Annotated in this window: 46 protein-coding genes and 16 pseudogenes (2 of these 62 cut by a window edge); 23 read left to right on the top strand and 39 right to left on the bottom strand. The window is 56.3% G+C overall.

Annotated elements, in window-relative coordinates; genetic code table 11:
• From GM30_RS10980 to pmbA, 9 genes are all read right to left on the bottom strand, one after another.
• Window positions 1-262, bottom strand: partial view of a DgaE family pyridoxal phosphate-dependent ammonia lyase gene (locus tag GM30_RS10980; protein ID WP_049848650.1) — the start only. 857 nt of this gene lie to the left of the window's left edge; 262 of the gene's 1,119 nt are visible here — the first part of the coding sequence; it begins with the start codon at window positions 260-262; the stop codon falls past the left edge of the window.
• A complete protein-coding gene (locus GM30_RS10975; RefSeq protein WP_049848649.1) occupies window positions 246-1,379 on the bottom strand; it encodes an amidohydrolase/deacetylase family metallohydrolase in 1,134 nt (377 codons plus the stop codon). Before GM30_RS10975 ends, GM30_RS10980 begins: the two co-directional genes overlap by 17 nt.
• A 44-nt stretch (window positions 1,380-1,423) precedes the next feature.
• Window positions 1,424-2,068 (bottom strand): DUF4310 family protein, encoded by a 645-nt coding sequence (locus tag GM30_RS10970; protein WP_049848648.1) that lies wholly within the window; start codon window positions 2,066-2,068, stop codon window positions 1,424-1,426.
• A gap of 12 nt (window positions 2,069-2,080) precedes the next feature.
• Complete coding sequence (locus tag GM30_RS10965; protein ID WP_049848647.1) at window positions 2,081-2,857, bottom strand: DUF4311 domain-containing protein; 777 nt, start codon at window positions 2,855-2,857, stop codon at window positions 2,081-2,083.
• Between the two features lie 22 nt (window positions 2,858-2,879).
• Window positions 2,880-3,179, bottom strand: coding sequence for a DUF4312 family protein (locus tag GM30_RS10960; RefSeq protein WP_049848646.1), 300 nt, complete (start codon window positions 3,177-3,179; stop codon window positions 2,880-2,882).
• Window positions 3,180-3,181: 2 nt separating this feature from the next.
• A complete protein-coding gene (locus tag GM30_RS10955) occupies window positions 3,182-3,544 on the bottom strand; it encodes an SFCGS family glycine-rich protein (protein WP_038156178.1) in 363 nt (120 codons plus the stop codon).
• 10 nt (window positions 3,545-3,554) lie between these two features.
• Window positions 3,555-3,893 carry a glycine dehydrogenase gene (locus GM30_RS10950; protein ID WP_124965936.1) on the bottom strand — a complete coding sequence of 113 codons (339 nt, stop codon included), beginning with the start codon at window positions 3,891-3,893 and terminating at the stop codon, window positions 3,555-3,557.
• A 417-nt stretch (window positions 3,894-4,310) separates the two neighbouring features.
• On the bottom strand, window positions 4,311-4,700 hold the full coding sequence (cybC, locus tag GM30_RS10945) for a cytochrome b562 (protein WP_049848644.1): 390 nt from the start codon (window positions 4,698-4,700) through the stop codon (window positions 4,311-4,313).
• Between the two features lie 54 nt (window positions 4,701-4,754).
• Complete coding sequence (pmbA, locus tag GM30_RS10940; protein ID WP_049848643.1) at window positions 4,755-6,107, bottom strand: metalloprotease PmbA; 1,353 nt, start codon at window positions 6,105-6,107, stop codon at window positions 4,755-4,757.
• 95 nt (window positions 6,108-6,202) lie between these two features.
• On the opposite strand from pmbA, the gene yjgA reads away from it, so the two are divergent.
• Window positions 6,203-6,754 (top strand): ribosome biogenesis factor YjgA, encoded by a 552-nt coding sequence (gene yjgA, locus GM30_RS10935; protein WP_049848642.1) that lies wholly within the window; start codon window positions 6,203-6,205, stop codon window positions 6,752-6,754.
• A gap of 37 nt (window positions 6,755-6,791) precedes the next feature.
• On the opposite strand, the pseudogene mpl reads toward yjgA, so the two are convergent.
• A pseudogene (gene mpl, locus GM30_RS10930) lies at window positions 6,792-8,113 on the bottom strand (UDP-N-acetylmuramate:L-alanyl-gamma-D-glutamyl-meso-diaminopimelate ligase).
• 175 nt (window positions 8,114-8,288) lie between these two features.
• Between mpl and fbp the strand changes: the two are divergent.
• On the top strand, window positions 8,289-9,287 hold the full coding sequence (gene fbp, locus GM30_RS10925) for a class 1 fructose-bisphosphatase (protein WP_049848641.1): 999 nt from the start codon (window positions 8,289-8,291) through the stop codon (window positions 9,285-9,287).
• A gap of 52 nt (window positions 9,288-9,339) precedes the next feature.
• On the opposite strand, the gene GM30_RS10920 is transcribed toward fbp, so the two are convergent.
• The 5 genes and pseudogenes from GM30_RS10920 to ytfQ form a co-directional block, all read right to left on the bottom strand.
• Window positions 9,340-10,911, bottom strand: coding sequence for a methyl-accepting chemotaxis protein (locus GM30_RS10920; protein ID WP_049848640.1), 1,572 nt, complete (start codon window positions 10,909-10,911; stop codon window positions 9,340-9,342).
• Window positions 10,912-11,002: 91 nt separating this feature from the next.
• Window positions 11,003-11,998, bottom strand: a complete 996-nt coding sequence (gene yjfF, locus GM30_RS10915) for a galactofuranose ABC transporter, permease protein YjfF (RefSeq protein ID WP_049848639.1) — start codon at window positions 11,996-11,998, stop codon at window positions 11,003-11,005.
• Window positions 11,985-12,969: pseudogene (gene ytfT / locus GM30_RS10910) on the bottom strand (galactofuranose ABC transporter, ATP-binding protein YtfT). The gene yjfF and the pseudogene ytfT overlap by 14 nt, the downstream one beginning before the upstream one ends.
• Before the next feature lie 13 nt (window positions 12,970-12,982).
• Window positions 12,983-14,488, bottom strand: coding sequence for a galactofuranose ABC transporter, ATP-binding protein YtfR (gene ytfR / locus GM30_RS10905; protein WP_049848638.1), 1,506 nt, complete (start codon window positions 14,486-14,488; stop codon window positions 12,983-12,985).
• Window positions 14,489-14,595: 107 nt separating this feature from the next.
• Entirely contained in the window at window positions 14,596-15,552 is a 957-nt protein-coding gene (ytfQ, locus tag GM30_RS10900; RefSeq protein WP_049848637.1) for a galactofuranose ABC transporter, galactofuranose-binding protein YtfQ, read from the bottom strand.
• A 305-nt stretch (window positions 15,553-15,857) separates the two neighbouring features.
• On the opposite strand from ytfQ, the gene ppa reads away from it, so the two are divergent.
• Window positions 15,858-16,385, top strand: coding sequence for an inorganic diphosphatase (gene ppa, locus GM30_RS10895; RefSeq protein ID WP_049848636.1), 528 nt, complete (start codon window positions 15,858-15,860; stop codon window positions 16,383-16,385).
• A gap of 59 nt (window positions 16,386-16,444) precedes the next feature.
• On the opposite strand, the gene GM30_RS10890 is transcribed toward ppa, so the two are convergent.
• The 5 genes and pseudogenes from GM30_RS10890 to tamA all read right to left on the bottom strand — a co-directional run bounded on the left by GM30_RS10890 (window position 16,445) and on the right by tamA (window position 23,024).
• Entirely contained in the window at window positions 16,445-16,795 is a 351-nt protein-coding gene (locus GM30_RS10890; protein ID WP_049848635.1) for a type II toxin-antitoxin system ChpB family toxin, read from the bottom strand.
• Window positions 16,789-17,040 (bottom strand): AbrB/MazE/SpoVT family DNA-binding domain-containing protein, encoded by a 252-nt coding sequence (locus GM30_RS10885; protein ID WP_049848634.1) that lies wholly within the window; start codon window positions 17,038-17,040, stop codon window positions 16,789-16,791. Before GM30_RS10885 ends, GM30_RS10890 begins: the two co-directional genes overlap by 7 nt.
• A 206-nt stretch (window positions 17,041-17,246) precedes the next feature.
• Window positions 17,247-17,572, bottom strand: a pseudogene (locus GM30_RS10880) (gamma-glutamylcyclotransferase family protein).
• A gap of 2 nt (window positions 17,573-17,574) precedes the next feature.
• Window positions 17,575-21,308: pseudogene (tamB, locus tag GM30_RS10875) on the bottom strand (autotransporter assembly complex protein TamB).
• Window positions 21,305-23,024, bottom strand: a pseudogene (gene tamA / locus GM30_RS10870) (autotransporter assembly complex protein TamA). Before tamA ends, tamB begins: the two co-directional pseudogenes overlap by 4 nt.
• Window positions 23,025-23,234: 210 nt before the next feature.
• Here tamA and msrA point away from each other — a divergent pair.
• A pseudogene (msrA, locus tag GM30_RS24315) lies at window positions 23,235-23,789 on the top strand (peptide-methionine (S)-S-oxide reductase MsrA); the annotation flags it as partial.
• Between the two features lie 19 nt (window positions 23,790-23,808).
• On the opposite strand, the pseudogene GM30_RS10865 reads toward msrA, so the two are convergent.
• Window positions 23,809-24,801 (bottom strand): annotated as a pseudogene (locus GM30_RS10865) (LacI family DNA-binding transcriptional regulator); the annotation flags it as partial.
• Window positions 24,802-24,991: 190 nt separating this feature from the next.
• Between GM30_RS10865 and GM30_RS10860 the strand changes: the two are divergent.
• The 7 genes and pseudogenes from GM30_RS10860 to paeA all read left to right on the top strand — a co-directional run bounded on the left by GM30_RS10860 (window position 24,992) and on the right by paeA (window position 33,286).
• Complete coding sequence (locus GM30_RS10860) at window positions 24,992-26,146, top strand: Gfo/Idh/MocA family protein (RefSeq protein ID WP_049848633.1); 1,155 nt, start codon at window positions 24,992-24,994, stop codon at window positions 26,144-26,146.
• 17 nt (window positions 26,147-26,163) lie between these two features.
• Window positions 26,164-27,357, top strand: coding sequence for a Gfo/Idh/MocA family protein (locus GM30_RS10855; protein ID WP_049848632.1), 1,194 nt, complete (start codon window positions 26,164-26,166; stop codon window positions 27,355-27,357).
• Window positions 27,344-28,405, top strand: a pseudogene (locus tag GM30_RS10850) (Gfo/Idh/MocA family protein); the annotation flags it as partial. The gene GM30_RS10855 and the pseudogene GM30_RS10850, both read left to right, overlap by 14 nt.
• Window positions 28,372-29,377, top strand: a pseudogene (locus tag GM30_RS10845) (Gfo/Idh/MocA family protein). The pseudogenes GM30_RS10850 and GM30_RS10845, both read left to right, overlap by 34 nt.
• Before the next feature lie 37 nt (window positions 29,378-29,414).
• Complete coding sequence (locus GM30_RS10840) at window positions 29,415-30,950, top strand: MFS transporter (RefSeq protein ID WP_049848631.1); 1,536 nt, start codon at window positions 29,415-29,417, stop codon at window positions 30,948-30,950.
• Between the two features lie 34 nt (window positions 30,951-30,984).
• A pseudogene (locus GM30_RS27920) lies at window positions 30,985-31,780 on the top strand (1,4-beta-xylanase); the annotation flags it as partial.
• Window positions 31,781-31,963: 183 nt separating this feature from the next.
• Complete coding sequence (paeA, locus tag GM30_RS10825) at window positions 31,964-33,286, top strand: polyamine export protein PaeA (protein ID WP_049848628.1); 1,323 nt, start codon at window positions 31,964-31,966, stop codon at window positions 33,284-33,286.
• A 78-nt stretch (window positions 33,287-33,364) separates the two neighbouring features.
• Here the strand turns inward: paeA and GM30_RS10820 are convergent, their stop codons facing one another.
• Entirely contained in the window at window positions 33,365-33,571 is a 207-nt protein-coding gene (locus tag GM30_RS10820; protein ID WP_003856054.1) for a DUF1107 domain-containing protein, read from the bottom strand.
• 323 nt (window positions 33,572-33,894) lie between these two features.
• Here GM30_RS10820 and GM30_RS10815 point away from each other — a divergent pair, with 323 nt between their 5' ends.
• Window positions 33,895-34,452, top strand: a complete 558-nt coding sequence (locus GM30_RS10815; protein ID WP_049848627.1) for a YtfJ family protein — start codon at window positions 33,895-33,897, stop codon at window positions 34,450-34,452.
• Here GM30_RS10815 and cysQ read toward each other — a convergent pair.
• Window positions 34,449-35,128 (bottom strand): annotated as a pseudogene (cysQ, locus tag GM30_RS10810) (3'(2'),5'-bisphosphate nucleotidase CysQ). The gene GM30_RS10815 and the pseudogene cysQ overlap by 4 nt on opposite strands.
• A gap of 188 nt (window positions 35,129-35,316) precedes the next feature.
• On the opposite strand from cysQ, the pseudogene GM30_RS10805 reads away from it, so the two are divergent.
• A pseudogene (locus tag GM30_RS10805) lies at window positions 35,317-37,052 on the top strand (bifunctional 2',3'-cyclic-nucleotide 2'-phosphodiesterase/3'-nucleotidase).
• Window positions 37,053-37,058: 6 nt separating this feature from the next.
• Here GM30_RS10805 and GM30_RS10800 read toward each other — a convergent pair.
• A complete protein-coding gene (locus GM30_RS10800) occupies window positions 37,059-37,439 on the bottom strand; it encodes a winged helix-turn-helix transcriptional regulator (protein WP_049848625.1) in 381 nt (126 codons plus the stop codon).
• 83 nt (window positions 37,440-37,522) lie between these two features.
• On the opposite strand from GM30_RS10800, the gene GM30_RS10795 reads away from it, so the two are divergent.
• The 3 genes and pseudogenes from GM30_RS10795 to GM30_RS27210 all read left to right on the top strand — a co-directional run.
• A complete protein-coding gene (locus GM30_RS10795; RefSeq protein WP_049848624.1) occupies window positions 37,523-38,371 on the top strand; it encodes an SDR family oxidoreductase in 849 nt (282 codons plus the stop codon).
• Between the two features lie 79 nt (window positions 38,372-38,450).
• Window positions 38,451-39,275: an AraC family transcriptional regulator gene (locus GM30_RS10790; RefSeq protein ID WP_049848661.1), complete on the top strand. Its 825-nt coding sequence runs from the start codon at window positions 38,451-38,453 to the stop codon at window positions 39,273-39,275.
• Between the two features lie 74 nt (window positions 39,276-39,349).
• A pseudogene (locus GM30_RS27210) lies at window positions 39,350-40,230 on the top strand (DMT family transporter); the annotation flags it as partial.
• Here the strand turns inward: GM30_RS27210 and GM30_RS10780 are convergent.
• Window positions 40,134-41,774 carry a methyl-accepting chemotaxis protein gene (locus GM30_RS10780; RefSeq protein WP_049848623.1) on the bottom strand — a complete coding sequence of 547 codons (1,641 nt, stop codon included), beginning with the start codon at window positions 41,772-41,774 and terminating at the stop codon, window positions 40,134-40,136. The pseudogene GM30_RS27210 and the gene GM30_RS10780 sit on opposite strands and share 97 nt — an antisense overlap.
• A gap of 241 nt (window positions 41,775-42,015) precedes the next feature.
• Between GM30_RS10780 and ytfE the strand changes: the two genes are divergently transcribed.
• Complete coding sequence (ytfE, locus tag GM30_RS10775; RefSeq protein ID WP_049848622.1) at window positions 42,016-42,678, top strand: iron-sulfur cluster repair protein YtfE; 663 nt, start codon at window positions 42,016-42,018, stop codon at window positions 42,676-42,678.
• A 45-nt stretch (window positions 42,679-42,723) separates the two neighbouring features.
• On the opposite strand, the gene cycA is transcribed toward ytfE, so the two are convergent.
• Both cycA and fklB read right to left on the bottom strand, forming a co-directional pair.
• Window positions 42,724-44,133: a D-serine/D-alanine/glycine transporter gene (cycA, locus tag GM30_RS10770; RefSeq protein ID WP_049848621.1), complete on the bottom strand. Its 1,410-nt coding sequence runs from the start codon at window positions 44,131-44,133 to the stop codon at window positions 42,724-42,726.
• Between the two features lie 302 nt (window positions 44,134-44,435).
• Window positions 44,436-45,056, bottom strand: coding sequence for a BamJ family beta-barrel-assembly machinery protein (fklB, locus tag GM30_RS10765; RefSeq protein WP_049848620.1), 621 nt, complete (start codon window positions 45,054-45,056; stop codon window positions 44,436-44,438).
• A 159-nt stretch (window positions 45,057-45,215) separates the two neighbouring features.
• On the opposite strand from fklB, the pseudogene GM30_RS10760 reads away from it, so the two are divergent.
• Window positions 45,216-45,849, top strand: a pseudogene (locus GM30_RS10760) (LysM-like peptidoglycan-binding domain-containing protein).
• Between the two features lie 210 nt (window positions 45,850-46,059).
• Here the strand turns inward: GM30_RS10760 and rplI are convergent.
• Genes rplI through rpsF form a run of 4 tightly spaced genes read right to left on the bottom strand, consistent with a single transcriptional unit; the run spans window position 46,060 to window position 47,498 of the window.
• Entirely contained in the window at window positions 46,060-46,509 is a 450-nt protein-coding gene (gene rplI / locus GM30_RS10755) for a 50S ribosomal protein L9 (RefSeq protein WP_049848619.1), read from the bottom strand.
• Between the two features lie 41 nt (window positions 46,510-46,550).
• Window positions 46,551-46,778 carry a 30S ribosomal protein S18 gene (gene rpsR, locus GM30_RS10750; RefSeq protein WP_000135199.1) on the bottom strand — a complete coding sequence of 76 codons (228 nt, stop codon included), beginning with the start codon at window positions 46,776-46,778 and terminating at the stop codon, window positions 46,551-46,553.
• Between the two features lie 4 nt (window positions 46,779-46,782).
• Window positions 46,783-47,097 carry a primosomal replication protein N gene (gene priB, locus GM30_RS10745; RefSeq protein ID WP_049848618.1) on the bottom strand — a complete coding sequence of 105 codons (315 nt, stop codon included), beginning with the start codon at window positions 47,095-47,097 and terminating at the stop codon, window positions 46,783-46,785.
• Window positions 47,098-47,102: 5 nt separating this feature from the next.
• Window positions 47,103-47,498 (bottom strand): 30S ribosomal protein S6, encoded by a 396-nt coding sequence (gene rpsF, locus GM30_RS10740; RefSeq protein ID WP_049848617.1) that lies wholly within the window; start codon window positions 47,496-47,498, stop codon window positions 47,103-47,105.
• 312 nt (window positions 47,499-47,810) lie between these two features.
• Here rpsF and GM30_RS10735 point away from each other — a divergent pair, with 312 nt between their 5' ends.
• Complete coding sequence (locus GM30_RS10735) at window positions 47,811-48,032, top strand: YdgH/BhsA/McbA family protein (RefSeq protein WP_049848616.1); 222 nt, start codon at window positions 47,811-47,813, stop codon at window positions 48,030-48,032.
• An 89-nt stretch (window positions 48,033-48,121) separates the two neighbouring features.
• On the opposite strand, the gene GM30_RS10730 is transcribed toward GM30_RS10735, so the two are convergent.
• From GM30_RS10730 to ulaA, 6 genes and pseudogenes are all read right to left on the bottom strand, one after another.
• Window positions 48,122-48,808, bottom strand: a complete 687-nt coding sequence (locus tag GM30_RS10730) for an L-ribulose-5-phosphate 4-epimerase (RefSeq protein WP_049848615.1) — start codon at window positions 48,806-48,808, stop codon at window positions 48,122-48,124.
• Window positions 48,808-49,662: an L-ribulose-5-phosphate 3-epimerase gene (locus tag GM30_RS10725; RefSeq protein ID WP_049848614.1), complete on the bottom strand. Its 855-nt coding sequence runs from the start codon at window positions 49,660-49,662 to the stop codon at window positions 48,808-48,810. The genes GM30_RS10730 and GM30_RS10725 overlap by 1 nt, the downstream gene beginning before the upstream one ends.
• 9 nt (window positions 49,663-49,671) lie before the next feature.
• Window positions 49,672-50,274 (bottom strand): 3-keto-L-gulonate-6-phosphate decarboxylase UlaD, encoded by a 603-nt coding sequence (locus GM30_RS10720; protein ID WP_049848613.1) that lies wholly within the window; start codon window positions 50,272-50,274, stop codon window positions 49,672-49,674.
• Window positions 50,275-50,294: 20 nt separating this feature from the next.
• A pseudogene (gene ulaC, locus GM30_RS10715) lies at window positions 50,295-50,756 on the bottom strand (PTS ascorbate transporter subunit IIA); the annotation flags it as partial.
• Window positions 50,757-50,765: 9 nt separating this feature from the next.
• Window positions 50,766-51,071: a PTS ascorbate transporter subunit IIB gene (gene ulaB / locus GM30_RS10710; RefSeq protein WP_049848612.1), complete on the bottom strand. Its 306-nt coding sequence runs from the start codon at window positions 51,069-51,071 to the stop codon at window positions 50,766-50,768.
• A gap of 12 nt (window positions 51,072-51,083) precedes the next feature.
• The gene (ulaA, locus tag GM30_RS10705; RefSeq protein ID WP_049848611.1) at window positions 51,084-52,484 is read right to left on the bottom strand and encodes a PTS ascorbate transporter subunit IIC; all 1,401 of its coding nucleotides are present in this window, start codon (window positions 52,482-52,484) and stop codon (window positions 51,084-51,086) included.
• 365 nt (window positions 52,485-52,849) lie between these two features.
• Between ulaA and ulaG the strand changes: the two are divergent.
• Together ulaG and ulaR are read left to right on the top strand one after the other, a co-directional pair.
• Window positions 52,850-53,901, top strand: a pseudogene (gene ulaG, locus GM30_RS10700) (L-ascorbate 6-phosphate lactonase).
• Between the two features lie 114 nt (window positions 53,902-54,015).
• Window positions 54,016-54,771: an HTH-type transcriptional regulator UlaR gene (gene ulaR, locus GM30_RS10695; protein WP_049848610.1), complete on the top strand. Its 756-nt coding sequence runs from the start codon at window positions 54,016-54,018 to the stop codon at window positions 54,769-54,771.
• Here the strand turns inward: ulaR and yjfP are convergent.
• Window positions 54,768-55,496 (bottom strand): esterase, encoded by a 729-nt coding sequence (gene yjfP / locus GM30_RS10690; protein WP_049848609.1) that lies wholly within the window; start codon window positions 55,494-55,496, stop codon window positions 54,768-54,770. The two genes, ulaR and yjfP, sit on opposite strands and share 4 nt — an antisense overlap.
• 206 nt (window positions 55,497-55,702) lie before the next feature.
• Here yjfP and bsmA point away from each other — a divergent pair, with 206 nt between their 5' ends.
• The gene (bsmA, locus tag GM30_RS10685) at window positions 55,703-56,011 is read left to right on the top strand and encodes a biofilm peroxide resistance protein BsmA (RefSeq protein WP_049848608.1); all 309 of its coding nucleotides are present in this window, start codon (window positions 55,703-55,705) and stop codon (window positions 56,009-56,011) included.
• 129 nt (window positions 56,012-56,140) lie between these two features.
• Window positions 56,141-56,428, top strand: coding sequence for a DUF1471 family protease activator YjfN (gene yjfN, locus GM30_RS10680; RefSeq protein WP_049848607.1), 288 nt, complete (start codon window positions 56,141-56,143; stop codon window positions 56,426-56,428).
• Window positions 56,429-56,466: 38 nt separating this feature from the next.
• On the opposite strand, the gene GM30_RS10675 is transcribed toward yjfN, so the two are convergent.
• Window positions 56,467-57,440, bottom strand: partial view of an isovaleryl-CoA dehydrogenase gene (locus tag GM30_RS10675; RefSeq protein WP_049848606.1) — the 3' portion only. It continues 649 nt past the right edge of the window; the window shows 974 of its 1,623 coding nt (coding positions 650-1,623); the start codon falls outside the window, past its right edge — the gene reads right to left on this strand; the stop codon is at window positions 56,467-56,469.

Genomic DNA, 57,440 nt, shown 5'->3' with positions numbered 1-57,440 from the left:
TGTCTTTCACCAGCACCGCCGCCACCGACTGCGCGATCCCCGCGGAGGCACAGGAGACGACGGTCGCCCCTTCCACTTCCAGCAGGTTCGCAATGTATTCCCCGGTTTTGTTGACCAGATCTTTCATTTCAAAGTAGTGGTTCATGCCGCTCATGACAGCCTCAACCACGTCCGGACGCGGCGTGGAGACACCCAGCGCCGTCATGCGGCCGGACGTATTAATCACTTGTTTTAAATTATATTTTTCAAAAATCGAAGGCATGTTCCGCGCTCCCTTGTTCGGTCATATAGCCCTTGCCCGCGCGAATGGCGGCCAGCGGCACCAGAATATTGTCAGCCTGCAGGCTGTCGTTTTCGGCATCCACCATCACGGTGGGTTCGTGCTTCAGCGTGAAGAGGGTCAGGTCAGCGTCAAAGCCTGTTGCCAGACGGCCTTTCTGCGTTAAACGCAGCCCGTCTGCGGCGTGGTCGGTCACGCAGGCAATCACCTGCGGCAACGACAGGCCAATAGCGAGGAATTTCGACATCACGCTCGCCAGCGATCGCACCGGGCCGTCGATGCGATTGCGGCAGTAAATATCAGAGCTAATAGTGTGCGGCAGAATGCCCATGCTGATGGCACGACGCGCCACCTCAAAGCTGAAGCTGGCCGTGCCGTGGCCCACGTCGAGGCGCACGCCGCGCTGAATGGCGCGCGTAATGGACGCACGCAGCTCGCCCGCAGGCGTCAGGATGCGGTTTGGTTTACCGTTATAGCAGTGAGTGATGATATCGCCGGACGTCAGCAGATCTGCGATGTCATCAAGATTCGGAGGATTGTTGCCAATATGCACCATCAGCGGCAGATCGCCGTTCTCTTTCTGGATGCTTTTCGCCCGCTCCAGCGGCGTAATACCATTTTCACCGACCACGCTGCTGCTCATGCGCGCCTTCAGCCCGACGATAAAATCAGGGTGGCGTTTCACCGCGTCGCGAACCGCACCGGCATCGATATTCGCCATGTTCGACAGTTCGTTCTGGGCAATCAGCCCGACGCGGGAGATATTCAGCAGTGCATAAACGTCGGTGCTGGCCTGGCGGGTCAGCTGATAAAAGTCGTCAATGTCGTCTGCACCGGTACTGCCAGCGTCGATGACCGTGGTGACGCCCGTCGCGATGCCGACGCTGTCAGGTTCATCATGGTAAATCGGGGATTTTGGATAGCAGTGGACGTGGGAATCAATCCAGCCTGCGCTGACATAAACCTCGCTGTGAAGCTCAACGATTTTTTTCGCGGGCGCGGTGATGTCGCCCAGCGCTGCGATTTTGCCGTCCAGAATGGCGATATCGGTCAGGGTATCGTCGACGAGGCGCGCGCGGCGCAGGAGTAAATCAAACATACCTTATCTCCTGTGAAGGCGGGCGCCGAAGCGCCCGTAAAACATTAGCTGATGGCGATGGGGAAAATCGAGCCGAGGATCATGGCACCCAGGATGGCGCCCCCGGTGATCGGTTTCTGCCAGAGGTAGAACAGCAGCGCGCCAATCAGCGATCCCACGCCAATCGGAATGGAGGCGGTCATCGCGCTGAGGATGATCAACGGCCCCAGGAAGCGGCCTGACGCGTTACCGGCACCCATCATGACGTCTGCACCGTAGGTGGAGTCACTCTGGTTGATGGTGAACTTACGCGCCAGAATAATGATGTAGCCAATCGCCAGACCAATCACCAGGCCGGTAATCAGCGAGGCAATAAAGTTGGTCACCGGGAACATGATCCCCGCGCCCAGCAACAAGGCCGGGACGCCAAGGCCAACACCGGTCTGGATCGCACCGCCAATATCCAGGATCCCCACCAGAGAGCCTTCGATGATGCGCGCAAACAGGAAGCTCGCGCCAAATGCGGCGACCGCACCGTAGACGCCGGTATCAATACCCGCTTTCAGCATGGCCACGAAGGCCACTTCGTTAAACGCGCCGATACCGTACAGGTAGTACATGTGCGTCCCGGCGAACACGCCGGAGGAGAGCAGGCCAACAAAGATCGGGAATGACCAGTCGGCATACCAAAAACCTTTTTTCTCTTCCATTTCAGGCTCCTGTTATTTACCGCTGAGAGAGTTATGGATCACATCCAGCCAGTTCGGGACGGTCAGATGGAAAGATTCGATCATCTTCATGTCGAAGCCGCGGAAGAAGCCGCTCAGGACGAACAGTGCGACAATCGCCACCATCATCACTTTGGTCACACGGTGCCAGCCGCTTTCTTCAACGCCCTTACCGATGAGGATACCCAGTACCAGACCCGGCACGGCGTTGCCCATGATCAGCTGCGCTGCGCCGCCGAAAACAGTGGCCCAGAAGCCCGATTTCTTGCCCGCGTCAATCGCCGCCAGCCAGAAGATCACCGGCATCACGGTGTTAACCAGCAGGTTTGCTGCCGGAACGAGAACTTTGACCGCCGTAACCTGTAGCGCTTCCGGTACGGACGAGGCGGTCAGGTTAAGGAAGGTCACTACGATCATGCCGATCACGCCACAGGCGATCGCCATTTTCTTCGGATCATGCAGCGTTTCACCGACGTTACGGTTTTTCAGCATCAGTGCCGCCGCACCCCAGTTAGGAATAATGCGGTGGTCGACGTCCTGTGTGAAAGAACCTGCCGCAACAGAGGAGGCCCACGCGTTGAAGAAAAAGCCTAACCCAAAGGAGAAGTGAGACGCCGGGTCCCCTTCGCAAGAGTTCAGTTCCCCCAACGTACGAAACGCGCCCATCCCCTGTGTGGTGGGCGCATGAAACATGCGTGCAGCCCCAGCACCCACGCCGACGCCAACGAGGGCACCGATGATGAGTGATTTTATTAAAATTATCAGGAACATTAGTCTGCCCTTTTAGTAAGAATCAGCGTTGCGTGACAAAATCTACCCTGTCGAGGTTGATGGCGGTCACGTTGACGGTGACATCCAGCTCCACGCTGTACGACCGTCTTTCCCGGCGCAAAAAGAAGAACAAGAATGCTTCCTTACGCACCGCTTCACGCGCATGAACAACTTGCACATCCTGTGGCTCAATACGCAGTAAAATGTGCGGTGAACTTTTCATCACCGCTGCTTGCACATGGTTAAGCGCATCGGAAAAAGCACGTGCTTTTGAATCGCCTTTGCCCTTAACCTTCACCGTCGTGGTGAATTGCTCTTTCATAGTTACGCGCCGTATTTCTTTTTCCAGGCTTCCACCAGGCGTTCGCCCAGCTCTTCTTTGTCCATAAAGCCAAAGCCCAGAACGTTGCAGCCTTCATTGATGGCCGTTACGCCCTCGTCCACAGAACGCATGCCGTATTTCGCTTTGTAGCCATACTTGTTTTGCGCCGTAATCGCGCCCGCGCCGCCGCTACCGCAGAAAGAGATGCCGAAGGTGGCGTTTTCCGCTTTCATCACGTCGCCAAGTTTCATGTCCGCTGCCACGCCCGGAACAACCACGGCACGGCCACCGGCTTTCTCAACGCCTGCTGCCACTTTCTGTCCTTTGCCAAGGCGATCGCCAATCACAACGGTAATCTGTTCCATTTTTTGCTCCTTAGAGGTTGTCTTTCGCTACTTCGAAGTGAACGGAGAGCAGCCAGGCTTCTTCTTCAGGGAGATTGCCGAACTGCGCGACCACTTCTCGGGCAAGCGTCATTGAATCTTGTGAAATTTCTTCGAACAGGCTGGCATCCACTTCGGGCAGTGGTTCACCGGTCACCGACCGATGCGCCATCGCGCGGACATGAGAGGTCAGCATCTGCTCCTGTACTGCATTGGGGAGGATGTTGTGGCGGCTGAGCAGCGCAAAGGTCTGCTTCAGCATGGTATCGGCAAGTTGTTCTGTCTGAACTGCCTGGTCCCCAACGTCGTTCATTACCGCTCCGTTAATCACTCGTCTTACCCCGTTAATGTCTCTGAGATAAAAGTAGCGTTGGGAACCTGGAGTTTGTAGACAGTTGTTTTCCACTTCGAAGTGGAAAGGAAACCAGCAGCAGTGATCTGTGCCACATAATTGCTGTGAATAAGTTCGAATGACTGGAATTACGTGATGAATGTCACAGGGATTAACGGCAAATCGGGGCGTGGTGCAGCGAAAAACCTTGCGAGCCTTCTCGTAAAAATGTGACGCCGATAAGGTTTGCTTATGAAAAAACGCTAAGATGCGTGCGGGTGCTTGAGACTTTCCGTCTCAGGCATGGGACGGAAAGTGGAAAGCCCCATCTGACTATAAATCAAGATGGGGCCCTAAACTTCACGTCGCACCGTGGAGGTTAGCGCCTTACCTGCAGAAGCAAGGAGGCATCCATTTTTAACGGTACTTTTTATGGTAGGTATTGCGCGTCGTCACAAAGCCGTCAGCGGCAGCCTGCGCCTCTTTCACTTTGCCTTCGTTCGCCAGCTTCAGCGCGCCATCGATTTGCCCGACCAGCGTATCCAGGCCGTGGCGGAAATCTTTCATTTCGGCGCTGTCAGCCGCTTTGCCTTCCAGCTTCGGCGGCGTCTGCTTCTGCGCATCCAGCGCGGCGGCGCGCATCTTGCTCAGCGCGTCCTTCATGTCCGCGGCGTTATCGGTCTTCTGTACAATCTTCAGGTTCTCGTTGAGGGTATCCATATCGTCTTCAAGATCGGCGGCAAAGACGTTTGCCGTGCTGAGGACGAGGGAAGACACCGCTAGCATCGCGAGGAGTTTTTTACGCATTGCTCACTTCCTTTTTTGTTATTAACGGCGCGGCAGGTCGCGCCAATAAGTGAATCATTGCCCGGCGATTTTCATCTCCGGCAACAGCACAGAACCACACTGAATATTGCTACGTGTTTCAATATCGTCGGCGATGGTGACAATATTGCGCCACATCTCTTTTAGATTTCCGGCGATGGTGATTTCGCTCACCGGATATTGAATTTCGCCGTTTTCAACCCAAAAGCCAGACGCACCGCGGGAATAATCCCCCGTTACGCTACTGACACCCTGCCCCATCAGTTCCGTCACCACAAGACCGGTGCCCATTTCTTTTAGCAACTTTTCAAAACTCAGGCCGCGCCCGGCAATGCGCCAGTTGTGAATGCCGCCTGCGTGACCGGTACTTCTGAGGCCCAGCTTGCGTGCGGAATAGTTGGTCAGCAGCCACTGGGTGAGAATGCCGTCTTTGATGATGTCGCGGCGCTCAGTGCGTACGCCCTCGCTGTCGAACGGCGTGGAGGCCAACCCTTTCAGCAGATGCGGATGCTCTTCAATGGTCAGCCATTCCGGCAGGATCTGCTTGCCGAGCGAATCCAGCAGGAAGGTAGATTTGCGGTACACCGCGCCACCGGCAATCGCGCCCACCAGGTGGCCAAACAGCCCGGTTGCCACTTCATGGGCGAAAATCACCGGTGCTTTCATGGTCGACAGTTTCCGCGGCGCCAGACGCGCCAGCGTGCGGCGCGCGCACTCTTCACCAACCCATTCCGGGGATTTCAGATCGCCAATCGCCCGGCCGATGGTGTACGCATAATCGCGCTCCATTTCGCCATTTTCTTCCGCGATCACGCAGCTGGAGAGCGAATGGCGGGTCGAGCAGTAGCTTTGCAGCATGCCGTGGCTGTTGCCGAATACTTTGATGCCGTAGTGACTGTTAAAGCTGCCGCCTTCGGTATTGGTAATGCGTTTATCCGCTTTGAGCGAGGTTTGTTCAGCGCGGGCCGCCAGTTCGATAGCCTCATCCGGGGAGACTTCCGCCGGGTGGAAAAGATCCAGATCCGGCGCGTCAAAGGCCAGCAGATCTTTATCCGCAATGCCCGCGTAAGGGTCGGCGGAGGTGTAGCAGGCGATATCCAGCGCTGCCTGCACGGTGCGGGCAATCGCCTGCGGACTTAAATCGGTGGACGAGGCGCTGCCTTTGCGGTTCTGGTGATACACCGTAATGCCGAGTGCGCCATCGCTGTTGAATTCGACATTCTCCACTTCACCGTAGCGCGTGCTAACGCCAATCCCGGTGGTTTTCGACACCGACACTTCGGCGCCATCTGACTTGCCCGACGCCAGTTCCAGCGCGGTAGAGACCGCTTCCTCCAGGGCTTTACGCTGCTCTGCAACTTGTGTGATTACTTTCATCGTCAATGCCATAATGTAAAGAGAGTTTCAATGAAGTCTAACAGAGAACCGTTTTCCAGTGCGCGCCTTAACTGGTAACATGTGCCTCTTTTTTTAAGGAGCCTGAGATGACCAAGCAGCCCAAAGACTGGCTCGACGATGTGCCCGGTGATGACATCGAGGATGAAGATGATGAGATCATCTGGGTCAGTAAAAGTGAAATTAAACGTGACGCCGAAGAGTTAAAACAGCTTGGCGCGGAAATGGTCGATCTGGGTAAAAACGCGCTGGATAAACTCCCGCTCGACCAGGATCTTCGTGACGCCATTGAGCTGGCACAGCGTATCAAGAAAGAAGGCCGTCGCCGTCAGTTGCAGCTGATTGGCAAAATGCTGCGTCAGCGCGATGTCGATCCGATTCGCCAGGCGCTGGATAAGCTGAAAAACCGCCATAACCAGCAGGTGGCGCTATTCCACAAGCTGGAACAAATCCGCGATCGCCTGATCGACGACGGTGACGAGGCAATGACGGAAGTGCTGAACCTGTGGCCGGACGCCGATCGTCAGCAAATGCGCACGCTTATCCGCAATGCGCAGAAAGAAAAAGAAGGGAATAAGCCGCCGAAATCCGCGCGCCTGATTTTCCAGTATCTGCGCGAGCTGGCAGAGAACGAAGGGTAAATGATGGCCCGGTAGCAATGCGCCACCGGGCTTATTTTTACTCTGTGACTTCTGCTTTTTTCGCCAGACCATCCAGCAGTTTCTGATGGATCCCACCAAAACCGCCGTTGCTCATCACCAGAATGTGATCGCCTGGCTGCGCGGATTTCACAATCATCTCCACCAGNCCGCCACCTGCCACGGAATATGCTGCGGCTGCAGCAAATAGACTTCGTCAGCGCGGCCCAGCGACGGCGCCAGATCGTTTTTGCTGATGCCCATTTTCATGGTGTTAGAACGCGGCTCCAGCACGGCGATAATCCGCGCCGTACCGCCCACTTTGCCGCGCAGCGCCTGCAGCGTTGCGAGGATTGCCGTCGGGTGATGGGCAAAATCGTCATACACGCAGACGCCGTTGGCTTCACCGCGCAGCTCAAGGCGGCGGCGGGCGTTGATAAACGACCCCAGCGCGTTGGCCGCATCGGCAGGCGTAACGCCCACATGACGCGCGGCGGCAATCGCCATCAGGCCGTTGTTCATGTTGTGTTCGCCCACCAGCGTCCACTTCACCTGACCCACGATTTCGCCGTCGAGCAGCACGTCCCACTCGGACGCGTCAGTGTTCAGCTTTTTCGCCTGCCAGTGCCCCTGCTCGCCTACCAGCTCCTGCTCGCTCCAGCAGCCCATCGCCATCACCTGTTTCAGGTTAATGTCGTTTTCCGGCAGGATAATGCGCCCCTGCCCCGGCACGATGCGCACCAGGTGGTGGAACTGTTTCTGAATCGCTTTCAGATCATCAAAGATGTCCGCGTGGTCAAACTCAAGGTTGTTGAGCACCAGCGTACGCGGGCAGTAATGCACGAATTTAGAGCGTTTGTCGAAGAAGGCACAGTCATATTCGTCTGCTTCGATGACAAAGAACGGGCTGTCGCCAAGACGGGCAGACACCTCGAAATTACCCGGTACGCCGCCGATCACAAAGCCCGGCTTGTAGCCGCAGACCTCTAAGATCCAGGTCGCCATGCCGGCAGTGGTGGTTTTGCCGTGGGTCCCGGCAATCGCCAGCACCCAGCGATCGCGCAGCACGAAATCATGCAGCCACTGCGGCCCGGACATGTACGGAATATTCTTCTCCAGCACCGCTTCCACGCACGGATTACCGCGCGTCATGGCGTTGCCGATAATCACCAGATCCGGCTGTGGATCGAGCTGAGCAGGATCGTAACCCTGAATTAAATCAATACCTTGTTTTTCCAGTAACGTGCTCATTGGCGGATACACGTTGGCGTCCGAACCCGTCACTTCGTGACCCAGGGTACGCGCCAGCATTGCCAGCCCACCCATGAAAGTGCCACAAATTCCCAAAATATGAATACGCATGCGTTACGTCCTTTCTTTTAGCTGGCGCGTATTTTACTCATATGTTCGACAGCAGCGAAACGCATTTCAGTTAAATCCGTATTTTGCTGGCGCGATTCACCTGTGCGCTACTATTTGAATCTTTGTTAAGATTGTTGCGGTCGCTTTACTCCACATAAAATGCAGGGAAAGTGTTATGAAAACGTTAGGTGAATTTATTGTCGAAAAGCAGCACGAGTTCTCTCATGCTACCGGTGAGCTCACTGCTTTGCTGTCGGCAATAAAACTGGGCGCCAAGATTATCCACCGTGATATCAATAAAGCCGGTCTGGTCGATATCCTGGGTGCCAGCGGTGCTGAAAACGTGCAGGGCGAGGTTCAGCAGAAGCTCGATCTGTTCGCAAACGAAAAACTGAAAGCTGCACTGAAGGCGCGCGATATCGTCGCAGGTATCGCGTCGGAAGAAGAAGACGAGATCGTGGTCTTTGAAGGCTGTGAGCACGCGAAATACGTCGTGCTGATGGATCCGCTGGATGGCTCATCCAACATTGATGTTAACGTTTCTGTTGGCACCATTTTTTCAATCTACCGCCGCGTAACGCCGGTCGGCACCCCGGTGACTGAAGAGGATTTCCTGCAACCGGGCAACAAGCAGGTGGCTGCCGGGTACGTGGTTTACGGCTCCTCCACCATGCTGGTTTATACCACTGGCTGCGGTGTGCACGCCTTTACCTACGATCCGTCGCTGGGCGTCTTTTGCCTGAGCCAGGAGCGTATGCGCTTCCCGGAGAAAGGCAATACCTACTCCATCAACGAAGGCAACTACATTAAATTCCCGATGGGCGTGAAGAAGTACATCAAGTTCTGTCAGGAAGAAGACAAGGCCACCCAACGCCCGTATACCTCACGTTATATCGGTTCGCTGGTCGCGGATTTCCACCGTAACCTGTTGAAAGGTGGGATTTATCTCTACCCGAGCACCGCCAGCCATCCACAAGGTAAACTGCGCCTGCTGTACGAGTGCAACCCGATGGCTTTCCTTGCCGAACAGGCAGGCGGTAAAGCCAGCGACGGTATCGGGCGTATTCTGGATATTATTCCGGACAGCCTGCACCAGCGCCGTCCGTTCTTCGTCGGCACCTGCCATATGGTGGAAGATGTGGAACGCTTTATTCGCGAGTTCCCGGACGCGTAATGTCTGCGTTGCTGACCCTCTTCCCGACAGGGAGAGGGTCAGACTTTGACACTCAGATCGCGCCTGCGCTCTGTAATCTGAACGACGCCATCGCTTCAAGCAGCTCCTGCGATTGCTCTTCGAGCGAACGCGTTGCCGCGGACGACTGCTGCACCAGCGCCGCGTTTTGCTGCGCCGTTTCGTCCATCTGGCTGACGGCGATATTCACCTGTTCAATACCGCGGCTCTGCTCCTGCGACGCGCTGGCGATTTCACGCATCAGTTTGGTCATGCGCAGCACTTCGGTGGCGATTTCATCCATCGTTTCACCCGCCTGCTGAGCCAGCTCGCTCCCTTCACCCACGTGACTGCGGGAATCGCTGATCAGCTGACGAATTTCTTTCGCGGCATCCGCACTGCGGCTTGCCAGAATACGCACTTCACCGGCAACCACCGCAAACCCACGGCCCTGCTCGCCCGCACGCGCCGCTTCCACCGAAGCGTTGAGCGCCAGAATATTCGTCTGGAAGGCGATGCCGTCAATAACGCTGAGGATATCGGCGATACGATCGGAACTGCTGGCAATATCACGCATTTTTTCAATGACGTAGCAGACCATTTCGCTGCCACGGTCGGCGGTATCAGAGACCGCTTTCGCCATCTGGTGCGCCTGTTCTGCGTTGTCGGCGTTCTGCTTCACTGTGGCGGTGATCTCCTCCATGCTGGCCGCCGTCTGTTCGAGCGACGTCGCCGTGGATTCCGTCCGCTGCGCCAGGTGCATGTTACCCGCCGCCAGTTCACGGCTGCCGGTGTCAATTTGTGAGCTGGCGTCGCGCACGCGTGATACAGAGGTCATCAGCGACTGACGCATTTCGTCGATCGCCGCGTTGAGGCGGTTAATTTCGTGGCTCGCCTGTTTGTCAGTTTCCCAGGTGAGATCCCCGGCGGCAACGTGCTCTAACTGAGCGATAGAGGCATTCAGCGGCTTAAGCAGCATCTGGCGCAGCGCCATCCAGGCCAGCACAATCACCCCGGCGGTCAGCAGCGCGACGACGACGATAAACAACATCACGCGATTTTTGCTGCTCTGCACGGCGCTGACCTCGGCTTTGCCACGCTGATCAACCCACGCCTGAAACGCCTGCATGTCGTTATCAAACTGGCGGGAAACCGGGATCAGGTTTTTCTCCAGCAGATCATAATAGCCGTCCGCGCTCTGTTTGTTCAGCGCGTCCAGCATCGGCTTGAGTCCCTGTTCGCTGTAGCTGGCGTAGCTGCCAGCGACCGTTTTCAACAGTTGATCGCCCTGCTCATCCTGCATCGGCGTACTGAACACGGCGGATAATACTTTCTGCGCCTGCGCCACTTCCGTATTGATATTTTTGACCGCTTTGGTGGCGTCATCCAGCATCCCGATTTCCATCAGACGCACCGCCTGACCCGCTTCGTTACGCGCGCGCAAAATCAGGGTATAACCTTCGTTGAGACGCACCATCTGCTCGCCCTGGAGCTGATTGATGCGCTGCAAAGAGGAGGAACTTTGAGAGAGGGCATAAATGCCCATGCCGCTCACCAGCAACAGCAGGAGCGTCATCACGGCGAGGACAGAAAGCAGGCCGGTTCGAATCGATAGCGTTTTTAGCATGATGTTATTTCCGGTAGCAGGGGACTTCGGCATAAAATAAATTTATCGGCTGCTACCGGAAAAAGTTTAGTTTTAATGCGATTTCAATATGTTACCGGGTTGTTGCGTCAACCCGCGTCACAGGCGAGCTCTGGCGATTTTCCCACAGGACCGTCAGGCCACGCTGCAGGGCAATGAAAATGAATAACAAAATGCCGATGGCGATCTTCGTCCACCACGAACTGAGCGTGCCGTCAAAGTTAATATAAGTCTGGATCAGCCCCTGAATCCCCACGCCGAACAGCGTGCCCAACACCGTACCGACGCCGCCGCTGAGCAGCGTGCCGCCAATCACCACCGAGGCGATCGCGTCCAGCTCCACGCCAACGCCCGCCAGCGCATAGCCCGCCTGGGTATAGACCGAGAAGACAATGCCCGCCAGCGTCGCCAGCCCGGTAGAGAGCATATAGATGCGAATGGTGGTGCTGCGCGTGGAAATCCCCATCAGATTAGCCGACGTCGCGCTACCGCCGATGGCATACACCTGATTCCCAAAGCGCGTGCGATGTGCGAGAAAAATCCCTATCACCACGACAAACAACATCAGCAGACCCATCGCGCTCAGGCGACCGCCGCCAGGAATGGTCCAGGCGAGATCGGAGAGCGTGTCGTACACCGGATGGTTAATCGGAATCGACTCTTCCGAGACCAGATAACTGACGCCGCGCAGGAAGAACATCCCGGCGAGGGTGATGATAAATGCCGGAATTTTGAGTGCGTCGATCAACAGCCCCATGAACGCGCCAAAGGCGCAGCCCATCGCCAGCACCAGTGGAAACGCCAGCAGCGGCGAGATCCCCCAGAAGCCGATCGCTTTTGCCAGAAACACGCCGGTGAAGGCGATCACTGAACCGACGGAAAGATCGATGCCACCGGAGAGGATCACGAAGGTCATGCCGACGGCAATAATCCCCAGAAAAGCGTTATCAGTCAGGATATTGCAGATCACACGCGTCGAGGCAAATCCCGGGAACTGCGTCAGGCAGTAGATATAGCCAAGGATAAACACCCCGAGCGTAATCATCAGCGGTAAATTACGTTTGATCATGGCGGCGGATCCTTTTCAGTAAGCTGATAAAACGCGGCGACTGGACGATCAGGACGCAGAGCACCACCACCGCTTTCACCACCTGGTTGAGCTCCGGTGGGAAGCCGGAAAGCAGGATGCCGGTATTCATGCCCTGAATAATCAGCGCCCCGACGACCGACAGCAACAGATTAAAGCGCCCGCCCATCAGCGAGCCGCCGCCGATGACCACCGCCAGAATAGCGTCCAGCTCCAGCCACAGCCCGGCGTTGTTGGCATCAGCGCCACGAATATCTGCGGCGACGATGGTCCCGGCAATTGCCGCACAGACGCCGCTCAGCACATAGGTCAGCATCACCACAATGCGGGTATTCACCCCGGCGTTTTTCGCCGCGCGAATGTTGATACCCACCGCTTCGATAAACATCCCCAGCGCGGTTTTGCGGGTGAACAGCCAGAAGACAATCAGCGTTACCAGCGCGATGATCACCGGTGTCGGGAACAGCAGCATATTGCCGCTGCCGATCCACGACAGATGTGGCGCGTCAAAGGTGACGATTTGCCCGGCGGTGATCAGTTGCGCCACGCCACGCCCGGCGACCATCAGGATCAGCGTGGCGACGAAAGGCTGGATTTTGAGTATCGCCACCAGAATGCCGTTCCACANTCACTGGCAGCGAGTGCCCGGCCACGGCCATCGATGCCGCCGTGGCGCCCGCGATGGCCATCACCGCCCCCACGGACAGGTCAATGCCGCCGGTGGCGATCACCAGCGTCATGCCAATGGCAAGCAGCGCGACCGGGGCGGCGCGGTTAAGAATATCAATCGGGCTACCGAACAGGCGCCCGTCCTGAAGCACCACCTGGAAGAAATGCGGCGCCACCAGGCTGTCGACCACCAGCACCAGAATCAGCGCCACAATTTGCGGCATCCCGGTGGGCCAGCGGAAACGGCGCTTTGCGGCGTCCGTTTGCGGAAGGGATTGAGGCATCACGGTTTACTCCTTATGCCGCAATAGCATTCATGATCGCCGGGACCGAGAGCGCATCCAGCGGGATCTCCGCGACTTGCTTACGATCGCGCATGATAATCACCCTGTCGGCATAACCCACCAGTTCCTCCAGCTCAGACGAGATCACCAGCAGCGCCAGCCCGTCGGCGCACAGGGTTTCTATCAGGCGGATAATTTCGGCGTGCGCGCCCACGTCAATACCGCGCGTTGGTTCGTCGAGGATCAGAAACTGCGGGCGGGTCAAAAGCCAGCGGGAGAGCAGCACTTTTTGCTGGTTGCCGCCGGAGAGAAACTCAATCGGCTGCTCCCCGCTGGGCGTACGGATGCCAAGCTGGCGAATAAAACGTTCGGTGATCTCATGTTGTTCGCGCCGCGGGATTGGCCGTAACCAGCCGCGCTGCGCCTGCAATGCCAGAATGATATTTTCCCTGACGGACGCCGCCGCAATAATGCCATCGGTTTTGCGATCTTCCGGGCAGAATCCGATGCCGAGGCAGGACGCCTGATGCGGCGACCGCAAAAGCTGCTTTTTCCCTTTGACCCACGCCGTGCCGCTGTCGGCAGGCTTGATGCCGAAAATAACTTCTGCGGTTTCGGTACGACCGGAGCCTAACAGGCCCGCCAGCCCGACGATTTCACCAGGGCGAACCTGTAAATCAAAGGGATCGATGGTGCCTTTTTTGCCAAAGCCTTCAAACGCTGCCACCGGTTTTTCACTGAGCAACGTGCGCCCGGCGCGCTGTAGCGCCTGATGCTCAAGTTCACGCCCCAGCATCATTTTCACCAGTTCAATTTGCGGCAGTTCGCGGGTTTCCCGGCAGCCGACGAAACCGCCGTTACGTAGCACGGTAATGCGATCGCTGACCTGGTAAACCTGATCGAGAAAATGGGTGACGAAGATCAGGCTGACGCCCTGATCGCGCAGCTGGCGCATCAGGCCGAACAGCATCTCAACTTCTTTGGTGTCGAGACTGGCGGTCGGTTCGTCGAGGATCAGCACTTTGGCGGAGAGATCAATAGCACGACAGATCGCCACGATCTGCTGCATCGCCACCGAAAAACGGTTAAGCGGTTCGCGAACGTCGAGGGAAAAACCGTAAGAGGCCATCAGATCGGTGGCGCGTTTTTCCATCTCTTTGCGCCGCAGGAAGCCGAAACGGCGCGGTTCGCGACCAATAAACAGGTTATCCGCCACCGACATGTTCGGCAGCAGGTTCACTTCCTGATAGACGGTACCGATGCCCAGTTGCTGAGCATGTGCGGTATTTTTTGGTGAGATTGGCTGACCTTCCAGCCAGATGGTGCCGCGATCGGCATGATAAACCCCGGTCAGGGCTTTGATGAGCGTAGATTTCCCCGCGCCGTTTTCGCCCAGCAGCGCCATGATTTCACCACGCCGCAGACTGAAGTCGACATTATCTAATGCCTTCACGCCGGGGAAGAATTTGCTCAGGCCTTCCGTTCGCAGGATCTCCTGATGATGGATTGATTCAGTCATTACCGGCTCCCCCAAGGTTCCCTACCCTGACCCGCTTCCAAAAAGGGAGAGAGCCTGCGACGCCTCTCCCCTCAGGGGAGAGGGCCAGGGTAAGGGGTGATCCACAATCAGTAACCCATATTTTTCTTCTTCTCTAACTCTTCTTTCGCCGTGTCAGGCAGGTAGAGCGTCGATTTGGTCAGCGTGACTTTCTCCGGCATAGTGCCGTCTTTCTTGAACTTCTCAAGCGCATCAAACGCCGGGCCAGCCATATTCGGCGTCAGCTCTACGCTGGCGTTCGCTTCCCCGGCAATCATCGCTTTATAGATATCCGGCACGCCGTCGATGGAGCCCGTGAGGATATCTTTGCCCGGCTTCAGACCCGCTTCTTTGATAGCCTGAATCGCACCGATCACCATGTCATCGTTATGGGCGTAAACCATGCAAATATTCTTGCCGTTGTTTTCCGCTTTGATGAAGCTCTCCATGACTTCTTTCCCTTTACTGCGGGTAAAGTCGCCAGACTGAGAACGGATAATCTTGATATTCGGGGCTTTGGCGATCGCTTCCGCGAAACCTTTCTTACGGTCGATCGCAACGCTCGCGCCAACCGTCCCCTGCAGTTCCACGACGTTACACTGCTTGCCGTCAACGGTCTTGATCAGCCAGTCGCCAATCAACTGACCTTCCAGCACGTTGTTGGCGGTCACGGTGGTCATATAGAGAGAATCGTCTTTTACATCAATAGAACGGTCGAGCAGGAACACCGGGATTTTTGCCTCTTTCGCCTCTTTCAGCACCGGTTCCCAGCCCGTTGCCACCACTGGCGCGATGAAGATAGCGTCGACGCCCTGAGCGATAAAGGAGCGTACGGCTTTGATCTGGTTTTCCTGTTTTTGCTGTCCATCAGCGATTTTCAGCGTGATGCCGCGTTTTTGGGCTTCACTTTTCGCGACGTTGGTTTCAGCGGCTCGCCAGCCGGACTCAGAACCGACCTGCGAAAATCCTACGGTCAAAGGAGCAGCCATCACCATAGACGACATGGCTGCGGAAACTGCTGTGACAAGAAGTAAGCGCTTCCACATAAAGGTATCCTCGTAGGGTTATTGTTGGATAAAACTTCGCCTGCGGGATAAATATAGACAAGCCGGAATGTAACAGAATGCGTTACATCACACTTCAGAAAAGTGGATAAAATGTTAATCACATATTTGTAATCGTTTTCATTTCACTATGAAAAAAGCGGCTGAGTTTATGGATTTTTTTGCCATAAAATTCGTCTGAAAAGAACACTATCAGTGCGATGAAACGGAAAACAGGCGAAGACATTCCTGATGAGTTGGCTATAATACCGGGCACAAGATTGCCTCACATTTTTAAGGAAACAGACATGAGCTTACTCAACGTCCCGGCGGGTAAAGATCTGCCAGAAGATATCTACGTCGTTATCGAAATTCCGGCTAACGCAGATCCTATCAAATACGAAATCGACAAAGAGACAGGAGCACTGTTCGTTGACCGCTTCATGTCTACTGCGATGTTCTACCCGTGCAACTATGGTTACATCAACCACACCCTGTCTCTGGACGGTGACCCGGTAGACGTGCTGGTTCCGACCCCGTACCCGCTGCAGCCAGGTTCCGTGGTTCGCTGCCGCCCGGTTGGCGTACTGAAAATGACGGACGAAGCCGGTGAAGATGCGAAACTGGTTGCGGTACCGCACACCAAACTGAGCAAAGAATACGATCACATTAAAGATGTGAACGACCTGCCGGAACTGCTGAAAGCGCAGATCGCTCACTTCTTCGAGCACTATAAAGATCTGGAAAAAGGCAAATGGGTGAAAGTGGAAGGCTGGGCCGACGCTGAAGCGGCTAAAGCTGAAATCATCGCCTCTTTCGAACGCGCTAAGAAGTAATTCTTCCCGCTGCTGAATGTTAAAACACCGCCTCCGGGCGGTGTTTTTGCTTTACGAGGTCAGTCAATAATCGCTTGTACGCGTAGTAACACGTCTTCAATCACTTCCCCCGTCGCAGTTGCCACCTTTTTCGCCTGTCGGGCGTGAAGATCTAACATGCGCAACTGATTAACCAGTACCACGCCATGCACATCACCATCGGTAGTGCTCACCGGTACGGTAAAACCCGCATAACGCGCGAAACTCCCGCCCTGCGTGATAGGCGCAACCAGTACGGTGCCGAGCTGATTGAACGCTTGCGTCGACAGCACGAGCGCTGGCCTGCCTGCGCCTTTCTGCTCATGCCCGCTCGCGGGATCAAACCCCACGATGACGATGTCGCCCCGCTGATAATGCGGGCGCGTTACCATACTTCGTCACCAACAGGACCATCGTTGCCCCAGATATCCTCTTCACGAATAGCCGGTGCGCTCATATCACATTGCGCCAGCAGCTCGTCCAGCGAATAGCGTTTGCTGACTGGCGTGAGCACCAGTTGTTTATCTTTCACCATCACCTCCATGCTTTGTCCCGGCGTTAAGCCGAGTTCTTTCATCACTGCACCGGGAATCACCATGCCTGCACTGTTTCCCCATTTCTTAATGGTTATACGCATCTCGTCCTCCAGAGTTAGACAAAGTATAACCCAGAAAGCGGAGATGGCATTGTGTGCTTCGCCACAAAAGAAAACCAGCGTTGAATTCAGACAAAAAATGAAAGCTGAAGGCGCTGTCCGGCGAGGAAGTGAAGGTAATTTTATTGCAGAAAAAAATGTGCAGAGGATCGCAAAAAAACGACGCCACCCGAAGGTGGCGCGTTTTTTTAGTTCTGGTTTCTGTTTAACCAGTTCCCGCTTTCAATCAGCGTTAACCCGTCGACCGGACGTTGGTACACGTACATCCATGCACTTCCGTACGGTGTCTGAATCAAATGGCGAGCGTACTCTCCGCCCTTGGTGCGCAGCGCATCAAGCTCGGCAAGGGTCGAGGCGTCGATACGATAAACTTCACCCTGTACTGTGCCCTTTCCCGGCACCGCGCCTGGATAGTGGCCCAGACNNCATGGTGCCCCCCCAGCCACTGGGCGTTGGTCATCCAGTGGCTGTTGCCTTGTTTGCGTCGTAAACTGCCGTAAACAAATATTCGCATTGCTAAAACTCAAACTGATAGAGCAAATCCAGCGCCTGATCTACGCCAGACACGGCTTCCAGATATAGCTTAGGCATCAGGCGATAGCGTAACGTGAGAGTAGCCAGTGAGTCAAAGATACCCACGCCATATTTCACCTGTAGACCCGGCAAGACATAGCCACTGACCACCACCTGCGAGGAGTCGCCGACCCCCTGGGTGTCCAGCGCCAGATTGCTCACGCCAAATGTCTCGCCGATTTTACCCACAACCTGCCCACTTTGTGCAACCCCCAGACCCACAAGCATTGACGTCATTGCTGCACTATCGCTCTGTTCGCTGTCCAGACCCTGCCCGCGAAGCAGGTAAGAGAGCGCTTCCTGTTGCGACATCGCCGGGTCAGAGAACACTTCCGCTTTCGGTTGATCGGCAGAACCGGTGACGCGAACGCCGGCGATCACGTCGTTTTCTGTGGCTTCCGGGTTACGAATGGCCTCGATGTTGAGCAGCGGCTGATCCGGCGGACCGGAGAACAGTAGCTCGCCTTTACGCACAATCAAATCCTGACCGTAGGCGTGGAAGCGTCCGCTCGGGATATTAATTTGCCCGTTAAGCCCCAGTCCCTGTTTGTCCTGCGCCACTTTAAGATCGCCGGTCAGGCGTGCTTTCAGGCCGAACGCGTCGATGCGCACGTTGTTGCCGACATGGATATTCAGGTTGCTGTTGATCGGGATCGCCGCCGTCTGCGGTTTTTCCGGCTGCAGATCGTTGTTCAGCATCACTTCATCGCTCGATACGCCAACGGCGCTTTCCGGCAGATCGTGAACAACGATGCGCGCCCACGGCACATCCACGTTACCGTCAAGCGTAAACNNCAAAACATCCAGCCGCACCATCGGCGGCACGGTGATCCGCACCCGGCTGCCTTTGGCGGCAATGTTGGCGCGCCAGTTATCTATCTGGCTCCAGTCCGCATCACCGCTGAGGTTGATCTGCCCCTGCTGCGTCAGCACCGAGCCCTGCAGCGTCGAACTCGTGCCGTTGAAGTTCATCGTCAGGTGGCTCGGCTGCATGTCGAACGGCATAAAGTTACCGTCGATATCAACGCCGTTCAGTTGCATCTGCCCGAACAACTGCGGCCCTTGCAGATTGCCGCCCAGGCGCAGATTCGCATTAAGCTTCCCGGCCGCTTTCTCGCCCCGCGAGAAGATCGGGTTGATCATCGCCAGCGAGAAATCACGGATGTTCACGTTGCCGCCGAGATTACGCCGCCCCTGCGGGTCGGTCACCTGCACCTGACCATCGAACTGGCCGTTATTGGTGAGGCGAATCAGCCAGCCGAGTTCCGCGCGGTTGTTGCGCAGTTCTGCGTTCAGGTTCAGCGTGTCGAACGCCACCGGCAGCGGTGCGTCGTTCACCACCTGCGTCACGTTGACGTTGCGCCCGGCAAGCGTCACGCTCCCCTGCGGCAGCCCTTCTTTGGTGGTGTCCCAGCTGACGTCCGCTTTACCGCTGAACACGCCGCTGGCCTGCGTGGCGTCCGGCATAAACGGCTTCAGCATCGCCAGGTCGAAACGGTTGAGATTGACAACAGCGCGGCCTGCCGCCCCGGCGTCGATGGTCTGCGGCACGCACAACTCGGCGTTCGGGTTATTCCAGCAGTGCGGCCCGATACTGATTTTCTGTTCCTGATTGCGGTAATCCAGCGCAATGGCGCGGCTCAGCGACCACGGCCCGACCGGCGTCTGGAAGCGGGTATTGCTCAGTTCGCCCTTCCAGCGCTCCTCTTTGCGGTCAAAGCTCCCTTTCAGCGCCAGCTGACCGGAAACCGGTTCACCCTGGAGGCGCAGTTGCAGATCATGCTGTTTTTCGTTGCCTTTGGCTTCCAGCAGCACCAGCCCCATATTGACGCCNTATCCACGCGCACCTTCAGGTTGCCGCCGATCTGGTCGGTAGATTTAACATCGCCCTCCACACGCACCTGCGCAACGGAAAGTTCCTGCCAGCGCAGGCCTCGCGCGGTGATATCCGCCAGCAGTTGCGGAGCATCGATGGTACCGCGAACCTTCAGCAGGCCTTTCGCCGTGCCGCCCAGTCCCGGCAGCGCGTTATCCAGATTCGGCGCGTCGATGGTGGCGTCCAGGTTGAGATCCTTCACCCCCAGTTCGCCCTTCACGTCGGCGCTGTTGCGCCCCAACGCCAGATGCAGCCCCGGAATGGTCCACTGCATATAGCTGTTGCCTTTCAGGGAGCCGTCCACGTTGACCTTGTTCTGCTTGACGTTGCCGGTGATTTTCAGCGCCGGCACATCCATCTGCCAGCTGCCGCCGTAAAGACTGCCGCGGGTTTTAATCAGCCCGTCGAGCGTCGACGGCCAGTCCGGCACCTCTTTCGCGGTGTTAATACCCTTCAGCGTTAACTCGCCGTTCCAGCTGATCGCCTGCTGCCAGTCCAGCAGCGCCTTGAGTTCGGTGGTCCCTTCCAGCGCCGCCACGGAGAGTTTGTCGAGGTTAACCTGTTTTTCGTTGCCCTTAGCATCCAGCGTAATGGTGGCGGGCGGCACGCTCTGGCCCTTCACGGCAGTGCGGAACGACAGGGTGTAATCGGTCATTTTGCCGCTAAGTTTCAGCTTCAGGTCATCGGCCTGATACTGCTTCTCACCGGTGAAAGGCCAGTAAAGCTGTTTGCTGAGTATTTCCACGTTCAGCGGCAGCCCGGCCTCCGCCAGTTGCGTCTGCGCGCGCAGCGACATATCCACCGGACCGGAGAGATTCACCCCGACCTCCAGTTGTTTACGCAGTTCGCCGCCGACCTTCAGCTTGATCTTCTCGCCCTTCAGCGGGTCAATATTCAGCGTGCTGTTGAGCGTAATGTCGACTGGCCAGTTATCCTGCAGTTGCGCCGTACCGATGGCATTCACCGAGCCCTGGCTCGAGTCAATATCCAGCGCGTCCAGCCGGGTGTTGCCGTCAATGCTGCTCACTTTCAGCAGCATGTTAAAGACCGTCAGATCGGTGTCCCCGGTCAGGCGTAGCTGTTCGCCACGGAACTCCTGAATATTGAGGTTCAGCGGCAGATGCACGTCGGTCATTTCCGGCAGCACCGGTTTCGAGAACAGTTCCGTCAGCGTTTCGCCCAGCGGTTTCTCTTCCGGCTGCGGGTTCTGAATTTTCGGCTCGACCACCTCTTCCTGCGCGACTTTCGCCACTTTTGGCAGGGCAATCAACAGCCCCTGCAGCGACGTTGGCGTCAGGGTCAGATCTTTCTCCTGCCAGTTAAGTCCGGTGGAGAAATCCATCACCGACACGGTGGTATCGTCGATTTTGATATTGACGTTGTTCAGCGCCACGCGGCTGAGCGTGATGGGATACGGCGTCGACAGATTCAGCGGGCCGCTCTCTTCTTCCTCGACCGGCGCCGCTTTCGGCATTTTTTTGCTGTCGATGGCGACATTGATGTCGCGTAGCGAAATATCATTCACGCACAGCGCGCTGTCCCACAGGCAGTCCAGTTTGACCGCCAGATGCAGTTGCCCGGCATCCACCGCCACGCCGGGTTGCTGGTAACGCACGTTTTTCAGCGTCAGGTCACGCCAGCCGCCAGTCACCTGGCCGATCTCCAGCCCCGGCACCCAGCGGTTTGCCGCCTTGAAAATCAGATGCAGCCCGGAGGTGGTGCCAACGAGATACCCCACCGCGCCCAGCAGCAGAACAATAAAAATCAGTACGCCGAGGCTTATTTTTTTCCATAAACTCATAATTCAGGCCCCAGACCGATGTAAAACTGTAAACCGTGCTCTTCTTTGTCGCCTATCGGGACGGCGAAATCGAGCTTGATCGGCCCGACCGGCGACTGCCAGCGGACGCCCACGCCCGCGCCGGTTTTGAAATCACTTTTGCGGATATCGCTCACCGCTTCACCGCCGTCGACAAACATTGCGCCCCACCACTTGCCGCTGACGTTGTACTGATACTCCAGCGAGCCGGTCGCCAGTTTTGACGCACCGATCAGCTTGCCATCGTCATCTTTCGGCGCGATGGATTTGTATTTGTAGCCGCGAATGCTGCGATCGCCCCCGGCGAAGAAACGCAGGTCCGGCGGTACTTTGTCGAAATCACCGGTTTCTATCCAGCCGAGGTTGCCGCGCGCCACAAAGCGGTGACGATCGTAGAGGGTGCGGATCCAGACGTTTTGCGCCTGCAGCACCACGAAGTCGACATCGGAACCCCAGGCGGTGTTGGAGTAATCCACGGAATAGCGCTGCGAATCGCCCCAGTTAGGCATCAGCCCGCCGCGCGAACGGGTGCGGCTCACCATCACGCCCGGATAGAGCAGCATCGTGGTGTTGGTGACGTCTGCCTGGGTGGTCGAGACTCCAGCGCAGGTTAATGGCGCGCTGCCAGCCGCTGGAGAGATCCCAGTAGCGTGAAACGGCGAGCGTGGTGGAGTCGGCTTTGGTGTCGTTCAGATCGGTGCGCTTGAGCCCGCCCTGCACCAGGTAATACTGCTCCAGCGGGTTCTTCAGCAGCGGAATTTTGTAGCTGAAATCGAGCTGCTGTTCCGGCGCGGAGATACTGGCGCTGGAGGTCAGGCTGTGGCCGTAAGAGTTCATCCACGGCTTTTTCCACGTCGCCTTCACCCGCGGCCCGACGTCTGTGGAATAGCCCACCCCGGTTTCAATGGTGTTTTCGCTGCGCGGCGAGACCACGCCATGCAGCGGCAATACCTTGGTTTTATCAAATTCTGGCGCCACCACCACGGAGTTAAACCAGCCGGTGGCCGACAGGCGGCGGTTGAGTTCGGCTAAATCTGCGGAAGTGTAATAATCGCCCTGTTTGAACGGCACCAGATGCTGCAGGTAGCGGTCCTGAATCTGCGAGCCTTCAAAGGTCACGGCGCCAAAGCGATAGCGTTCGCCGCTGTCGTAATCGATATCCCAGAATGCCTGATGGCGGTCGAGCGCCACGCCGAGCTGGCTTTTATTGAATTCGCTGTCGAAGTAGCCTTTGCGCAGCGCCACGCTGGTGAGGCTTTTCTTGAAGCCGTCATAGTCGCCGTGATTCAGCACCGTGCCGACCGCCGGACGCGTCTTTAAGAGGTCGAGATAATCTCTGTCGGTGCGCGCCCCACCACGCAGGATCACCCCGGTACCGCCGATACGCACAGGTTCACCGGGGCTGACTTTTGCCAGCAGCACCTGGCGGCCTTTCTTCGGCGGCGGTTTGAGTTCGAAATCAATCGTCGGTTCGTAATACCCCAGCGCCTTCAGGCCTTCGCGAATGGCGTCGTCCACGCGTGCGCGAAAGCGGCGATCTGGCGTCACTTCATCGCCCTGGATGGTTGAAAGCTGGGCACGAACGTTTTTTTCCAGGTTTCCTGAGAGTCCTTCAACCTGTAAACGTATATTCGCCGCACTGGCGACCCCGCTGACCATCATTAGGCTGGCCAACCATAACTGGCGGTTTTTTAGCACGTTTTCTCCTGAAGTTCCTTGTTTCCTCCCCTACAGGAAACGCAAGCGTCGTTCCACGACGTAACAATCCATTATCATTGGATTGAAAAAAAGACAACTACCCTAATATTTCTTATGTTTAAATCTAGTCATATTCGCAGTGCATATTGTGTTAAAAGACGCACGCTGTGACAACCTTAACCACAATTTCCTTTTCCCGGAGGCCAAATCGTGAGTCTTTTCGATAAAAACCATCTCGTTAGTCAGTCGGATGCGTTACCCGGGCGCAATACACCAATGCCTGTCGCGACGCTGCATGCTGTTAACAATCACTCAATGACCAACGTGCCGGACGGTATGGAAATCGCGCTGTTTGCCATGGGATGTTTCTGGGGCGTAGAACGGTTGTTCTGGGAGCTCCCCGGCGTGTACAGCACCGCGGCGGGCTACACCGGCGGCTTCACGCCGAACCCCACCTACCGCGAGGTCTGCAGCGGAGAGACTGGACATGCAGAAGCGGTCCGCGTCGTTTACGATCCGAAGGTCATCAGCTACGAACAACTGCTGCAGGTGTTCTGGGAAAACCACGATCCGGCGCAGGGTATGCGCCAGGGCAACGATCACGGTACGCAATATCGCTCAGCGATTTACCCGCTGACGCCGGAGCAGGAAACGGCGGCGAAAGCCAGCCTCGAACGCTTCCAGGCGGCGATGCGCGCGGCAGGTGACGATCGTCAGGTGACCACCGAAATCGCAACGGCAAAACCGTTTTACTATGCCGAAGACGANACCAAAACCCCCGCCACTGCCCCTGCAACAACAGGTTAAATACCGGCGCCTGTGGCCGGTTCAGCCGTTGCTGCAGCAAATGCACTGCCTCAATACCCAGATCGCGACAGGCCACCGCAATCCCACTGACCGGCGTCTCCAGCCCCTTTTCCAGATTCCACGCAAAATCGGTGGTGATCAACGACACGTCCTCCGGTACGCGGAGATGATGCCGCGCCAGCACCCGCAACACGCCCTCGGTCATTCCACAACTGCCGGTAAAAATCACTTCAGGCCAGCGTTCACGCGGTTGAGACGCCAGCCATGCTTCCAGTGCCTGCTCTACCTCATCGGCAGAAAAGCCTTCAGTAATCAGTAAATCCTGTTGTGGATCAAAAGGCACATGGCAGTCGCGATAGGCCTCTTTGATGCCGTTGAGCCGCTCATACAGCGTCTCACGGCGCAGCGTGGTGATGGAAAGCACCCGTCGGTGCCCGCGTTCAAACACATACCGCAGGGCGTAAAAACCGGTCGCCCGGTGATCCGGCGAGACCGCATCCAGGCGCATTTCACGATCATGCGTATTAATTAACACACAGGGCTTATTCAGCGTGGCGGCAACGTTAAACAGCGTGTCGTCGTCGCAGCCAATGATAATCACCGCGTTAATATCTTTATGGTTCGCCTTTTCCAGAAAGAGTTTAATATCCGCCCGCTGCTCTTCCAGACCACAGTAACTGAGCCAGACGTTGTGCGGCTTCAGCGCCTGTGCAATCCCGCGCGTCACTTCCAGATAAAAGATATCGCCCCGGGCGTTGAAGGTTCTGCCTGGCGCAAACACCGCAATGCCATTGACCAGCAGCCGACCGGACGCCAGTTCATCCAGCACGCCCAGTTCCCGCGCGCAATGCACAATGGCGTCGCGGGCTTTGTCGCTGGTGTAGGACTTGCCGCTTAACACCCGGGACACGGTGCTGATGGAGTAGCCCGTTAACGCCGCGATCTCCTCCATTTTTAGCTTGCCTGGCATGGTGTGACCTCGCTCGCATTCATTTTCTGCAACTATTTGCAGATCCAGTGTCCTGTTTTTTAAATCAAATTTTCCCTGCGTAGTGATTTTCTTATCCGCCCTGCGAGCATTCTCACAAATTCCAATTGTCGCTTTTTTCCACGTTTTTTATGTTCCGCACATCCCCTCAGACACTGAATGAAGGTAAGACATGGAGAAGGTACGTTTTGGCATTATTGGTGTCGGTAATATCGGTACAGTCCACGCGCGTTACCTGCTGGCGGGTCAGGTCGAGGGCGCCAGCCTGGCTGCCGTCTGCGATCACAACCCCGACAAACATGCCGCCATCCGCCGTCTCACCGGTGATGGCGTTCCGCTGTTTAATAACGCGCAAGAGATGATCGACAGCGGTTTGATTGACGCGGTGATTGTCGCTACTCCGCACTACGACCACCCCACCCTGTCGATGATGGCGATGCGCGCGGGCATTCACACGCTGTGCGAAAAACCGGCCGGGGTTTACACCGCCCAGGTGCAGGAAATGAACGCCTGCGCACGCGAGTGCGACGTGCAGTTCGGCATCATGTACAACCAGCGCCCGAACCCGCTGTATCAAAAAGTGAAGGATCTTATCGACAGCGGTGAGCTGGGCGAGATCCGCCGTTCGAACTGGATCATCACCAACTGGTATCGCTCGCAGAGCTACTACAACTCCGGCGGCTGGCGCGCCACCTGGAAAGGTGAAGGCGGCGGCGTGCTGCTGAATCAGGATCCACACCAGCTCGATCTCTGGCAGTGGCTGGTGGGCATGCCGGTACGCCTGCGTGCCTTCTGCCAGTTCGGCAAACACCGCGACATTGAAGTGGAAGACGAGGTAACCGCCTATGCCGAGTACGCCAACGGTGCCACCGGCGTGTTCATCACCACCGTTGCCGAAACCCCTGGCACCAACCGGCTGGAGATCGTCGGTAGTCGCGGCAAAGTGGTGGTCGAAGAAGGCCAGCTCCGTTTCTGGCGGCTGCGCGAGTCCGAAACCGAATTCAATGCCCGCTGGCAAAACGGCTTCGGCGAGCCAGAATGCTGGGAAGTATCGATTCCCTGTGCGCCGGAGTGTAGCGATCACCAGGTCATCACCGCCAATTTCACTGCCGCCATTCTGCGCGGCGAACCGCTGATTGCCCCCGGCTGTGAAGGCATTCGCGGTCTGACGCTCTCCAACACCATGCACCTTTCCACCTGGACCGACGACTGGGTCGATCTGCCTTTTGACGAACAGCGCTACTACGAACTGCTGCACCAGCGCATCGCAGAATCCGTCGAAAAACCGGCCGTCAGCCGCACGCTGGACGCGTCCGGTAGCTGGTAATCACAGGGGAAAACAGAATGCTCAATATCGCCATTGTGGGAACCGGGAACATCTCACATCACCATATTCAGGGCTATTTGCAGTTCCCGACGCGCTGCCGGATCGTCGCGCTGGTGGATATTTACCCCGAGAAAGCACGGGAGAAAAAAGCCCGCTACGAACTGTCTCACGCCCGCGTTTACGCCAGCCACCAACAGATGCTGGAAGATGGCGCGGACATCGACATTGTCGACGTTTGTACCCCGCCCTACGTGCATGCGGAAATCAGCATCGCGGCGCTGGAGGCCGGAAAACATGTGCTGTGCGAAAAGCCGATGGCCGCATCGCTGGAAGAGTGTGATGCGATGATCGCCGCCCAACAGGCCAGCGGCAAACGGCTGTCAATTATCGCGCAGAACCGGTTTACCGATGCCTTCTGGCGGCTGAAAGCCGCGGTGGATTCCGGGCTGGCGGGGAAAATTTGCCATGCGCAGGTGGACTCCCTGTGGTGGCGCGGGCACTGCTATTACGACCTGTGGTGGCGCGGCACCTGGGAAAAAGAGGGCGGCGGCTGCACGCTGAATCACGCGGTACATCATATTGACGCCATGCTGTGGTTGCTCGGCGTTCCCACTGAAGTCACCGCCATGATGAGCAACGTGGCCCATGACAACGCGGAAGTGGAAGATCTCGCCGCCGCCACGTTCCGTTACACCAACGGCGCACTGGCGCAATTAACCGCGTCGGTGGTGCATCACGGCGAAGAACAAAAAATCGTGATTCAGGGGGAGAAAGCGCGCATCTCCGCACCGTGGAAAACCGTCGCCTTTCAGAGCGCGGACAACGGCTTTCCCCGCGATACCCATGATATCAGCCGCGAAGCGAGCCTTAACTCGCTCTGTGCCGCGATGCCTGCGCTCACCTGGACATTGCACACCGGGCAGATAGACGACCTGCTGAGCGCCATTGAGCGCAACACCTCACCACTGGTGGACGGTTTGCAGGGCAAACGGGCGCTGGAAGTGATCACCGCGATCTACAAATCGGCCATCACCCGCCGCATCGTGTCATTGCCCATCAAGCATGACGATCCTTTTTACCGCACCGGCGGCCTTACCGCCCTTGCCCCGCGCTTTTATGAGAAATCCGCCTCCGTTACCCGCTTCAGGGAAGTGGACGTGATCCCCCTGGGCAAAAATCTGGATGAGAGAACCCACGATGAACAAAAATGATGGCATGAATTACGCCCCGACGGGGAAACCGCAGCCGGTGGTGAAGCCGGGTGAGTTTGTCTTTGCCGCGGCGGCGCTGGATCACGGGCATATTTACGGTATGTGCAACGGCCTGCTGGAAGCAGGCGCTACGCTGAAATGGGTGTGGGACGCGAACCGGGAAAAATGCGAGGCCTTTGCGCGTCAGTATCCGCAGGTCAACATCGCCGACTCGCTGGCGACCATTCTGGCAGACAACGAGGTACTGCTTGTCGCCGGTGCGGCGGTTCCCGCACAGCGCTGCGCGCTGGGATTGCAGGTGATGGCGGCAGGCAAAGATTATTTCACCGATAAAGCGCCGCTGACCACTCTCGAACAACTGGATGACGCCAAAGCGATGGTCGCCCACACCGGGCGTAAATATGCTGTCTATTACAGCGAGCGTCTGCACGTTGAGAGCGCGGTGTTTGCCGGGCAACTGGTGAAACAGGGAGCGATTGGTCAGGTGATCCAGACGCTCGGTACCGGCCCGCACCGTGAAGGTCAGGGCCGCCCGGGGTGGTTTTACGAGCGGCGTGAGTTTGGCGGCATTCTCTGTGACATTGGCAGCCATCAGATAGAACAGTTTCTGTTTTTTACCGGCAACCATGACGCCACGATCGTCGCCAGCCAGACACGCAACGTTAACCACCCGCAGTACCCCAACTTTGAGGATTTCGGCGATGCCCTGCTGCGCGGCGACAACGGCGCCACCGGCTATTTTCGCTGCGACTGGTTCACGCCGGACGGTCTCTCCACCTGGGGCGACGGGCGTCTGACGCTGCTCGGCACCGACGGTTACATTGAGATCCGCAAATACGTTGATCTGACGCGTGGCGAGCAGGACGTGGTCTATCTGGTCAACCGCGACGGCGAATTCCGCTACCCGGTGGCGGGTCAGGTGGGCTTTCCCTTCTTTGGCGAACTGATCCTCGACTGCCTGAACCGCACTGAACACGCCATGAGCCAGGCACACGCCTTTAAAGCCGCCGAGCTGTGCGTGAAGGCGCAGATGCTGGCCAACGCCACGAACGGCTCAATCCCGCCATCATCGGCTGTGGCGCCATCCACCGTCACCATGTTGACGCGCTTCGCCAGCTCCCTGACGTGGAATTGCGGGCCATCGCCGGAGTGGATGCGCCAAAAGGTGAACGGCTGGCGCAAGAATATGGCTGTCGGTTTTACCGCGATTACCGGGAAATGCTGCAGGCTCGCGACATTCATGTGGTTCATATCTGCACGCCGCATTATCTGCATAAACCGATGATTATTGCGGCGCTGGCAGCAGGAAAACAGGTGTTCAGCGAGAAGCCTGTCGCCATGAACGGGGGTGATATTACGGAGATCCGCCGCGCCGTGCAGTGCGCTACGGGGCGGNCTGCTTGCGGCGGGAACGCTGGGTGAAATGCTCAGCATCAAAGCCGTGCTGACCTGGTCCCGGAGTGACGCCTATTACCGCGACAGCAACTGGCGTGGCCGGTTTGCCACCGAGGGCGGCAGCCTGCTGATCAATCAGGCCATTCACACGCTCGATCTGTTGCAGTGGTTTGGCGGCGGCGTTAAGCGACTGAAAGGCATCGTCGATAACGCCATGCTGACCGACGCGACAGAAGCCGAAGACAGCGCCATGGCGACGTTCGAATTTCACAACGGCGCGCGCGGGCTGTTTTACGCCAGCAACACCCACACCTGCGACTCACCGCTGCTGCTGGAAATTCACTGCCAGCACGGCACCCTGCGGCTACAGGACAACATCCTGTGGCTTTTCACCCGCAACGGTCAGCGCGAACTGGCCCGTGACACCACTCCGGACGGCAACAAAGGCTACTGGGGAACAGGTCATCAACAGGCGATTGCACATTTTTACCATGCGCTTCGCTATTCCACGGCTGACGGCGTGATGGACATCGACGCGGCAGCCAGATCCTTACATCTGGTGGAGGCCATTTATCGCTCATCCCAGTTACGACGATGGATAAATCTCACTGATGTAATTGATTAATTCCAGCCATAAAAACCCTACACACTGGAACTACATTATGACGAAACCAACTGAACGCAGAGTCGGTTACGGGACCGCTATTGGCTATGGCGTAACCGACCTTTTTGGCGGAGGGGCCTTCGCCATTATCGGCACCTGGCTTCTGTTTTTTTACACCACTTATTGCGGCCTGAGCGTATTAGAAGCCGGATCGATATTTGCCATTGCCCGCGTGATTGACGCGTTATTAAGCCCGATTATGGGCTACGTGACGGATAATTTCGGTAATACCTGGCTCGGCCGTAAATTTGGCCGTCGGCGGTTCTTTTTATTGCTCAGTTCGCCATTGATGTTTTTATACGCTCTGCTGTGGCTGACAGATATGGGCTACTGGTATTACCTGGGCACCTATCTCTCCATCGAGCTGCTTTCCGCCATGGTACTGGTGCCGTGGGAGACGCTGGCTGCCGAGATGACCAACCGCTATGAAGAGCGCAGCCGTCTTTCCGGGGTGCGAATGATCTGCTCCCAGCTCGGCGGATTTCTGGCGGTTTCCGTGCCGGGCGTAATCATGCAGTTTACCGGCAAAGACAACTCGTTTACCTATACCCTGACCGGTCTTATCTTTTCCGTTATCTTTTGCATTGCGGTATTTACCACCTGGCGCTGTACCTGGGAGGCAAAAGATATTCAGGAGGGAAATACATTTCAGCCAGAAATACGGCGAAGTAGCGGTTTGCTGAATCATTTAAAATATCTGGTGTTGGATCTGCTCTCTTCATTCCGTATTCGCGCGTTTCGTCTGCATATTATTATTTATATCTTTTCGTTTACGGCGATGGATGTCTTTGGCTCGGTCTTCACCTATTACGTGGTTTATTGCCTGAGTCAGGATGCCGCTGCGGTTTCCGGCTGGCTGAGCATAGCCGCTTTTGCGTCAGTGCCCGGCACCTGGTGCTTTATGCAACTGCTCAACCGTTTTAACGTGACGCCGTCCGCCGCACTGCGTCTCTCTTACGGCTGCATTTTCGTCGTGCTGCTGTTCCTGTTTTATATCTACCTTACGGAAATGGCGGTCTCTGACCTGCTGTTCTCTGCCATTTTTATCCTGCTCGGCGCGGCGCGCTCGGGGCTGTATTACATTCCGTGGAATATCTACAGTTTCATTCCTGACATCGACGAAATGGTCACCCAACAGCGTCGCGAAGGGATCTTCGCCGGAGTGATGGTGCTGACGCGCAAAAGTACCGTCGCGCTGGCGATCCTGGCGATCGGCCTGGTGCTGGAAGAGGCCGGGTTTGTGAAGGGCAGCGGCGTGCAGCCGGAAAGCGCCCTGCAGGCGATCATCGGCCTGATGATTTTCGCCACCGCCGCGTTGCTGGCCGTCAGTTTCTTTACCACCTACCGCTTTAAACTGACCCGCGAGACGCACAAGCTCCTGCTGCAGGAGATTGCCCGCCGCAAGCTGGGTGGCGATTACCGCGACTGCAATACCCGTACCCGCGAGGTGATCAAACAGCTAACCGGCTACGAGTACGACGAGGTCTGGGGCGGCACACGTACCGTGCAGCGTGAACAGGCCGTGACGGAATAAGGAGTCGCTATGTATCAGCAATGGAGTATTGANNCAGGAGGCGAGTTTTGATGCCGCCACGATTGACCAGGAGCTGGGCTGGGCCAGCCGTTACGGCTATAACCAGTTGCGCACCAACCTGCCGTTTATCGTCTGGCAGCACGATCGCGACGGGCTGCTGTCGCGCATCGACCAGTTTCTGGCAATCGCTGACCACCATCATCTACGGGTGATGCTAACCCTGCTGGACGACTGCGCCTTTTCCGGCGACGAGCCGTTTCTCGGGCCGCAAAAAGCGCCGCGTCCGGGCATTCATAACAGCCAGGCCGCCGCCAGCCCGGGCCGTCAGCAAGTGATGGATCGCCAGCGCTGGCCGGAGATCGAGCGCTATGTGCGCGACGTGGTGCGCCATTTTNCACCAGCCGCTGACGGTAGGCGCCTGGCATATTGCCGATCGCCACGATTGCCGTCATGCCTTTATTCACCCCATTGACGCAGCCGCCCTGCATCTTTCCGACGTCATCAGCTATCACGCCTATGTCGATACGCCAGGGCAACTGACAGTCCTGAAACAGCTCGCCCGTCACCAGCGCCCCATTTTTTGTACCGAATGGCTGGCGCGGCACGTGGGCTGCACGATGGTGGAACAGTTGCCGTTGTTCAGAGCGCAGCGCGTAAGCGCCTTCCACTGGGGGCTGGTGCAGGGGAAAACGCAAACCTGGCTGCCCTGGCCCGACATTGCGCGTGAAAATCCACAGCCAGCGTTGTGGTTTCACGACGTCCTGACGGCAGAGGGAAAAGCGTTCAGTCAGACGGAAATGGCGCTGGTCCGCCAGCTTAACAAAGCCTGAACCGCCCTCTGGTGACTTTACAGCCCTTTACGCTATACTAACCACGAAATCACCGGTCCAGTGCCTTCGGACCGGTTTTTCTTGTCAAATCTCACCATCAGTACACTCAAACATTCATGGATGAGGTGTATAAAAGTGAGCAACTTCCCTTCCGAGGATCTGGCCTCAACGGCTGGATAAGATATGTTAAACAGTATTTTAGTAATACTTTGTCTGATTGGCGTCAGCGCTTTTTTCTCGATGTCAGAGATTTCGCTTGCAGCCTCACGAAAAATCAAACTCAAACTGCTCGCCGATGATGGCGACATCAATGCACAACGTGTGCTGAAAATGCAGGAAAACCCCGGCACCTTCTTTACCGTGGTGCAGATCGGCCTTAACGCTGTCGCCATTCTTGGCGGTATCGTGGGCGACGCGGCGTTCTCACCGGCGTTTTACGGCCTCTTAGTCAACTATGTGTCACCTGAACTGGCAGAACAGCTGAGCTTTATCCTCTCTTTCTCGCTGGTCACCGGTATGTTCATTCTCATCGCCGACCTGACACCGAAACGCATCGGTATGATTGCGCCCGAAGCCGTGGCTTTGCGTATCATCAACCCGATGCGCTTCTGCCTGTTCGTCTTCCGTCCGCTGGTCTGGTTCTTTAACGGCATGGCGAACGGGATCTTCCGCCTCTTCAAACTGCCGATGGTGCGTAAAGATGACATCACCTCTGATGACATCTACGCCGTGGTGGAAGCCGGTGCGCTGGCCGGGGTGCTGCGTAAGCAGGAACATGAGCTCATCGAGAACGTGTTTGAACTTGAATCGCGCACCGTGCCGTCGTCCATGACGTCGCGTGAAAGCATTATCTGGTTCGATTTAAACGAAGATGAGCAGAGCCTGAAGAACAAAGTGGCAGAGCACCCGCACTCGAAGTTCCTCGTCTGTAAAGACGACATCGACCATATCATCGGTTATGTCGATTCTAAAGATCTGCTGAACCGCGTGCTGGCGAACCAGAGCATGGCGCTGACCGGCGGCGTGCAAATTCGTAATACACTGATCGTCCCGGACACATTGACGCTCTCCGAAGCGCTGGAAAGTTTCAAAACCGCCGGTGAAGATTTCGCGGTAATCATGAACGAATACGCGCTGGTGGTGGGGATCATTACGCTGAATGACGTGATGACCACGCTGATGGGCGATCTGGTCGGTCAGGGGCTGGAAGAGCAGATCGTCGCCCGCGACGAGAACTCCTGGCTCATCGATGGCGGTACGCCAATTGATGACGTGATGCGCGTGCTGGATATCGACGAGTTCCCGCAGTCCGGCAACTATGAAACCATCGGCGGTTTCATGATGTTTATGCTGCGTAAAATCCCGAAACGCACCGATGCGGTGAAGTTCTCTGGCTACAAGTTTGAAGTGGTGGATATCGATAACTACCGCATCGACCAGCTACTGGTGACGCGCATCGACAGCAAACCGACGGTACTGACGCCGAAACTNNAAGGCGCTGCGTAATCCCGCCGCAGAAACATTAACGGCTCCCATCGGGAGCCGTTTTTTATTTTATAAACTACTGCATAGCACAGCTGCTGGTTACGCCATCTCTGTTTGCAGACGCATAACCTGACGGTTGACTTCAGACATCACAGAGAGATGCTGCTTGTCCTTCACCTTCGGGATAAGGATTTTGCCCTTATCAAACTCGAAAGCACCAACGTCCTTGATATACAACCGTCCACGGAACAGGATCTTCACGTACTTCGCCACCTGAAGCGGGTTGTAGCGTTGGAATATTTTCATTCTTTTCTCTCCTGCAGAGTATTACGTCCTGGTGGTACCACAATCGGTCCAACGCGTCGGGACGCAAAATTTAAAGCTCTAGAACTATAGTTCATAACCGGGAAGTTACCCAGTATGTATAAGTTTATTTACCTTTTGATTACAATAATTCAGAATTTTCGTTTCAGCCATACGGGGAAAGCAGTATAAGTCTTCGTTTTTGCTCGGATATGTGCGTTCGCCCGCAAACTGGCATCAGGCTTGCGGGAAAAGCGGCGGAATCGCACATATGATTATTGTTCGGACCAAGTGGTCGGATCACCTGCATAAAATAAGGAAACACCATGACCCTACGTAAGCTGATGGCGCTTTCATGCCTTTTACTGCCGCTGATGGCCTCCGCACACGATTTTAAGGAGGGAGCGCGCGTTCCGCCTGTCGGTATTGCTGACCGCGGTGAGCTCATTCTTAATAAGGATCAGTTTAGCTATAAAACCTGGAATAGCGCGCAGTTGCCTGGAAAAGTGCGCGTTGTACAGCACATTGCCGGTCGTACATCGGCAAAAGAGAAAAATGCCGCGCTGATTGAAGCGATCAAAGCCGCGAAATTCCCGCATGACCGCTATCAGACCACCACCATCGTCAACACAGACGATGCGATCCCCGGCTCCGGCATGTTTGTGCGCAGCAGCCTCGAGAGCAATAAAAAACTCTATCCGTGGTCGCAGTTTATCGTCGACAGCAACGGCGTCACGCGCAAAGCCTGGCAACTGGACGAAGAAAGCTCCGCTATCGTGGTGCTGGATAAAGACGGTCGCGTGGCGTGGGCAAAAGATGGTGCACTGACGCAGGAAGAGGTGCAGCAGGTTATCGCCCTGCTGCATAAGCTTCTTAAAAATTAATAGATAGACACCCGGAAGCCGGGGTTGAGGAACGANCAGCCACCGCATGCCCGGCGGCGGTATCCCAGACGTTGGTTGGCCCAAAGCGCGGATACAGTTGCGCCTGCCCTTCTGCCACCAGGCAGAATTTCAGCGATGAGCCAATGGAGGTCGTCTGATGATCGCCCAGCTGATGCAGATATTCCTGCAATTCGCCATCGGCGTGCGAACGGCTGATGACCACCAGCGGCGGTCTGGCATCACGCACCTGAATCTGTTTACGCACGCCGCACTCTTCTTTCCACGCCTTGCCGTCAGCGGCGCTGTACATCATCTTCATGACCGGCGCGTAAACCACACCCAGCACCGCTTTCCCTTTATCAATCAGGGCGATATTGACGGTAAACTCGCCATTGCGTTTGATGAACTCTTTGGTGCCGTCGAGCGGATCAACCAGCCAGTAGCGCTGCCAGTGCTGGCGAACGTCCCAGCCCGGCGGATCTTCCTCCGACAGCACGGGTATGTCCGGCGTCAGCGCCTGCAGCCCCTTCAGGATTACTGTATGCGCGGCAATATCCGCCGCCGTCACCGGGGAATCGTCCTGTTTGCTGGCAAGTTCCATCGGTTGTTTTCCGTCGTACACCTGCATAATCGCGTCGCCTGCCTCCCGTGCAAGCTGGCAAATTTTATCTAACATACCCACCTCTCGTGGTCGCACTAGCGTTAACTCATTGTTTTAGTTATATCGTATCGCGACGAAATCCGCTATCTGTGAGGCGTTGCCATTTTCCTGGATTGAGTTTCTGGCAAGATTCACAGTTCTGTAAGCAACACGCTGTATTTACATTTATTTCTGCCGAACAGATCAACAAAAGGATGCCTCTGATGATTAAGTTTAGCGCAACGCTCCTGGCGACGCTGATTGCCGCCAGCGTGCAGGCCGCCACCGTGGACCTCCGTATCATGGAAACCACGGATTTGCATAGCAATATGATGGACTTCGATTATTACAAAGACAGTGCGACGGAAAAATTCGGCCTGGTACGTACTGCCAGCCTGATCAACGCCGCCCGTGGCGAAGCGAAAAACAGCGTGCTGGTGGATAACGGTGACTTGATTCAGGGCAGCCCGCTCGGCGATTACATGGCCGCGAAAGGGCTGAAAAAGGGCGATGTCCACCCGGTTTATCAGGCGATGAATACGCTGGATTATGCCGTCGGCAACCTCGGTAACCATGAATTCAACTATGGTCTCGACTACCTGCACAAGGCGCTGGCAGGGGCAAAATTCCCCTATGTGAATGCCAATATTATCGATGTGAAAACCGGTAAGCCGCTGTTCACGCCGTATCTGATCAAAGAGACGCCAGTGCAGGACAGCGACGGCAAAACGCAGACGCTGCGCATCGGTTATATCGGCTTTGTGCCGCCGCAGATCATGACCTGGGATAAAGCCAATCTCGACGGCAAAGTGACGGTCAACGACATCACCGAAACGGCGCGTAAATATGTGCCGAAGATGCGAGCGAAAGGTGCCGATCTGGTGGTGGTGGTCGCGCATTCCGGCCTTTCTGCCGATCCTTACCAGGCCATGGCGGAAAACTCAGTTTACTACCTGAGCCGCGTGCCCGGCGTGGACGCGATTCTGTTTGGTCATGCACATGCAGTCTTCCCGGGGAAAGATTTCGCCAGCATCAAGGGCGCGGACATCGATAAAGGGCTGCTGAACGGCGTTCCGGCGGTGATGCCGGGCATGTGGGGCGATCACCTCGGCGTGGTTGATCTGGTGCTGAACAACGACAGCGGCAAATGGCAGGTAACGCAGGCGAAAGCCGAAGCGCGGCCCATTTACGATGCAGTCGCTAAAAAATCACTGGCGGCGGAAGACGCGAAGTTAGTGAAAATTCTGAAGCCTTCCCACGACGGCACCCGTGATTTCGTCAGCAAACCGATCGGCAAAGCCGCCGACAACATGTACAGCTATCTGGCGCTGGTGCAGGACGACCCCACCGTGCAGGTGGTGAATATGGCGCAGAAAGCCTNNGGGCTACCCTGCCAGTGCTGTCGGCGGCCGCGCCGTTTAAAGTCGGTGGTCGCAAGAACGATCCGGCGAGCTTTGTCGAAGTGGAAAAAGGCCAGCTGACTTTCCGTAACGCGGCGGATCTTTATCTCTACCCGAACACATTGATCGTGGTGAAAGCCAGCGGCAAAGAGGTGAAGGAATGGCTCGAGTGTTCCGCCGGGCAGTTTAATCAAATAGACCCCACCAGCAGTAAGCCGCAGTCACTGATTAACTGGGACGATTTCCGCACCTACAACTTCGATGTCATTGACGGGGTGAATTATCAGATTGATGTTACGCAGCCTGCCCGCTATGACGGCGAATGCCAGACGATCAACGCTAACGCTGAACGCATCAAGAACCTGACGTTTCCCCCGGCAGCGGATAACAACTGGCGTCTGGCGCCGATCCACAGCAGCACGCCGTTAGATATCCGTTTTGAAACCTCGCCGTCGGAGAAAGCCGCCGCGTTTATCAAGGCTAACGCGCAATATCCGATGAAACAGGTCGCCACCGACGAGATTGGCTTTGCTGTCTATCAGCTCGATTTGAGCAAGTAACGTCTGTTATGCCGGGCGGCGCTTCGCCAGCACGTCCGGCAAATTCACTTCTATCCAGTCCGCCAGCGCGGCGACTTTCTCGCTTATCTGCTCACCGAGCGGCGTCAGGCTATATTCAACATGGGGCGGTACGACAGGGTAAGAGACGCGGTCAACAAAACCATCCTGCTCCAGCGCCTGTAACGACTGCGCCAGCATCTTTTCGCTCACCCCGCCCATCTTGCGCCGCAGATCGCTGAAGCGGTGCGTGCCGCCACGCAGGGCGACCAGAATCAACACGCCCCAGCGGCTGGTGACATGCTTGAGCACATCCCGCGACGGGCACTGTTCAGCAAACAGGTTGCCGTCGCGCATCTGCTCGCTCAGGGTCGGCGTGGTCATTTTCATACTTACCTTTTTGTACGTACTTACTAAAAGTTAGTTAAGGTGCTAGCGTAGCACAACACCTGAATAACACGAAGGAGAAAACCATGATTGCTATTACCGGAGCGACCGGCCAACTGGGCCAGCTTGTGATCACAGAACTGTTGAAACGCGTTGCCGCCAGCCAGATTGTGGCGATTGTGCGTAACCCGGCGAAAGCCGATACGCTTCGCCAGCAGGGGATTACCGTCCGTGCGGGAGATTATGACGATCCGGCGGCGCTGACGGCAGCGTTGCAGGGTGTGGATAAACTGCTGCTGATCTCGTCCAGCGAAGTGGGCAAGCGTGCCGCGCAGCACCGCAACGTGATTAACGCCGCCCGTACTGCGGGTGTGCAGTTTATCGCCTACACCAGCCTGCTGCATGCGGACACCTCACCGCTCGGCCTGCACGTTGAACACGTCGATACCGAAAAACAGCTGGCGGCGTCCGGCATTCCTTACGCGCTGCTGCGTAACGGCTGGTATACCGAAAACTATCTGGCAAGCGCGCCACCGGCACTGGAACACGGCGTGTTCATTGGCGCTGCCGGGGACGGCAAAATCGCCTCCGCCAGCCGTGCTGACTACGCCGCCGCTGCGGCACGCGTCATCAGTGAAGACGGCCACGCCGGTAAAATTTATGAACTGGCGGGCGACAGCGCCTGGACCTTAAGCGACCTGGCCGCCGCGCTCAGCAAACATGGCGGTAAACCGGTGACCTATCAGAATCTCAGCGAAGCCGATTTTGCCACCGCGCTAAAAGGCGTGGGCCTGCCTGCGCCCATCGCCGAGATGCTGGCGGATTCCGACACTGGCGCGTCGAAAGGTGGTCTGTTTGATGACAGCCACACCCTGAGCCGTCTGATCGGTCGCCCGACCACGCCGCTGGCGACGAGCATCGAACGCAGCCTGTAATTGTTAACAACTGGTTATTTTTTGTGGCACTCCGCCGGGTCATCTCTGATAATGAGGAATGACCCGTGTGGAGGACACCGTGCAAGGCGTACCCGATCAGTTTACCGATGAAACAGACAGCGCTCGCTTTCGCCATCTGGCGCAGGTGCCCGGCGTTGAGCTGTATCACGCCCATATCTCTCGCTACGCGTTTGAACCGCACACCCACGAAGCCTTTGGTATTGGCGCGATAGAAATGGGGGCGGAACGCTTTCGCTATCGCGGCACACAGTATGTGGCGCCGGTGAACTCGGTTGTCACCATGAACCCCGACGAGCTGCACACCGGTGAGGCAGAAACAGCGGAAGGCTGGCGCTACCGGATGGTGTATCTGGAGCCGGATCTGCTCGAAGAGGTGACGGGTATCCGCCACTGGTGGTTTAGCGACGTCATGCGGATGGATCCCCTGCGCGCCCGGCAGATTGGCGCGCTGATTTATGGGATGTGGCATACCGACGATCCGCTGGCGCAAAAAGGGCTGCTGCTGGATCTGGTCGACACCTTCCGCCCCTTTGCCCGTCATGCGCCGCACGCGCAGGAAAGCGGTCACCGTTTCGATCGCATACGCGATTACCTGCATGATAACTATATGTACACTGTCACGCTGGATGACCTCGCACAGGTGGTGTCGCTCAGCCCGTATCATTTTCAGCGCCAGTTTAAGGCGCATTTCCACGTCACGCCGCATCAGATGCTGATGGCGATCCGCCTGTGGCGCGCCAAAAATTTCCTCACTCACGGCATGCCTGCCGCCGAAGTCGCTGCGGCAACGGGGCTGGTGGATCAGTCCCATCTGACCCGCGCGTTCACCCGCCGCTACGGCATTACCCCCGTTCGCTATCAGAAACAGGTCGCCCGGCGCTGATGCGCAATCTCATACAATACGCCTCGCCCTTCCCGGCCTACGCTTTACAGCTCAACGAGGGTAAGGGCTAAGAAATGATAAGCGGCGTGCTGTATGCCCTGCTGGCAGGGTTAATGTGGGGATTAATTTTCGTCGGCCCGCTGATGGTGCCGGAATACCCGGCGGTGTTGCAGTNCCCCCCTGCCGCTGGCGTGGCTGGGGCGCGGGCGGCTGAAACAGCTGACGCCTCACGACTGGCTGACCGCGCTCGGCCTCACCATGATGGGCAATCTGATCTATTACCTGTGCCTCGCGAGCGCCATTCAGCGCGCCGGCGCGCCGGTTTCAACGATGATCATCGGCACCCTGCCGGTGGTGATCCCGGTGTTCGCCAACCTGCTCTACAGCCGTCGCGACGGCAAGCTGCCCTGGTCGCGCATGATCCCCGCGCTGGTCTGTACCGCGCTCGGGCTGGTCTGCGTGAATATCGCCGAATTGCGCCACGGGCTGCCCGATTTTAGTTGGTGGCGCTACGGTTCCGGCGTCGGGCTGGCGCTGATTTCGGTGGTCTGCTGGGCGTGGTATGCGCTGCGTAACGCGCGCTGGCTGCGGGAAAATCCNNCGGTTACCGCTGCCGGTGTCGCTGGCGGGCTATCTCGCCGCCTGTGGCTGGCTGAGCGTGCAGGACGTCACCTTCCCACTGCCGTTTGGGCCGCGACCGACGGTGTTTATCACCCTGATGATTGCCATTGCGATTTTCTGTTCGTGGGTGGGCGCACTGTGCTGGAACATTGCCAGTCAGCGGTTGCCGACAGTGATCGTCGGCCCGCTGATTGTGTTTGAAACGCTGGCGGGGCTGCTCTACACCTTTCTGCTGCGTCAGAGCATCCCACCGTGGCTCACGCTGAGCGGGATCCTGTTGCTGGTCACTGGCGTGGTGATGGCGGTCAGAGCAAAACCGACACGCCCGATTTTAAACACCGCAACGGTTTCGTTCAGGCGCGCAGATTGCTCTTCCAGCGCGGCAGCCGCGGCGGCAGACTCTTCCACCAACGAGGCGTTTTGCTGCGTCACGCGATCCATTTCGGCGATGGCCTGACCGACCTGATCGATACCGCGGCTCTGTTCGTCAGAGGCCGAGGCGATTTCCGCCATGATGTCATTCACGCGCGTCACTGAATTGACGATTTCCGCCATCGTTTCGCCCGCTTCATGCACCAGCGTGGAACCGGTGCTGACGCGCTCGACCGAGTCTTCGATAAGCCCCTTAATTTCTTTCGCCGCCTGCGCGCTGCGTTGCGCCAGCGTACGGACTTCGCCTGCGACTACCGCAAAGCCTCTGCCCTGCTCACCGGCGCGCGCCGCTTCCACCGCCGCGTTCAGCGCCAGAATATTGGTCTGGAAAGCAATGCCGTCGATCACGCTGGTGATCTGCGAAATCTGGCCGGAACTGCGGGCAATTTCGTCCATTGTACGCACCACGCCATCCACCACATCACCGCCTTTCTGCGCGGTTTTCGAGGCGGTCAACGCAAGGCCGGACGCCTGGCGGGCGTTGTCGGCGTTCTGCTTCACGGTTGCCGTCAGTTGTTCCATGCTCGCGGCAGTCTCTTCCAGCGACGCGGCCTGCTGTTCGGTACGCGAAGAGAGATCGTTGCTGCCTGCCGAGATTTCGCCCGCGCCGGTGTAGATGGTGTCGGCGCCTTCGCGCACAATGGTGACGGTTTTCGCCAGCGCCTGCTGCATTTCACGCACGTTGCCCGCCAGCAACGCCATTTCGTTGCTGCCATCGGCATCGATGGGATGCGTCAGGTCGCCTGCGGCAATCGCGCGAATGTGTTCCATCACCTGATGCAGCGGTTTCAGCAGCACACGCTGCATCGCCACCCAGCTCGCCACAATGGCAACCACCACAATCACCATGATGGTCACGAGGATCCACAGAATGCGCGAGTAGTCGTTGTTGTTGTCCTCAATCCCGGCGTTGGTCAGCTGCGTCTGCATCGCACGCCACTCACGGTAGGATTTCTGCATCGCCTGCTGTTTCTGCTCGGCGTTCTCTTTAAACATGTCTTCCAGCTTGCCCTGGTCCAGCAGCACAGTCATGCGGGCAAGCGTGGCGGAGTAAATGCCGTACTGGGTTTCCAGGCTCTCGGTCAGGTTTTTGTCGAGCCCCGGCGTATTTGGCAGTTCGTGGTAGCGATCGTAATGCCCTTTGGCTTCCGCCAGCAGGTCGTTCGCGGTTTTCACCAGTTCGCTCAGCTGACCGCCATTGATTTGGGTTCCCATGCTGCTTTGCAGGCGCAGCATCCCGCGGTTGAGGGTGACGCGCGCCTGGTTGAGGCTCACCCACGCATCGGTAAATGCGGCGACGTTCTCATTGGAAAGCTGGGCCACGCTGAAATTGTTTTTATCGTTATTCAGCGCTTTAACAAATATCCCTGCGGAAAAGAGCTGCATTGCGCCGAGCACAAACAGCACCGTAATAAGCAGGGTAATGACTTTTATACGTTTAAACATGAATAGCCTTTTTTATGTGCAGGTGTTGAGCACTAACTATCGGCAGCGGTTTGCGGTTATTTAACGCGCTTTCGTGCAGGCCAGTTGCCCGTCGGCAATTTTTCAATACGGGTCAGGATCTTAACGTACAAAAAATTTTTGTGACGAAGCTCGCAAAAACCTGCACCTCAAAAGGGGTATGGTGTTATTTTAAAGATGCATTTAAAATGCATCTTATATTATTAATGACGAGGTAACTGCTATGGCCTTCCGTGACCAACCCTTAGGTGAACTGGCGCTCTCTATCCCACGCGCCTCTGCGCTGTTCCGTAAATACGATATGGATTACTGCTGTGGTGGCAAGCAGACGCTGGAGCGTGCCGCTACCCGTAAGGAGCTGGATCTTGACGCCATCGAAGCGGAGCTGGCGACGCTCGCTGCGCAACCGGTGGAGAAAGACTGGCGCGTGGCGCCGCTCGGCGACATCATCGACCACATCATCGTGCGTTACCACGATCGTCATCGCGAACAACTGCCAGAGCTTATCCTTCAGGCCACCAAAGTGGAACGCGTTCACGCTGACAAACCCACCGTACCGCGCGGTCTGGCGAAATACCTGACCATGCTGCACCAGGAGCTGTCCAGCCATATGATGAAAGAGGAGCAGATCCTGTTCCCGATGATTAAACAAGGCATGGGACGTCAGGCAACGGGGCCGATCAGCGTGATGGAAAGCGAGCATGATGAAGCGGGTGAACTGCTGGAAGTGATTAAGCACACCACCAATAACGTCACCCCGCCGCCGGAAGCGTGCACGACGTGGAAAGCGATGTACAACGGCATTAACGAGATGATTGATGACCTGATGGAACACATCAGCCTTGAGAATAACGTGCTGTTTCCGCGTGCGTTGAGCGGAGAGTAATACCGTTGAATGGCGCTGCATTCGCAGCGCCATCTTTTAGCTGAATTAACGCAGCCCTGCCATCCGTTTCTTACCGATAAACAGCCAGCCCAGCCCCAGCGCGATAAACCACAGCGGCGTGACGATCAGCGCCTGACGCGTGTCATCTTCCAGCGTCAACAGCACGATAACGAAGACGAAGAACGCCATGCACACCCAGCACATCAGCTTGCCCAGCGGCATCTTGTAGATCGATTTCTCATGCAGTTGCGGACGCTGTTTGCGGTACACGAGGTACGAGCAAAGGATAATCGTCCAGACAAACATGAACAGGATCGCCGACACGGTGGTGATCATAGTGAACGCGGTAATCACGCTCGGGTTAACGTACAGCATCACCACGCCGCCCAGCAGGCAGATACAGGAGAAGGTCAGCCCTTTCGCCGGTACCGCGCGCTTAGAGAGTTTGGCGAAGGCTTTCGGGGCTACGCCATCCTGCGCCAGACCGAACAGCATACGGCTGGTCGAAAACACGCCGCTGTTTGCAGAAGAGGCCGCTGAAGTCAGTACCACAAAGTTGATGATACTGGCCGCCGCCGGAATACCCACCAGCACGAACAGCTCCACGAACGGGCTCTTGTCCGGCACGACTGAGCTCCACGGGGTGACCGACATAATGACGATCAGCGCAAAAACGTAGAACATGATGATACGAATGGGAATGGAGTTAATCGCGCGCGGCAGCGATTTCTCCGGATCTTTGGTTTCCGCCGCCGTGGTGCCCACCAGTTCGATACCGACAAAGGCGAACACCGCTATCTGGAAGCCCGCAAAGAAGCCGCTAATCCCTTTCGGGAACCAGCCGCCGTCATTCCACAGATGCGCGAATGACGCTTCAACACCGGTTGGTGACTGGAAGTGGGTCAGCACCATCACCAGGCCCACGACAATCAGCGCCACGATGGCGACGATTTTGATCATCGCAAACCAGAACTCCATTTCACCGAACATCTTCACTGTGGCGAGATTCAGGCTCAGCAGCAGGACAACCACCGCCAACGATGCCACCCAGTCGGAGAGATCCGGGAACCAGAATTGCGCGTACGCCGTGATGGCGACAACGTCCGCCATGCCGGTGACCACCCAGCAAAACCAGTAGGTCCAGCCGGTAAAATAGCCCGCCCAGGGGCCAAGCAAGTCGGCCGCGAAGTCGCTAAAGGATTTGTATTCAAGGTTTGACAGCAGCAGCTCGCCCATCGCGCGCATGACGAAAAACAGCATGAAGCCGATGATCATATAAACAAAAATGATCGACGGCCCGGCGAGGCTGATGGTTTTCCCTGAGCCCATAAACAGGCCGGTACCAATGGCGCCGCCGATGGCGATAAGCTGGATATGACGGTTAGTAAGATTTCGCCGTAGCGACTGTTCAGTCGGATCCTGCCCTTCAGCAGCGACTTTAACCTGATCTACCATGTGATTTTCTTCCTGTGTTCCTGTTGTGTTGTGCTGGCTCTGCGGCCTTTTTATGTTCTGGCCCCTGTTCAGGGATTTATCGATATTAGGTAAGAATCGGCAGGATGAATACTGTGAAATGAATTAAATGTTAAATATATGTTTAAAGTGAGTGTTATATCACTCTTAAACCGCGAATCACATCACAATAAAACGTACAAAATCGATATCAATAAAATAAAATATTGATAAACGCTTAACTTGAGGATTTTACACTGATTTTGTTATTACTCTCCCCGTACGGGGAGAGTATTCATCCTGCGTTACAGAATTTCCAGCAGTTCGACATCAAACACCAGGGTGCTAAATGGCGGGATGGACGCGCCCGCGCCACGCTCGCCGTACGCCAGATCGTGAGGGATAGTCAGTTCCCACTTCGAGCCAACCGGCATCAGGGTCAGCGCTTCGATCCAGCCTGCGATAACGCCGTTCACCGGAAACTCTGCCGGTTCGCCGCGTGCAACGGAGCTGTCAAAGACGGTACCGTCGATAAGCTTACCGGTGTAGTGAACGCGAACGCGGTCAGTACGCGCCGGGATAGCACCTTCACCCTGGTTGATCACGCGGAATTGCAGGCCGGATTCGGTGCTGTTCACACCCTCTTTCTCACGGTTTTCTTCAAGGTATTTCACGCCTTCAGCGGCCATCGCTTCAAAACGCTCACGGCGAACAGCGTCGGCACGTTCGTGAATTTCACGCAGCGCGCGATGCACCACATCAACCGGAACCTGCGGCTGTTTGCCTTCCAGCGCGTCGGCGATACCCGCTACCAGTGCTTCCGGCAGCAGCCCCTGCAAACCGGATTCGCTAAGCTGTTGCCCTACCTGTAAGCCAATACCGTAACTTGCCTGCGCTTCAATCGTGTCAAAAGTCGGGGTTGCCATCGTCTTTCCTTTCATCGGGTATAAAGTAGCGGGCAGCATAGCAGCCACGCGGTTTCGGGTAAAACTTTGTGTAACGTGAAGAGAGTAAATGTGGCCCTGAGAAAATTATGTATATACTGAGTGGCACAGGAACCAGGATCGCGGAGCAGGAGGAAAGCCATGCCCGGGCGAAACCCATTACAACAGACGTTGCTGAAAATCTGGCATGCACCAGACGACATTCGNACCCGCTGCCGCCGTTGCACCGTCGCGGCATTATCATCGGCGCCCTGTTAGTGGTCATCGGCGTTCTGCTTCCGTCAGGGGATGACGACCGTTCCTCACCGCCTGTCACGCGCGACGCGCAGTTAAACATCCCGTCTGCCTCCGGACCCCAGAGCGAACAGCCTCCGCTGCAAACGCAGTGACGCCGCCGGCTAACGATCCACAGCAGGTAGCGCCCGTCGCACCGGAGCCGGTGCAGGAAGGCGAGCCTCAGGCGCAGGCACAAACGCCCCCGCCGCCAGCACAACCGACGCCGGGCATCGAGCAACAATGGCGCTCGTATCGCATTGAATCGGGTAAAACCCTCGCCCAGGTGTTCCGCGATCATAATCTGCCGCCAACCGACGTCTACGCCATGGCAAAAGTGGAAGGCAGCGGCAAGCCGCTGAGCAACCTGCAAACCGGCCAGATGGTTAAGATTCGCCAGAATGCTAACGGCGTGGTGACAGGGTTAACGATTGACACCGGTAACGACCAGCAGGTGCTGTTTACCCGCCAGTCCGACGGCAGTTTTATCCGCGCACGTTAAACATTTCCTGCCCCGGTAACCCTGCCGCTGACCGGGGCCGTGCTTCACTGCGCAGACCAACAGCAGACAGCACAGCGTCGCACACGCCCAGGCGGCATTCCTGCGGGCAAAAAACGGTGCTGGCGCTGCGAATTCCATTTCTTCTACCAGGCTAAAAAAGCAAAACGCCGGCACAAGGCCGGCGCTTCGATATTGAAGTTGAGTAATGACTTACTCAGCAACAACGTTTACAACCAGTTTAGCAAACACTTCGCTGTGAACCTGGAAGTCCACTTCGTGCTCACCAGTGGTACGCAGAACGCCGTTCGGCAGACGAACTTCGCTCTTAGCCACGTCAACGCCAGCTGCAGAAACAGCGTCAGCGATGTCGCGAGTACCGATGGAACCGAACAGTTTACCTTCGTCGCCTGCTTTAGACGCGATGGTTACGCTGCCCAGCGCGTTGATTTTCTCAGCGCGAGCATTAGCAGCCGCCAGAACGTCAGCCAGTTTGGCTTCCAGTTCAGCACGACGTGCTTCGAAATATTCAACGTTTTTCTTGGTTGCCGGAACAGCTTTGCCCTGCGGTACCAGGAAGTTACGAGCGTAGCCCGCTTTAACGTTAACCTGATCACCCAGGCTGCCCAGGTTTGCTACTTTATCAAGCAGAATAACTTGCATTACCTTATCCTCTCAAAGTCGTATTAATGGACCGTGACCGATTACTGATGACGATCAGTGTACGGCAGCAGGGACAGGTAGCGAGCGCGTTTGATAGCGCGTGCCAGCTGACGCTGATATTTTGCACGGGTACCGGTGATACGGCTCGGGACAATCTTACCGCTTTCGGTGATGTAGTTTTTCAGCGTAGCGATATCTTTATAGTCGATCTCTTGAACGCCTTCCGCGGTGAAACGGCAGAACTTGCGACGACGGAAATAACGTGCCATTTGGCTAGTCTCCAGAATCTATCAATTCAATCTGCTCGGCATGCAGAACCATTTTTGTCAGGCCGTTCTTTGCCTTGTGGCAACTGATGAACCCCTGAACGGTGACTGCAGTACCGACCGTTATACTGTGAGTAATGGCCTGGTTCTCGTGTCCGCTAATAATAACGGGCATCTGGCACCACGCCTGCCGGTGAAAACCGGCTTCCTCCTGCACTGAACGGTGCTCAAGCACGAACTGGCAGTGAGGAATTCCTGATGGGCTGACCTTGCGAAGGGGCGTCCTGCACACGGTACCGGACAACACCAGCCGATTGGTCATCAGAATTACTCTTCAGAATCCCCAGCATCTGCATCATCTGCGGTTTCGTTTGCGAAATCATCGCGACGCTCACGGCGCTCGTCTTTCGCTTTAACCATCGGAGATGCTTCGGTAACAGCGTGTTTAGTACGCATTACCATGCTACGGATAACGGCATCGTTGAAGCGGAAAGTCGTTTCCAGCTCATCGATCACTTCCTGCGGCGCTTCAACGTTCAGCAGAACGTAATGCGCTTTGTGCAGTTTGTTGATCGGGTAAGCCAGCTGACGGCGGCCCCAGTCTTCCAGACGGTGGATCTTGCCTTCTGCACCAGTGATGGCAGCAGTGTAGCGCTCGATCATGCCCGGAACCTGTTCGCTCTGGTCAGGATGGACCATAAAAACGATTTCGTAATGACGCATCGAATTGCTCCTTACGGATTATTCAGCCTCCTGTCTGGGTCAGCCGCGGCCCATGGAGGCAAGGAACGTGATTAAAGGGCGGCTGAAAAATTGACGCGTCATTCTACTTGCGGCGCCCTGTAAAGACAAGGTGATTGTCTAAATAATTCGCACAAAGCGAGAAGCGGGGATAAGTCGGTGATTTAAAATTAATCAACAACGGATGCGGCATTTTTTTGAACAACAGCATCAGAAATGGTCGCTATTTAACCCACGAGGAGGCATTACACTTACATCATACCCCATCCGAATCAAGAAGGAGAGGCTNNCGGGATGCCAGCCGTTAAAATCACCGGCTCACAGGCCAAAAATATGGACGATGTGCAGAGCTTAGGCGTTATTTACATTAATCATAATCTCGCCACTGAAAGCGAAGCGGATCAAGCCCTTAACGAAGAGAGTGACGCGCAAGGCGCAAGGTACTTCTACCCGGTGTTACTGCACGAGCCGGGCAGCAACGGCCTTATCCACGCCAGCGCCGAAATTTACCGCTAGCACCAGGTACATCCCAACGAGAATAACCATCCCCTTTCTTCGCCCCCGTATCCGGGGGCTTTTTTTGGCGCGTGATTTCTGACCCCCGTTTATTTCTGACCATAATAAGCATCCGGCCCGTGCTTGCGCAGAAAATGCTTATTCATTAATGCCGGATCAATAGGGTTCAGCAGCGGATTAATGCCGCGCGCAATCCATGCCATTTTCGCGACCTCTTCCATCACCACGGCATTATGAACAGCATCGTGCGCGTCTTTCCCCCAGGCAAAGGGTCCATGCTGATATACCACCATACCCGGCATCTGCAGTGGCTCGCGTTCACCGAGGGTTTCGATAATCACCGTACCGGTATGCCGTTCATAATCGTCGGCGATTTCCTGTTCGTTGAGCGCACGGGTGCAGGGAATATCACCAAAAAAGTAATCCGCATGAGTGGTGCCCAACGCAGGAATGGCAAGCCCGGCCTGTGCCCAGGCAGTGGCGTGCGTGGAATGGGTATGCACCACGCCGCCGAGCGTCGGATAGCGGCGATACAATGCCAGATGCGTGGCGGTGTCTGACGACGGCCGCCATTGGCCTTCCACGACACGCCCGTTCAGATCGACCACCACCATGTCGTCAACCGTCATGGTGTCATAGGCCACACCGCTGGGTTTGATGACCACCCGGCGACGCTCGCGATCAATAGCGCTGACATTGCCCCAGGTAAAGGTCACCAGCCCATAGCGGGGCAAATCCCTATTGGCGTCAAACACCTGCTGTTTAAGCTGTTGCATCAGGCGGCCTCCCCCAGCCCGGCGCGGGCCATACGTTCACGCACCCAGTCGCGGGCTTTGACCACTTCCGCGGCGGGATCGTCAGCGGTTTCGCTCCACATCTCAATCAGATAAGGGCCGCAGTAGCCGCCCTGTTTTAGCGTACGGAAACAGGCTTCGAAATCCACCACGCCGCTGCCGAACGGTACGTTTTTAAAGATGCCCGGACGGGTATCTTTTACATGCACCGCCACGATATGGCCCATCCCGGCCTGTAGCTCCATCTGCACGTCGTTATCCCACGCCGATAAATTGCCGATGTCAGGATAGAGCTGAAACCATGGGTTATTCAGGTAATGCGCGTAGCCCAGTGCTTTGCTGATGGAATTCATCAGCGGGTAATCCATGATTTCCATCGCCAGCGTCACCTGCGCCCGGCTGGCCATATCGACGCTCTTCCGCAGCCCGTCGCGAAAACGGCGGCGCGTTTCATCATTGGCCTGTTGATAGTAAACGTCGTATCCCGCCAGTTGGATCACGCGAATGCCGACATCCTGCGCGAAACGAATGGCTTTTTGCATGATGGCCAGCCCCTGCGCGCGCACGCCGTTATCCTCGCTGCCGAGCGGGAAACGACGGTGCGCACTGAGACACATCGACGACACACGTACGCCGGTTTCGGCAATCGCTTTGACCAGCGCCAGCTTTTGCGCCGCCGTCCAGTCAAGGCGCGCCAGCCGTTCATCGGTTTCATCAACTGACATTTCGACAAAATCAAACCCCAGCGCTTTCGCCAGCCGCAGCCGTTCCAGCCAGCACTCCCCGACGGGAAGCGCTTTTTCATAGATGCCGAGCGGCACCGGATTTGCCGTCATAACTGCTCCTTAACCCCACAGCTGTGCGATGGCGCGCTTAAACTGACGCGCGGCTTCTACCGGGCTGGCAGCATCGCGAATGCTACGACCGGCGATAAAGACGTGAATGGGAATGCCTTTGAACAGCGGCAGATCTTCNNTTCCCCCCAGCCGTTTAATGGCGGTGATATCGGCCTCGCCCCACGCGACGCCAGCCGCCTGCGCATCGCGGCTACGGTGATAGACCACCTGCGCAATGCCGACATCACGCCACGCCTGCGCCTGCTCCCAGGTCCAGAAACCCGTCAGTTCGATCTGCACATCACCGTTGTACTCTTTTGCCACATCCAGCGCACCTCTGGCGGTATTAATGTCGGCGCAGCAGATCACCGTGACCCAATCCGCCTGCGCGTCAAAACACATGCGGGAGAGGATTTTTCCGGCGTCGGCGATTTTGGCATCCGCCAGCACGATTTTATGCGGGTAGAGTGCTTTCAGATCACGGACGGCACGCACGCCTTCGCCGACACACAAAATGGTGCCGACCTCAATAATATCGACCTCTTTGGCAATCAGGCGGGTCGTTTCATAGGCATCGGCCAACGTCTGGTTATCCAGTGCGACTTGCAACATCTTTTCTCCCCCTCTAAAACAGCCGCCGCCGTGGCGTTATCGATTAAATTCAGCACGTCCTGCTCGCTGCGGCAGGCGCGGAGTCGGTCAAAATTGGCTTCATCTTCAAACAGATTGACGATCTGCATGATGCCCTCTTCCTGATGGCTTCGGGCATCAACCGCCGCCAGCGTGATCAGGATATCAACCGGGTCGTTGTCCTCGTGGTTAAACACCATCGGCGTTTTTAGCGTCACCAGCGCAAAACCGTTCTTTTTTACCCCCTCTTCCGGGCGACCGTGCGGCATCGCCAGCCCCGGCGCGATGACGAAATACGGACCGAAACGTTCCACGCCATCAAGAATGGCCTGGTAATAGCGCGGCTCGACCACATCGGCGGCCACCAGCAGATCGACGCCGATTTTCACCGCCGCCTGCCAGCTATCAGCCACCGCCTGCAGCCGTATGGAATGGTTCTCCACCAGCGAATCACGTAGTTTCATGGCGTGTCCTTACTTCATATCTTGCGGGAAGTGTGCACCAATCACTTCCATCAGCTTCGGGCCGAAATCGGCGGCGGAGAGCATATTGCGCACGCCCACCACATACTTGTTGCCTGACACACTGATTTCGCTGGCGACATGGGTTGAGGCGATAATAATGTCTGCACCACTCAGCTCGCTTTTATACTCGCCGACAGCACAGCTGTTGACGGTATGGTCAACGCCCTGTTGCGTCAGGAACTGATCGACTTTCATTTTCATGATCATGGAACTGCCCTGCCCACAACCACAGACGGCAAGAATACGTACGGTCATAATCGGAACTCCTTAGTGCGCAGAGTGTTCTGCCAGTTGTTTTTCCGCGTCCTCTTCGGCGCGCAGCGCGCGGCCCGCGAAGAACATATAAGCGAGGGCAATCAGAATCATCACGGCCATAAACGCCAGCCCGACGGACGCCAGCCCCTGCATCATCGGCGGTGCGAGAATTGACCAGTCCGCCATGCCCATCCAGGCGCTCATGCCAGTGAGTTTCACCGCCCAGACGCAGCCAAAAATTTCAATCACGCCCATCACCAGACAAATCTTCAGCGCCGCCCGCCAGCCGCCAAAGTGGTTGGCAAACACGCCGATAGTGGCGTTGGAGAAGAACATCGGGATAAAGCCGGGAATAATCAGGATGGAAGAGCCACAGGCGATCAGCACGCCGACCGCAATCAGTTGACCAATGGTGCCCCACATAAAACCCCACACCACGGCGTTAGGCGCGAAACTGTAAATAGCGGCGCAGTCAATCGCCAGCACGGCACCGGGGATCAGACGTTGAGAGATCCCGTTAAAGGCTTCTGAAAGTTCGGCCACGAACATCCGCACACCCTGCACGATGATGAAAATTGCCACCGCGAACTGGAAACCGGTCTGCAGGATATAAATCGTCCAGTGCGTTTTCCCCGCCATCGCCTGCACGGTGCCCGTGCCGAACGACAGCAAAATCGCGCCGAAGAAGAGCGTCATGACGATCGCCGTTGAAACGATGTTGTCATGGAAAATATTCAGCCAGCCCGGCAGCTTGAGATCCTCAACGCTCTCCTCTTTTTTACCGAGATACGGTGCCAGCTTGTACGCCAGCCAGGAGGCAAACTGCTGCTGATGACCGATAGAGAAACCGCACCCGTCGGTGACGTCCTGCGTGGGTTTGTACATCATGTTGGAGGTGATGCCCCAGTACAACGAGACCAGCACCGCGGTGCAGATAATGGTGGTCCACATTGGGTAACCGAGGATATACAGGAACACGGCGATAAGCCCGGCCTGCTGGAACATAATGTGGCCCGTCAGCATGATGGTGCGGATCCCCGTCACGCGGCGCAGCAGCACGTAAATGATGTTTAACGCCAGCGCCAGCAACACCGCGTACCCCACCCAGCTGTAGGCATCGCCCATTCGCTCAATGGTCGCCATCATGGAGGCGTAGGTATCCGAGATGGCGCCGTTGATGCCATAGACCTCAGACATTTTCGCTACCACCGGTTTGAAGGTGCTGGTCAGGATGCCGGACCCCGCCTGCAACAGCATGAAACCGATAATGGTTTTGATCGTTCCCTTGATGATGACGCTGACGCTTTTACGCAGCAGGATGTAGCCCAGGCACGTCACGATACCCAGCAGCAGCGGGGCGTTGGTCATGACCTGGTTAAAGAACACGGTAAAGATGTCGTAAAGGATATCCATAACGCTCTCCAGAAGGGGAAACGCCGGACGGCTGACCCGCCCGGTTTCGCTTGTGCCTTCACTCTAATAATCAAAAATAATCACAACAAGATTAAATTTGATTAAATGTGATTCGCGCCGCAATTTATTTCCCCGATCTTCTTACGCCTTTGCTGCGGTGCGGCTTACAACAGAAAAATCGCTTTTAACTTATTGAATGAATTATAAATATAAGAGATTCAATGTATTACTCTTACGTATTAGCAGTGGTCTGTTAGCGGCAAAAGTGGCGAATCCGGTTATTGCATTCAGCGAAAAACGGTGTCAGGATTACTCAAATTCAATCATTTTATGATTTAAATTGATTAAACATGAGGGAAGAGACGATGAGTAAAGTAAGCACCATCACCCGTGAATCCTGGATTTTGACGACCTTTCCGGAATGGGGAAGCTGGCTGAACGAAGAGATTGAGCAGGAGCAGGTAGCGCCGGGCACGTTCGCCATGTGGTGGCTCGGTTGTACCGGGATCTGGCTGAAATCAGAGGGCGGAACCAACATCTGCGTCGATTTCTGGTGCGGTACCGGTAAACAGAGCCACGGCAATCCGTTGATGAAAAACGGCCATCAGATGCAACGCATGGCAGGGGTCAAAAAACTGCAGCCCAACCTGCGCACCACGCCGTTTGTGCTCGATCCGTTCGCTATCCGTCAGATAGACGCCGTGCTGGCGACGCACGATCACAACGATCATATTGATGTGAATGTCGCGGCGGCGGTAATGCAGAACTGCCCGGACGATGTGCCGTTCATCGGACCGCAAACCTGCGTGGATCTGTGGACAGGATGGGGCGTTCCGGCGTCGCGTTGCATTGTGGTTAAACCCGGCGACGTGGTGAAAATCAAAGATATTGAAATCCATGCACTGGATGCGTTCGACCGCACGGCATTGATCACGCTTCCCGCAGAGCAAAAAGCGGCGGGCGTGCTGCCGGACGGCATGGACCAGCGCGCCGTTAACTATCTGTTCAAAACCCCCGGCGGCACGCTCTACCACAGCGGTGACTCTCACTACTCAAACTACTACGCGAAGCACGGCAACGAGCATCTGATTGACGTGGCGCTTGGCTCCTACGGCGAAAACCCGCGCGGCATTACCGACAAAATGACCAGCGCCGATATCCTGCGCATGGCGGAAGCGCTGAATACCCGCGTGGTGATCCCGTTTCATCACGATATCTGGTCAAACTTTCAGGCCGACCCGCAGGAGATCCGCGTGCTGTGGGAAATGAAAAAAGACCGCCTGAATTATGGCTTTAAGNGGTGGGCGGCAAATTTACCTGGCCGCTGGATAAAGATCGGTTCGAATACCACTATCCGCGCGGGTTTGACGACTGCTTTACCCAGGAGCCGGATCTGCCGTTTAAATCGTTTCTGTAAATCGCCGGGCGGGAGGCGTTGCGCGTCCCGCTCTGCGATGCTCACACTAAGTCTTAGTAATTTCAGGCCATTTCAAATATCATCTTTATTCATCATTTTTTATCGGATCAGCTCATGACGGAAGCACAACGACATCAAATTCTGCTGGAATTACTGGCACAGACGGGCTTCGTCACGGTCGAGCAGGTGATTGCCCGGCTTGGGATTTCACCGGCAACGGCGCGCCGCGATATCAATAAGCTGGATGAGAGCGGCAAGCTGAAAAAAGTGCGCAACGGCGCGGAAGCCATTAACCAGCCGCGCCCGCGCTGGACGCCGCTGAACATTCATCAGGCGCAAAATCACGATGAAAAAGTGCGCATTGCCCGCGCGGCATCACAACTGGTGACGCCTGGCGAAAGCGTGGTGATTAACTGCGGTTCAACGGCGTTTCTGCTCGGGCGGGAAATCTGCGGCAAGCCGGTGCAGATCATCACCAACTATCTGCCGCTGGCAAATTATCTGATCGATAAAGAGCATGAAAGCGTGATTATCATGGGCGGCCAGTACAACAAAAGTCACGCCATCACGCTGAGCCCGCAGGGGAGCGAAAACAGCCTGTACGCCGGGCACTGGATGTTCACCAGCGGCAAAGGGCTGACCGCCGAAGGGCTGTATAAAACCGATATGCTGACGGCGATGGCCGAGCAGAAAATGCTGAACGTGGTGGGCAAACTGGTGGTACTCGTCGACAGCAGCAAAGTCGGCGAACGCGCTGGCATGCTGTTCAGCCGTGCCGATGAAATCGATATGGTGATCACCGGCAAACAGGCCGACGCCGGGATCCTGAAAAAACTGGAAGCCCAGGGCGTAAACGTGCTCCTCGTTTAGAGGTGTTTTTTAAAGAAATCCACCGCGCATGTCAGCGCTTCCGGGGTGATGCGGTGGCGCACATTCGCCTGCCAGGCACAGGTCAGCCGGGTGTCCAGCCCCTGGCGAATCAACGCCTGCTGCAAGCGGAACGACTCGCCGGCCGGAACGACATCATCGTCTTCACCGTGCCATAGCAGCAGCGGTCGGCTTGCCAGCGTATCCAGGTGGTGGGTAACATCCCATTCCGCCAGTTGTTGCTGCGCCTGTGGTGTCCAGCCATCGGTCGATGGAAACAACGTTCGTGACAGGCTACTGAAATAGCCCGACCCCATCAGACTGGCGACGCAGGCCACGTCCGGGTGATGCGTCATAATACCCAGTGCGGTCATGCCGCCCATCGAGGCACCCGCCACCGCCAGACGTCCCTCGCTGACCCAACCTTCCGCTATCAGCGCATCGCGCAATGCCGGAAATTCGTGAAAGTTCTGCATCAGGATCGGCCAGAAACGCGCCATTCTCCCTTGCTCGTCACCATTAAACCGCGCGCCATGTTCGGCGGCATCCGGCATGATGACGCGAAAACCCGCCTGCGCCAGCGCCACGGCAAAATAGCTGTAAACCAGTTTTGATGACGTGAAGCCGTGGTAAAACACAATGCAGGGAAGCGCCTCCATTGCCGAATGTTGCGGAAAAGCATGAAGAATTTCACCGCCCGCGAGCGTGCGTGTTTCGAGTTGAATCATATTTCATTTCCTTCTTTTCTGCTGGTATGCCATGCGAAGTGATATTCCGCAAGCACCGGGTGGGAGGAATGATTCATAATGTTGGGATGTGGATTACGCTTTCGTGACATTTTCATTCGAAAATCGCGTACGAGATAACACTTCGGGAACATTCCCCCAAAGGGGACTCAATTACCCACTACACTAAGACAATCAGGAAACGAGATATGGCTATGCGACGGTTTGCGCCCTTGATGCTGGCAGTATTACTGAGTGGTTGTACCCTGCTTGAAGGCACGCCTGAACCTCCTCCACCGCTATCCGATCATCCGCAGGAAATCCGCCGTAATCAGACGGAGGGTTTGCAGCGAATGGGTACCGTAAGCGCTCTGGTTCATGGTTCGCCAATGGATGTGGAAGCGGCCATCAAAGCAAAAGTCGTCGCCGCGAAAGCAGACTACTACGTCATTGTTATGATTGACGATACGCAGTTCCCGGGTCAGTGGTATTCACAGGCCATTTTGTATCGTAAATGACAATCTGATTCTTTTCAGTCACTTTACATTGGCTTTGCGCCTCTTCACGTTTCCTGGGACATAATGCGCACTATCTTAAGGAGAAGCGCCTGCGATGGAATGCCCTGGTTTACCGCAGGGTAAAGTGAAATGGAGCTGACGATGAAACGATCAATTGCCTTATCCCCCTTCCTGTTTTGTGCAGGAATGGATACCACCTTCGCGCAATCAGCAGAGTTTGCCAGCGCGGATTGTGTTACCGGGTTAAATGAAATTGGACTGATCTCCGTCAACAGCATTTTGGGTAGCCAACAGGATGTTGAGCGGGTGATTGCGTCCAAAGCAGACGAACAGGGAGCGTCCTGGTACCGTATCGTACAAATGTACGAAGACCAGCAGCCCGATAACTGGCGCGTAAAAGCGATCCTGTACGCCTGATTTTCCGGGCAGACTTCATGCCGTCTGCCCGCGTTGTGCTATCGTCCTCCCCCCGTCGCGCGCAGCAGCAGATCCTCTTTCACCTGTTCACTCAACACCGTTCCCCCTCGCGTATCCAGCATCATCCGACACCAGGCTTGTGCTATTGGCGGCGACGCATAACGCAGCATTTGCGCACCAACGCCCAGCCGCCAGAGCTGCTGCGTGATTTCGCGCCCCTGCGCTTCTGACGGTTTACGCAGCAATTGCTGGAGCTGACGCCAGGCGCGATCGAAATGACGATCCTGCCCTTTCACCTCAGCGCATTCTTCGCTCAACAGTTCGACGGTGCCAGGCTGTTTACTGAGCACACGAAGCACGTCGAGACACATGATGTTCCCGGAGCCTTCCCAGATGCTGTTGACCGGCATCTCTCGATACAGGCGCGGCAGTTCGCTCTCCTCGCAATAGCCCACGCCGCCCAGCACTTCCATCGCCTCCGCAACAAACGGAATACCGGACTGACAGACGGCAAATTTCGCCGCCGGGGTGAACAGACGTGCCCACAGCATTTCCTGCGCATCCTGCCGGCGATCGTACGCCCGCGCCAGACGGAACAGGAACGCGGTTTGCCCTTCCAGCTGCAACGCCATACGGCCCAGCACTTCGCGCATCATCGGCTGATCGACCAGGTTTTTACCGAAGACCTGCCGCTGGTGCGCATGGTACAGCGCCACCGACAGCGCGCGTCGCATCAGCCCGTGACTGCCCAGCGCACAGTCGAACCGCGTCAGCGCGCCCATTTTGAGGATCTGCCGTACGCCATCACCCTCTTCGCCGAGCAGCCATCCCGAGGCGTCGAGAAATTCTACTTCGCTGCTGGCATTCGAACGGTTGCCGAGCTTGTCTTTCAGGCGCTCAAGACGAACGGCGTTCCGCTGTCCGTCCGGCAGAAAACGGGGAACGAAAAAGCAGGATAAACCGCCTTTCGCCTGCGCCAGCACCAGATGCGCGTCACTTTGTGGCACCGAGA

This window comes from Trabulsiella odontotermitis, from assembly GCF_001188485.1.
Classification (GTDB): domain Bacteria; phylum Pseudomonadota; class Gammaproteobacteria; order Enterobacterales; family Enterobacteriaceae; genus Trabulsiella; species Trabulsiella odontotermitis_A.
The sequence above is the reverse complement of the archived record's forward strand: the minus strand, read 5'-3'. Positions and strand labels throughout refer to the sequence as shown.

Bases quoted from the DNA above. Each gene is read 5' to 3' on its own strand.
- GM30_RS10975 (WP_049848649.1), bottom strand. From the start codon at position 1,379: ATGTTTGATTTACTCCTGCGCCGCGCGCGCCTCGTCGACGATACCCTG.
- GM30_RS10970 (WP_049848648.1), bottom strand. From the start codon at position 2,068: ATGGAAGAGAAAAAAGGTTTTTGGTATGCCGACTGGTCATTCCCGATC.
- GM30_RS10965 (WP_049848647.1), bottom strand. From the start codon at position 2,857: ATGTTCCTGATAATTTTAATAAAATCACTCATCATCGGTGCCCTCGTT.
- GM30_RS10960 (WP_049848646.1), bottom strand. From the start codon at position 3,179: ATGAAAGAGCAATTCACCACGACGGTGAAGGTTAAGGGCAAAGGCGAT.
- GM30_RS10955 (WP_038156178.1), bottom strand. From the start codon at position 3,544: ATGGAACAGATTACCGTTGTGATTGGCGATCGCCTTGGCAAAGGACAG.
- cybC (WP_049848644.1), bottom strand. From the start codon at position 4,700: ATGCGTAAAAAACTCCTCGCGATGCTAGCGGTGTCTTCCCTCGTCCTC.
- pmbA (WP_049848643.1), bottom strand. From the start codon at position 6,107: ATGGCATTGACGATGAAAGTAATCACACAAGTTGCAGAGCAGCGTAAA.
- yjgA (WP_049848642.1), top strand. From the start codon at position 6,203: ATGACCAAGCAGCCCAAAGACTGGCTCGACGATGTGCCCGGTGATGAC.
- fbp (WP_049848641.1), top strand. From the start codon at position 8,289: ATGAAAACGTTAGGTGAATTTATTGTCGAAAAGCAGCACGAGTTCTCT.
- GM30_RS10920 (WP_049848640.1), bottom strand. From the start codon at position 10,911: ATGCTAAAAACGCTATCGATTCGAACCGGCCTGCTTTCTGTCCTCGCC.
- yjfF (WP_049848639.1), bottom strand. From the start codon at position 11,998: ATGATCAAACGTAATTTACCGCTGATGATTACGCTCGGGGTGTTTATC.
- ytfR (WP_049848638.1), bottom strand. From the start codon at position 14,488: ATGACTGAATCAATCCATCATCAGGAGATCCTGCGAACGGAAGGCCTG.
- ytfQ (WP_049848637.1), bottom strand. From the start codon at position 15,552: ATGTGGAAGCGCTTACTTCTTGTCACAGCAGTTTCCGCAGCCATGTCG.
- ppa (WP_049848636.1), top strand. From the start codon at position 15,858: ATGAGCTTACTCAACGTCCCGGCGGGTAAAGATCTGCCAGAAGATATC.
- GM30_RS10890 (WP_049848635.1), bottom strand. From the start codon at position 16,795: ATGGTAACGCGCCCGCATTATCAGCGGGGCGACATCGTCATCGTGGGG.
- GM30_RS10885 (WP_049848634.1), bottom strand. From the start codon at position 17,040: ATGCGTATAACCATTAAGAAATGGGGAAACAGTGCAGGCATGGTGATT.
- GM30_RS10860 (WP_049848633.1), top strand. From the start codon at position 24,992: ATGGAGAAGGTACGTTTTGGCATTATTGGTGTCGGTAATATCGGTACA.
- GM30_RS10855 (WP_049848632.1), top strand. From the start codon at position 26,164: ATGCTCAATATCGCCATTGTGGGAACCGGGAACATCTCACATCACCAT.
- GM30_RS10840 (WP_049848631.1), top strand. From the start codon at position 29,415: ATGACGAAACCAACTGAACGCAGAGTCGGTTACGGGACCGCTATTGGC.
- GM30_RS10820 (WP_003856054.1), bottom strand. From the start codon at position 33,571: ATGAAAATATTCCAACGCTACAACCCGCTTCAGGTGGCGAAGTACGTG.
- GM30_RS10815 (WP_049848627.1), top strand. From the start codon at position 33,895: ATGACCCTACGTAAGCTGATGGCGCTTTCATGCCTTTTACTGCCGCTG.
- GM30_RS10800 (WP_049848625.1), bottom strand. From the start codon at position 37,439: ATGAAAATGACCACGCCGACCCTGAGCGAGCAGATGCGCGACGGCAAC.
- GM30_RS10795 (WP_049848624.1), top strand. From the start codon at position 37,523: ATGATTGCTATTACCGGAGCGACCGGCCAACTGGGCCAGCTTGTGATC.
- GM30_RS10780 (WP_049848623.1), bottom strand. From the start codon at position 41,774: ATGTTTAAACGTATAAAAGTCATTACCCTGCTTATTACGGTGCTGTTT.
- ytfE (WP_049848622.1), top strand. From the start codon at position 42,016: ATGGCCTTCCGTGACCAACCCTTAGGTGAACTGGCGCTCTCTATCCCA.
- cycA (WP_049848621.1), bottom strand. From the start codon at position 44,133: ATGGTAGATCAGGTTAAAGTCGCTGCTGAAGGGCAGGATCCGACTGAA.
- fklB (WP_049848620.1), bottom strand. From the start codon at position 45,056: ATGGCAACCCCGACTTTTGACACGATTGAAGCGCAGGCAAGTTACGGT.
- rplI (WP_049848619.1), bottom strand. From the start codon at position 46,509: ATGCAAGTTATTCTGCTTGATAAAGTAGCAAACCTGGGCAGCCTGGGT.
- rpsR (WP_000135199.1), bottom strand. From the start codon at position 46,778: ATGGCACGTTATTTCCGTCGTCGCAAGTTCTGCCGTTTCACCGCGGAA.
- priB (WP_049848618.1), bottom strand. From the start codon at position 47,097: ATGACCAATCGGCTGGTGTTGTCCGGTACCGTGTGCAGGACGCCCCTT.
- rpsF (WP_049848617.1), bottom strand. From the start codon at position 47,498: ATGCGTCATTACGAAATCGTTTTTATGGTCCATCCTGACCAGAGCGAA.
- GM30_RS10735 (WP_049848616.1), top strand. From the start codon at position 47,811: ATGCCAGCCGTTAAAATCACCGGCTCACAGGCCAAAAATATGGACGAT.
- GM30_RS10730 (WP_049848615.1), bottom strand. From the start codon at position 48,808: ATGCAACAGCTTAAACAGCAGGTGTTTGACGCCAATAGGGATTTGCCC.
- GM30_RS10725 (WP_049848614.1), bottom strand. From the start codon at position 49,662: ATGACGGCAAATCCGGTGCCGCTCGGCATCTATGAAAAAGCGCTTCCC.
- ulaB (WP_049848612.1), bottom strand. From the start codon at position 51,071: ATGACCGTACGTATTCTTGCCGTCTGTGGTTGTGGGCAGGGCAGTTCC.
- ulaA (WP_049848611.1), bottom strand. From the start codon at position 52,484: ATGGATATCCTTTACGACATCTTTACCGTGTTCTTTAACCAGGTCATG.
- ulaR (WP_049848610.1), top strand. From the start codon at position 54,016: ATGACGGAAGCACAACGACATCAAATTCTGCTGGAATTACTGGCACAG.
- yjfP (WP_049848609.1), bottom strand. From the start codon at position 55,496: ATGATTCAACTCGAAACACGCACGCTCGCGGGCGGTGAAATTCTTCAT.
- bsmA (WP_049848608.1), top strand. From the start codon at position 55,703: ATGGCTATGCGACGGTTTGCGCCCTTGATGCTGGCAGTATTACTGAGT.
- yjfN (WP_049848607.1), top strand. From the start codon at position 56,141: ATGGAGCTGACGATGAAACGATCAATTGCCTTATCCCCCTTCCTGTTT.